Origin of the sequence: Bradyrhizobium ottawaense, assembly GCF_900099825.1 — a bacterium.
Classification (GTDB): domain Bacteria; phylum Pseudomonadota; class Alphaproteobacteria; order Rhizobiales; family Xanthobacteraceae; genus Bradyrhizobium; species Bradyrhizobium ottawaense_A.
In genome coordinates, this window is sequence record NZ_LT629693.1 from 2,337,130 (window position 1) to 2,394,800 (window position 57,671).

At 58.2% G+C, this 57,671-nt stretch carries 42 protein-coding genes and 1 pseudogene (2 of these 43 only partly in view); 15 read left to right on the forward strand and 28 right to left on the reverse strand.

The features are described 5' to 3' along the window. The 5 genes from BLR13_RS10865 to BLR13_RS10885 all read right to left on the reverse strand — a co-directional run. Positions 1 to 950, reverse strand: partial view of a 3-hydroxyacyl-CoA dehydrogenase NAD-binding domain-containing protein gene (locus BLR13_RS10865; RefSeq protein WP_074824571.1) — the 5' portion only. The gene continues 25 nt to the left of window position 1, outside the view; only the first 950 of its 975 coding nucleotides appear in the window; the start codon lies at positions 948 to 950; its stop codon lies beyond the left edge, outside the window. Positions 951 to 1,331: 381 nt separating this feature from the next. Beyond that, a complete protein-coding gene (locus BLR13_RS10870) occupies positions 1,332 to 2,252 on the reverse strand; it encodes a 3-hydroxyacyl-CoA dehydrogenase (protein WP_074824568.1) in 921 nt (306 codons plus the stop codon). A 364-nt stretch (positions 2,253 to 2,616) separates the two neighbouring features. Next, positions 2,617 to 5,481 carry an ATP-binding protein gene (locus BLR13_RS10875; RefSeq protein ID WP_074824565.1) on the reverse strand — a complete coding sequence of 955 codons (2,865 nt, stop codon included), beginning with the start codon at positions 5,479 to 5,481 and terminating at the stop codon, positions 2,617 to 2,619. A gap of 218 nt (positions 5,482 to 5,699) precedes the next feature. Next, positions 5,700 to 6,206 carry a winged helix-turn-helix domain-containing protein gene (locus BLR13_RS10880; RefSeq protein ID WP_074824562.1) on the reverse strand — a complete coding sequence of 169 codons (507 nt, stop codon included), beginning with the start codon at positions 6,204 to 6,206 and terminating at the stop codon, positions 5,700 to 5,702. 234 nt (positions 6,207 to 6,440) lie between these two features. Continuing rightward, on the reverse strand, positions 6,441 to 6,857 hold the full coding sequence (locus tag BLR13_RS10885; RefSeq protein ID WP_143039755.1) for a hypothetical protein: 417 nt from the start codon (positions 6,855 to 6,857) through the stop codon (positions 6,441 to 6,443). Between the two features lie 617 nt (positions 6,858 to 7,474). On the opposite strand from BLR13_RS10885, the gene BLR13_RS10895 reads away from it, so the two are divergent. From BLR13_RS10895 to BLR13_RS10920, 6 genes and pseudogenes are all read left to right on the forward strand, one after another. Further along, positions 7,475 to 10,618: an ATP-binding protein gene (locus BLR13_RS10895; RefSeq protein WP_143039754.1), complete on the forward strand. Its 3,144-nt coding sequence runs from the start codon at positions 7,475 to 7,477 to the stop codon at positions 10,616 to 10,618. A gap of 18 nt (positions 10,619 to 10,636) precedes the next feature. Next, positions 10,637 to 11,092, forward strand: coding sequence for a DUF2927 domain-containing protein (locus BLR13_RS10900; protein WP_074824555.1), 456 nt, complete (start codon positions 10,637 to 10,639; stop codon positions 11,090 to 11,092). A 373-nt stretch (positions 11,093 to 11,465) separates the two neighbouring features. Continuing rightward, positions 11,466 to 11,723 (forward strand): hypothetical protein, encoded by a 258-nt coding sequence (locus BLR13_RS10905; protein WP_074824552.1) that lies wholly within the window; start codon positions 11,466 to 11,468, stop codon positions 11,721 to 11,723. Between the two features lie 17 nt (positions 11,724 to 11,740). Further along, a pseudogene (locus BLR13_RS10910) lies at positions 11,741 to 12,064 on the forward strand (dihydrodipicolinate synthase family protein); the annotation flags it as partial. Between the two features lie 194 nt (positions 12,065 to 12,258). After that, the gene (locus BLR13_RS41655) at positions 12,259 to 12,642 is read left to right on the forward strand and encodes a hypothetical protein (RefSeq protein ID WP_244525140.1); all 384 of its coding nucleotides are present in this window, start codon (positions 12,259 to 12,261) and stop codon (positions 12,640 to 12,642) included. Continuing rightward, complete coding sequence (locus BLR13_RS10920; protein ID WP_074824545.1) at positions 12,639 to 13,118, forward strand: biotin/lipoyl-binding protein; 480 nt, start codon at positions 12,639 to 12,641, stop codon at positions 13,116 to 13,118. Before BLR13_RS41655 ends, BLR13_RS10920 begins: the two co-directional genes overlap by 4 nt. A gap of 348 nt (positions 13,119 to 13,466) precedes the next feature. Here BLR13_RS10920 and BLR13_RS10925 read toward each other — a convergent pair whose 3' ends face one another. The 9 genes from BLR13_RS10925 to BLR13_RS40075 form a co-directional block, all read right to left on the reverse strand. Further along, complete coding sequence (locus tag BLR13_RS10925) at positions 13,467 to 14,411, reverse strand: HlyD family secretion protein (protein ID WP_244525141.1); 945 nt, start codon at positions 14,409 to 14,411, stop codon at positions 13,467 to 13,469. A gap of 10 nt (positions 14,412 to 14,421) precedes the next feature. Next, a complete protein-coding gene (locus BLR13_RS10930) occupies positions 14,422 to 16,752 on the reverse strand; it encodes an ABC transporter permease (protein ID WP_074824540.1) in 2,331 nt (776 codons plus the stop codon). Then, entirely contained in the window at positions 16,749 to 17,810 is a 1,062-nt protein-coding gene (locus BLR13_RS10935; protein WP_079586417.1) for an HlyD family secretion protein, read from the reverse strand. The genes BLR13_RS10930 and BLR13_RS10935 overlap by 4 nt, the downstream gene beginning before the upstream one ends. A 146-nt stretch (positions 17,811 to 17,956) precedes the next feature. Further along, complete coding sequence (locus BLR13_RS10940; RefSeq protein WP_074831652.1) at positions 17,957 to 18,868, reverse strand: heme o synthase; 912 nt, start codon at positions 18,866 to 18,868, stop codon at positions 17,957 to 17,959. Positions 18,869 to 18,935: 67 nt separating this feature from the next. Next, entirely contained in the window at positions 18,936 to 19,277 is a 342-nt protein-coding gene (cyoD, locus tag BLR13_RS10945) for a cytochrome o ubiquinol oxidase subunit IV (protein ID WP_074824538.1), read from the reverse strand. Next, positions 19,278 to 19,856 carry a cytochrome o ubiquinol oxidase subunit III gene (gene cyoC, locus BLR13_RS10950; protein WP_074824535.1) on the reverse strand — a complete coding sequence of 193 codons (579 nt, stop codon included), beginning with the start codon at positions 19,854 to 19,856 and terminating at the stop codon, positions 19,278 to 19,280. 72 nt (positions 19,857 to 19,928) lie between these two features. Continuing rightward, positions 19,929 to 21,899 (reverse strand): cytochrome o ubiquinol oxidase subunit I, encoded by a 1,971-nt coding sequence (gene cyoB, locus BLR13_RS10955; RefSeq protein ID WP_074824531.1) that lies wholly within the window; start codon positions 21,897 to 21,899, stop codon positions 19,929 to 19,931. A 3-nt stretch (positions 21,900 to 21,902) separates the two neighbouring features. After that, entirely contained in the window at positions 21,903 to 22,781 is an 879-nt protein-coding gene (gene cyoA, locus BLR13_RS10960; RefSeq protein WP_433994263.1) for a ubiquinol oxidase subunit II, read from the reverse strand. 398 nt (positions 22,782 to 23,179) lie between these two features. Next, positions 23,180 to 23,503 (reverse strand): hypothetical protein, encoded by a 324-nt coding sequence (locus tag BLR13_RS40075; protein ID WP_143039753.1) that lies wholly within the window; start codon positions 23,501 to 23,503, stop codon positions 23,180 to 23,182. Between the two features lie 1,513 nt (positions 23,504 to 25,016). Between BLR13_RS40075 and BLR13_RS10970 the strand changes: the two genes are divergently transcribed. Then, complete coding sequence (locus BLR13_RS10970; protein ID WP_143039752.1) at positions 25,017 to 25,454, forward strand: hypothetical protein; 438 nt, start codon at positions 25,017 to 25,019, stop codon at positions 25,452 to 25,454. Here BLR13_RS10970 and hemA read toward each other — a convergent pair. Further along, complete coding sequence (gene hemA, locus BLR13_RS10975; protein ID WP_079586415.1) at positions 25,451 to 26,731, reverse strand: 5-aminolevulinate synthase; 1,281 nt, start codon at positions 26,729 to 26,731, stop codon at positions 25,451 to 25,453. The two genes, BLR13_RS10970 and hemA, sit on opposite strands and share 4 nt — an antisense overlap. 459 nt (positions 26,732 to 27,190) lie before the next feature. On the opposite strand from hemA, the gene BLR13_RS10980 reads away from it, so the two are divergent. The 4 genes from BLR13_RS10980 to BLR13_RS10995 all read left to right on the forward strand — a co-directional run bounded on the left by BLR13_RS10980 (position 27,191) and on the right by BLR13_RS10995 (position 33,788). Beyond that, positions 27,191 to 30,862, forward strand: coding sequence for a PAS domain-containing protein (locus tag BLR13_RS10980; protein ID WP_171944974.1), 3,672 nt, complete (start codon positions 27,191 to 27,193; stop codon positions 30,860 to 30,862). A 135-nt stretch (positions 30,863 to 30,997) separates the two neighbouring features. After that, the gene (locus tag BLR13_RS10985; RefSeq protein ID WP_074824511.1) at positions 30,998 to 31,615 is read left to right on the forward strand and encodes a response regulator transcription factor; all 618 of its coding nucleotides are present in this window, start codon (positions 30,998 to 31,000) and stop codon (positions 31,613 to 31,615) included. A 164-nt stretch (positions 31,616 to 31,779) separates the two neighbouring features. Beyond that, the gene (locus BLR13_RS10990; protein ID WP_244525142.1) at positions 31,780 to 32,172 is read left to right on the forward strand and encodes a response regulator transcription factor; all 393 of its coding nucleotides are present in this window, start codon (positions 31,780 to 31,782) and stop codon (positions 32,170 to 32,172) included. A gap of 167 nt (positions 32,173 to 32,339) precedes the next feature. Continuing rightward, complete coding sequence (locus tag BLR13_RS10995) at positions 32,340 to 33,788, forward strand: ATP-binding protein (RefSeq protein ID WP_157793696.1); 1,449 nt, start codon at positions 32,340 to 32,342, stop codon at positions 33,786 to 33,788. A gap of 285 nt (positions 33,789 to 34,073) precedes the next feature. Here the strand turns inward: BLR13_RS10995 and BLR13_RS11000 are convergent, their stop codons facing one another. From BLR13_RS11000 to BLR13_RS11040, 9 genes are all read right to left on the reverse strand, one after another. Further along, positions 34,074 to 34,793, reverse strand: coding sequence for a response regulator transcription factor (locus tag BLR13_RS11000; RefSeq protein ID WP_074824503.1), 720 nt, complete (start codon positions 34,791 to 34,793; stop codon positions 34,074 to 34,076). A 222-nt stretch (positions 34,794 to 35,015) separates the two neighbouring features. After that, positions 35,016 to 36,206 carry an MFS transporter gene (locus tag BLR13_RS11005; RefSeq protein WP_244525143.1) on the reverse strand — a complete coding sequence of 397 codons (1,191 nt, stop codon included), beginning with the start codon at positions 36,204 to 36,206 and terminating at the stop codon, positions 35,016 to 35,018. A 337-nt stretch (positions 36,207 to 36,543) separates the two neighbouring features. Then, entirely contained in the window at positions 36,544 to 37,062 is a 519-nt protein-coding gene (locus BLR13_RS11010; RefSeq protein WP_074824497.1) for a hypothetical protein, read from the reverse strand. A 33-nt stretch (positions 37,063 to 37,095) separates the two neighbouring features. After that, a complete protein-coding gene (locus BLR13_RS11015) occupies positions 37,096 to 38,196 on the reverse strand; it encodes a hypothetical protein (protein WP_074824494.1) in 1,101 nt (366 codons plus the stop codon). After that, positions 38,193 to 39,317 carry a DUF4331 family protein gene (locus tag BLR13_RS11020; protein ID WP_074824491.1) on the reverse strand — a complete coding sequence of 375 codons (1,125 nt, stop codon included), beginning with the start codon at positions 39,315 to 39,317 and terminating at the stop codon, positions 38,193 to 38,195. Before BLR13_RS11020 ends, BLR13_RS11015 begins: the two co-directional genes overlap by 4 nt. A gap of 35 nt (positions 39,318 to 39,352) precedes the next feature. Next, positions 39,353 to 39,676: an NIPSNAP family protein gene (locus BLR13_RS11025; protein ID WP_074824488.1), complete on the reverse strand. Its 324-nt coding sequence runs from the start codon at positions 39,674 to 39,676 to the stop codon at positions 39,353 to 39,355. 148 nt (positions 39,677 to 39,824) lie between these two features. Continuing rightward, positions 39,825 to 42,104 carry a xanthine dehydrogenase family protein molybdopterin-binding subunit gene (locus BLR13_RS11030; protein ID WP_074824485.1) on the reverse strand — a complete coding sequence of 760 codons (2,280 nt, stop codon included), beginning with the start codon at positions 42,102 to 42,104 and terminating at the stop codon, positions 39,825 to 39,827. After that, the gene (locus tag BLR13_RS11035; protein WP_074824483.1) at positions 42,097 to 42,570 is read right to left on the reverse strand and encodes a (2Fe-2S)-binding protein; all 474 of its coding nucleotides are present in this window, start codon (positions 42,568 to 42,570) and stop codon (positions 42,097 to 42,099) included. The genes BLR13_RS11030 and BLR13_RS11035 overlap by 8 nt, the downstream gene beginning before the upstream one ends. Before the next feature lie 25 nt (positions 42,571 to 42,595). After that, complete coding sequence (locus BLR13_RS11040; protein WP_244525144.1) at positions 42,596 to 43,927, reverse strand: cytochrome c; 1,332 nt, start codon at positions 43,925 to 43,927, stop codon at positions 42,596 to 42,598. Between the two features lie 247 nt (positions 43,928 to 44,174). Here BLR13_RS11040 and BLR13_RS11045 point away from each other — a divergent pair, with 247 nt between their 5' ends. The 4 genes from BLR13_RS11045 (at position 44,175) to BLR13_RS11060 (ending at position 49,747) form a co-directional block, all read left to right on the forward strand. Continuing rightward, a complete protein-coding gene (locus BLR13_RS11045) occupies positions 44,175 to 45,530 on the forward strand; it encodes a Dyp-type peroxidase (RefSeq protein WP_074831650.1) in 1,356 nt (451 codons plus the stop codon). A gap of 41 nt (positions 45,531 to 45,571) precedes the next feature. Next, positions 45,572 to 46,078, forward strand: a complete 507-nt coding sequence (locus tag BLR13_RS11050; RefSeq protein ID WP_074824477.1) for a hypothetical protein — start codon at positions 45,572 to 45,574, stop codon at positions 46,076 to 46,078. A 193-nt stretch (positions 46,079 to 46,271) separates the two neighbouring features. Then, the gene (locus BLR13_RS11055; RefSeq protein ID WP_244525145.1) at positions 46,272 to 46,589 is read left to right on the forward strand and encodes a carboxymuconolactone decarboxylase family protein; all 318 of its coding nucleotides are present in this window, start codon (positions 46,272 to 46,274) and stop codon (positions 46,587 to 46,589) included. Positions 46,590 to 46,990: 401 nt separating this feature from the next. Next, entirely contained in the window at positions 46,991 to 49,747 is a 2,757-nt protein-coding gene (locus BLR13_RS11060; RefSeq protein WP_157793697.1) for an ATP-binding protein, read from the forward strand. 54 nt (positions 49,748 to 49,801) lie between these two features. Here the strand turns inward: BLR13_RS11060 and BLR13_RS11065 are convergent, their stop codons facing one another. From BLR13_RS11065 to BLR13_RS11080, 4 genes are all read right to left on the reverse strand, one after another. Further along, complete coding sequence (locus tag BLR13_RS11065; RefSeq protein WP_074824469.1) at positions 49,802 to 50,344, reverse strand: FUSC family protein; 543 nt, start codon at positions 50,342 to 50,344, stop codon at positions 49,802 to 49,804. Next, positions 50,328 to 50,804: a hypothetical protein gene (locus BLR13_RS11070; RefSeq protein WP_074824466.1), complete on the reverse strand. Its 477-nt coding sequence runs from the start codon at positions 50,802 to 50,804 to the stop codon at positions 50,328 to 50,330. The genes BLR13_RS11065 and BLR13_RS11070 overlap by 17 nt, the downstream gene beginning before the upstream one ends. Before the next feature lie 1,321 nt (positions 50,805 to 52,125). Beyond that, positions 52,126 to 55,521, reverse strand: coding sequence for a TM0106 family RecB-like putative nuclease (locus BLR13_RS11075; RefSeq protein ID WP_074824464.1), 3,396 nt, complete (start codon positions 55,519 to 55,521; stop codon positions 52,126 to 52,128). Positions 55,522 to 55,578: 57 nt separating this feature from the next. After that, positions 55,579 to 57,671, reverse strand: the 3' portion of a protein-coding gene (locus BLR13_RS11080) for a DEAD/DEAH box helicase (protein WP_074824461.1). Its footprint extends 145 nt past the window's final position; 2,093 of the gene's 2,238 nt are visible here — the last part of the coding sequence; its start codon lies off the right edge, out of view; it ends in the stop codon at positions 55,579 to 55,581.

Sequence of the window (57,671 nt, forward strand, 5' to 3'; positions counted from 1 at the left end):
GGTACCAATGAAGTCTGATCGGACTTGGCACGTAACTCGAGAAGCCCCAGCAGGACCTCGTCTCTTTGCGCGGCCAACTCGTCGATCGAGCGCGAGCCCACTTCCTCGTGCAGACCGTCGATGAGCTTTTTCTGGACTTCGGGCGTCAGCTCCGGCGACCCGAGAACCTTCCACCATGCCGTGACCGGACCGGTGAACTGCGCAAAGAAATGTTCGATGCCGCCCATTCCCCCGCCAAGGTGGTTGAGAAGCACTTGACCCATGACGCCCCAGCGCAGTCCAGGTCCCCAACATAACGCAGTGTCAACATCGGCAACGCTGACAACCCCCTCAGCAACGAGGTAATACACCTCCCGCGCCAAGGCAGCCTGGAGGCGATTGGCAACGTGGCCGGGCACTTCCTTATGAAGCCGAACGGTACGTTTCCCGAGCTTAGTGTAGAATTCTGAAGCCCGTCTGATGGTGTCTTCCGAGGTCTTTGCTCCGCCTACGATCTCCACAAGCGGGATAATGTGGGGCGGATTGAAGGGGTGACCGATGACGCATCGCTCCGGATGAGATGAACAACCCAGTTGGATCTCACTCATGGTGAGGCCGGAGGAGCTCGACGCAACAATGACGTCGGCCGGCAGGAGTTCATCGAGCTGTCCATAGAGCTTTTTCTTGAAGTCGATTCGCTCCGGACCGTTCTCCTGAACAAAGTCGGCTCGCTCAACGGCCGCCGGCAGATCAGACGTGAATTCCAGATTCGCCTGAGATGCACCGGGCGACAGCCCCAATCTCGAGAGCGCCGGCCACGCTTCCTCGATAAATTTCTTCAGCGACGCTTCCGCGTTCGGCGCCACGTCTGTCGCTACCACCTTCAAGCCTTTTGCCAGAAACAGCGCGGCCCAGCTCGCGCCGATAACGCCCGTACCGATGATGGCGACGCGGTTGACTGATCTTGCCATTGAAATCCGTCCTGTGATTGTTGGTGATGATTCCGGTGCTCTAGAGGCCGCTAACTAGCCGCGCTGAATCCAGAAATTGCCTTTCCGTCGCGATGAAAACGTCCACGCGCGCAAGCTACATCGGATCAGCAATCGGTCGCGGTGAAGCCCGCCAAATCTCTGCTAATTCTTGCGAACGATGGCGCTCGCCGTTGATGCTTGGCGGAAAGACGGAAGGATCATCTTTGCACACCGCAGGCGCTTCGACCGCTTCGCGGCCGCACCGAACCAAGGCAGCGACGCATCTGGACCAACGTGCCGATGCACCCGCATTACGAGCGTGAGAGATGTTTGCCTGCGTAAACGGATTGCTTGAATGTTTTGCGCAGTCTGCTTTGTTGCCTACGAATAGACGGGTAGCTCCGCGTACGCAATTCCCGTCAAGTTGCCCTGTGCAACCAGCAATGTCTTCATGTTCGTTCCATCAAGGTCCGCGCTGTAGACTGAGCCGGCGAAATCAGTGACGAACATCCGTTGACCCTTCAGGTCCAGCGCCAGACCGATTGCCTCCATCAAATGGGTGAATAGAATCTCGGGCTGCTTGCGATTCCCCGGCGCGGCATCCATGGGCGCTCGATTGACCGTATTGCCGCGCGGTGGATCTCCGCGGTCGGTCCAGTACATGACCCGGTTTTTCAGATCGAGGTCGAGATCGATAGGTTCCGGCAGTCCCTCGAAAAGAACCTCGATATCTTCACGAGATGCCGGGCCTTGGCCTTTCGGAATTTCCAGATTGGCCCGAAATATTCGACCTTCGCCCGCGTTGTCCTTGCCTTTTTGGGTCCAGTAGAGCCTCCCGCCTTCAACATCCAGAGCGATGCCTACGCACCATCTTTTGGCATCACGCCGGTCGGCTTCGCCGGAGCCGGTTTGCACGAGCGTTTCGATATTTGAGCCATCGAGGTTTGAACGCATGACTCGCATGCCTTCGCGATCGCACCAGTAGAGTTTACCGTTCTTCTTGTCGAGTTGGAGCTGCTTCGGGGTAAATGTACCACCCGGAGGAATGATGATCGTGATATTCCCACCGTCGAGATCGGAGCGCTCGATCGAGCCATCGTTCGCGCTGGGATTGCCCATGTTGGTCCAGTAGATGTGGTCGGCCGCGACATCAACGACTACGCCGTCCGGAAGTTTTCGACCCTCATTGACGATAACCTTCAGGTCCGATCCGTCGGGGTTCGCCGAAAATATGCGCCCGCCACCGAGATCGAGAAAAAACAGTCGACCGGCGGTACGCTTAATTCCAAATTGCGACCTCATCTTTCAGCTCCAGCCGTTGCTGCTTCCAAATGCCCTTTGGATGCAGAAAGTTGGCGACCAGTATATCCGCCCGCCTGACGGGTCATTCGAGAAACTCCGTCACCCGCGGCGACTGTCATGCAATATGGTGGAACACACGAATAAATCCCGCCAAAGCGTCCCAAATCCATGCAAACAGTGAGTTGAGCGAGCTGTCAGTGCATTCGATGGGACTTCGTCGCACTTCTCTTGTTTTTTGTGAGAATTTGCTTTTTTTGGCAGCATTGCCTCGGAACGACCAGGGATCGGAGGGTTCAGCATGCGCTGATCAGTGTTGACCTGGCTCTCCCCGAACGATGAACATCACGCCGGCCGGGGGAAATCCTCAGCAGATCCCAGCGAGGTCGCCTTCGAGCAGCCGTTTCGCATATTGAAGATCGGCAGTCTCGAAGCCTTCCTCGAATCGACGATACACCGACAGCAGTAGCTCGCGGGCTTCGATGGTCCGACCTTGTTGATGCCACAATCGAGCGAGGCTACTTGTAGCACGCAGTTCCCAGGACAATGCGCCTTGCCGACGTGCCCAGTCGATGGATTTTTGCAGGCAACTCTCCGCCTCAGAGATGTCCGTCGTCCCACTCTGCTGCAGAAGTTCACCCTTTATGCGCAGCAGTTCGGCAACTGCCCATCGCCCTCCGGCACGCTCAGAGTGAGTAACGGCCTCGTCGATAGTCGCAAGTCCTTCAGCCGTATCGCCCGCAAGGCCGAAGGCTTCTGCGAGCTCGCCAAGCGTTTCCAAGTATCGCACATCGGATCTTAACTCTCGAAGCTCGATCAACGTAGTGCGTAGAAGCCTCAAGCCATTTTCGGTATCTCCGCGCTTGACCCGTATCGCGGCCTCGTGGCTCCGGCCCCAGCACTGCCAGAGAACGAGACCATGTGTTGACGAATCGTGGAGCAACCTCGCAACCGCGCGCTCCGCCGAGACCAGATCACCGACGTACAGGCTGACCTGGCACAGCGACCCGGCTAAAACAATGCAGCGCGACACGGCGTGATCGAGCGCCTCGGCTTCCGCGGCTGCCATGTGCGCGGTTCTCATCGCCTGATCGGGAAACCCCTGCATCCATAGAACGCGAGCAAGCATGGCTCGGGAGAGAATTCTTTGGTCGAACCGAAATCGATTTATGTCGGAACGGGGAGAGACAGCTACATATCGATTGAGTACGCGATCGAGGTAATGACGAGCGTTGTGCTGATCGCCCAGCCAGTGCAACGACCAGCCGATCATTCTGTCTCCTATCAAGAGATTGGCCGGGTCGTCAGTACTCTTGGCAACGTCGCAAAACTGTCGAGCCAGCGTTTCCGCAATCTCATATTCGCCGGCAGTCTGCCGATAGCCCCAAAACCCCATCAATGTTCGCAATCGATGCTCGGTGTCCCCCAGCGTCTCGGCAATCCGAAGGGCGTTTGTCCAAGCCTCGCCGGTCTCAGGCTGGACACCCCTAGTATAAATCAGCGACGCCGCAAGTGCCTCGAAGAGAAGCATCTCGCGACGCGTGCCCCGCCTACCGACGCCAAGATTACCTATTGCCTTTTCCATCCAGAAGCGACATTCGGTCAACAACGACATGCCAAGCCAAATAGCCCCAGAGGCCGCTGCCAACTCTACTCCAAGCGACCTATCCCCGCCGGGTTCAAATGACCAGGTGAGCGCGGCGCGAATATTGTCAATCTCAGGTGCGAACGCAGAAGCCGTGTCGCTCACATCCGAATCGGACAAAACTGCTTCTAGCGAATCTCGATAGTAGACTGCGTGATTGCGGCGAAGTGCATCTGCTTCACCGCTCTCAACGAGCTTTGTCATAGCATAGGCTCGCGTGGTTTCTAGCAGTCGGAACCGAACATCTCGATCGCCCAAATCTGCCGCGACTAGGGACTTAAGGACCAAATTCGCGACTGCATCCGCAATGTTCGACCCACTCGCATTCGGGGTTGCGGCGACAACACTTGCTCCTTCATGCGTAAAGCCGCCGGCGAAGACCGCCAGGTGCCGGAAGACCGTCTGCTCTTCTTGGCTTAGCAGCTGATGGCTCCAGTCAAGCGCTGCGGCGATGGTTTGATGTCGAGGCTGATCCCCGCGGCGTCCCAGTGTCAAAATGCGTAAGCGATCGTCAAGGCCCGCCACAAGCCCGCGGATCCCTAATGCATCGACGCGGGCGGCCGCGAACTCGATTGCAAGCGGGATCCCATCCAGTTCGCGACAGATATGAGCTACGCTCGCAGCGTTCTCATCTGTCACCTTGAAATCATTGACCGTCGCCGCGGCGCATTCGGCGAACAGTTGTACCGCTGGAAACCTGAGAGCCTCGTTAGCGCTGAGCCCGACAGACTGCATGGGGCTCTCCAGCGGAGGCAGGCGATGCACTTGCTCTCCTTCTAAGCGAAGAGGCTCGCGGCTAGTCGCTAGAATGTGAACCGCGCGTGCCCCCTTCAAGACTTCGGTCGCCATGGTTGCGGCGGCGTCAATCACATGCTCGCAGTTGTCGAGCACGAGTAACATCTGCTTGTCCCGCAGAGAGGCAATCAGGCTAGGTAGCGGATCGTCAGATCTAACCTCGCGACCCAACGCGGAAGCCAACGCTGTTGGAACCAGGCGAGGTTCGGCAATCCGCGCGAGATCGATCAACCATACCCCGTGCGCATAGGAAGATAAAGTTTCCTCGGCCACGTCGAGAGCGACGGCGGTTTTGCCGATGCCACCCGATCCGACGATGGTGACCAGGCGCTGCATCGACAGTCGCTGCGCAAGGTTGTCGATAATCTCGCGCCGGCCGATCAAGCGAGTCAATTTGACCGGCAGATTGTGCCGCCGGGATGCTGTCGCAAAGTCCACCGCCGGTAGCCCAGACTCGTCGCAGATCGTCACGGGCGCGACGAAACGATAGCCTCGACCTGGAACATTCAAGAGATATCGGGCCCCCCCGCGCCCGTCACCCAGAACCCGACGCAAACCTGCGACGTGGACTTTAAGATTCCCCTCTTCAACAACCGTGTTTGGCCAGACACGCGCGATCAGCGCGTGTTTGCTGAGCAGCTCGCCAGGGCGTTCGACGAGGGCGATCAGAATATCGAGCGCACGGCTACCTATACGGAGCGACTTCTCAGCGTCGAGCAGCAACCGTTGTCTAGGAAATAGCCGAAAGGTACCGAACGAGATTTCACGATCGGCCGGGTTGGTGTCAGCCACGTCAATGCTCTTACAGGACCAATTTAAACGGAGTTCTCATTGTCACGAGAAAAAGAGTGGTCAAAGAAATAGGTGCAACGTGGCAGGCTTAGCAACGGCAAGAGGACGCCTGCCGCGACTACTCTGCGCTACCAATGGACTGCGCATCGTCGAACCGGCACGTGCCGGCAAGAACTAGCATGCGGTCTAACGCTATCGATCCGTCTAGGCCTACGTGCCTATTTCCCGTAGATCGTCCTAAGAAGTGGGAGAACTAGGGGAGCGACATGAATCGAGCCACGGGTTCCGGCGTTGCCTTCGCGGACGACCGGAGCGACGAAATAGTAACCCCTGTTTGCTACATTGACAAAATATCGACTGCCGCCAATGCCATCGCGAAGTGCTCTGCGCAAGGCTGACACGTGAACAGTAAGGTTCGCCTGTACCACGAATGTGTTTGGCCAGACTCTGGCCATGAGTTCGTCTTTGCTGACCAAGTCGCCGGCTCGTTCGACCAGGGCAATCAGAATATCTAGAGCCCGACCGCCGAGATGAACTGGTTCGCCCCCTGACAATAAGAGCCTTTGCCTCGGCAGCAGCCGAAAAGAGCCGAATAAGAACGCGTCCTCACCTGAGGGAGCTTCTCGCGCTAGGTATCGGTCGATACCAGGTATTGCCAGCCGCAACTCAAAATCGGCAAAGTCGCGTTTTGTTCCTTCTAGTTTCGTCTCGGGGAAGGTGGCCATGTCCTTACCTCGTTCATGCTGCGATTGCTCGGTACCCTAAGGACTGCAATTCAACTTTAGGCCGCTTCGGACCCTGCGTCGAATTAAGAGAGGTTAAGCGCAGTTAATTTCGCCATGCAGCCTCCCAAGATACGACTTTGGCTAACCTTTCCTACCGCCGCAACATACCCTCCCATCCCAGATGTGCTTCCACTCGTCGGTTTGGCTGCCCTCCGCGTGGCAGCAGCCAGCGAGTTATTTGACCTGAATTGAAATGGCCTCATTGCGTGCAAGCAACGCCCGAAACACCCATTGCCCGGCTTCGTCAATTTTTGCCGCAGCGATTTCAACAGCAGCATTGGCGCACCGTTCATATCGATCGGCGCGAGCATGGAGCTTGTCCGTTTGCCGCATCGCTTTCCACTCGACTACCTGGACGCTTGTTTCAAGTTTCTCTTCCTCAATCCATCGATGAAGGTCTGCGCGGGCTGCCGCAAGCTTGGCTCGGCTATGCTCGATGAGCTTCTCCATTTCAAGGAGTTGCTCGTGCCATTCCGGTTCTGTAGCCGCCATCCCGCCTTCCACCGTGGTGCCAAACCGATCGCAGGCCGTCATTAAGATCGAAAGGTTGAGACGGAGGTCTTCTTGGAATTGATCAGTATTTCCGTTCACAGCCCGTCCGCTCCCCGCCATTTTAAATCGTTGATCGATAATACACCGCTGCAAAATAGCTGAAGCAAAACCCGCCAAAATTTGCGAAATACCTAATAAGGATTGTGCTCAGGGGTTGAGCTCTTAGCTCGCGAATACAGAAAATCCTCCGCTCAAGTGCGCTGAGATAACGGCTGAACTGACGATCGCGAAACTGGAACGTCAATATGCTGCTCAGGTCAATAAGGTCGTTGGAATGGCCAAAAATGTTTCTCATCCTCTAGGTGTCCGCTTCGCCGAAAACCCGCAAGACGATCTTGATCTGAGTGAAAACGCCCGATGTGAGGTCGCGCACAGCGCCCGTTCTCTCACGCCTGCCGACGGCGATTCTCGAATGCGACTTATGGGGAAGTTGGAAGCTGAACGACTGGCAGGCGGCGCGCCGCAGAGCGCATGGAAGCCTTACAAGTCAAAATGCGGAGAGTCAGCAACGAAGGCCAGACTCTAGCGAGAGCATCCCGCGCGAATCTCCACCAACATCTTTTGATCTCCGCCAACATCTTTTGATCTCCATAGGAGCAGTACAGAATCGGAGGTCCGACGATGTTTTGCAGGCACAGGGCCGAAGCCATTACCTATTGTCCAACAAGAGCTTCTTCAACTCGTCGGCGCAAAGCGGACATTGCCAAAATATCGACATTCGGCTAGGGATCAAAGACGACGGTTCGGCGATGTCCACGCCACGTCCGTCCGAGGCCCTCGCGGCTAGGCGCCTCGGAACGGATGGAGGTTTAATCGATCAATGGCGATTGGCGGGGCACCACAGCTCAGCCGGCCATTCCCACGAACTGTCCGAGGTCGTTATGGAGCAGAAGCCCACCCTCGGAAACAGCCATAATGTCTCGCCGACGGCTTTGGACGCCGATGTGCGCTCCCTCGTAACGACGTCCACCCGCTCTCCCCATGGCCAGAGCCTGTGCTTCGGTCCCTTTCGTTTGCTCGTGGCACAGCGACTGCTGCTGGAGGGCGATCGGCCGGTACGCCTCGGCAGCCGGGCTCTGGATATCCTGATCGCGCTGGTGGAGCGCCCGGGCCAGTCGGTTACTAAGCACGAGCTTATGGCCCTTGTCTGGCCAGACACTGTTGTCGAGGAGGGTAATCTCAAAGTCCATGTCGCAGGTTTGCGTCGAGTTCTGGGCGACGGGCGCGGTGGGACGCGTTATCTCATCAACGTTCCTGGTCGAGGCTACCGCTTCGTAGCTCCCGTGGGGTTGGTAGACGAGCCTCAACGTCCAGCGTCGTACCTTGCGACATCCAACGAGCAGCACAATCTGCCGGCCCAGCTGACCCGCCTGATCGGCCGGCACGAGATCATTGACAGCCTGATGGAGCGACTGTCGATACAGCGTCTGCTTACCATCGTCGGACCGGGTGGCATCGGAAAGACCGCCGTCGCGCTCGTTATAGCCGAGCGGCTGATCGGCACCTACGAGCACGGGGTCTGGCTGATCGATCTAGCGCCGATTACCGACCCTCACCTCGTCCCGACAGCGTTGGCCGCGGCGCTGAAGCTTGAGATTCGGTCTGAAAACCCGGTTCCCAGCCTGATTGTCGCCCTGCGGGACAAACAGATGCTGCTTTTGCTTGATAATTGCGAGCACGTCATCGAGGCTGCGGCCGCACTCGCCACCGGAATATTGAAGGGGTCGCGCGGCGTGCAAATCCTCGCGACCAGCCGCGAAGTCTTGCGCGTCGAAGGTGAACGCGCATACCGTCTCTCCGGACTAGAGAGCCCGCCCGCTTCAGGGCGCCTCAGCGCTGCCGAGGTATTCAATTTTCCGGCTACTCAACTCTTTGTCGAGCGGGCCGCCGCCGCGGCGAATGAATTCGAACTAAACGACGGTGATGCGCCGAGCGTCGCGGAGATCTGTCGAGACCTTGATGGTATTCCGCTGGCGATCGAGTTCGCTGCCGCACGCGTCGGCGCTTTCGGCGTCCAGCGTATTGCGGCGCTCTTGCAGGATCGGCTGCGGCTTTTGACTGGCGGCCATCGTACAGCTCTCCCGCGGCATCGAACGATCAAGGCCACGCTCGACTGGAGCTACCAGCTCCTCGATGAGGAAGAGAAAACGCTCTTCAGACGCCTGGCGATCTTCGTGGGGGGCTTCACTCTGGAGGCTTCCGGTGCGGCCGCGGGCGCTGACGATGCGGCGCCGGAGATCGCGGATCGCATCGCGAGCCTTGTGATGAAGTCGCTGGTGGTCGCCGAGATGGTCGGCGAACACGTCCGCTTCCGTCTACTCGAGACGACGCGGGCTTATGCCCTAGCAATGCTCCAGCAGAGCGGCGAGGCCGATACACTCAGCCGACGTCACGCAATCTACTACCGTGATCTGGTGGAAGCGACGAGCCGCGTCTCAGCGCGGATTGGCCTCTCGGCGCCATTAGCGCCCGAACTCGACAACATTCGCTGCGCTCTCAGATGGGCGTTCGCGCCGGAGGGCGACGGATCCATCGGAGTCGCGCTGGCCGCGGCCTCGGCGACGATCTGGTTCGAGATGTCGTTGCTGGCGGAATGCCGGACTTGGATGGAAAAAGCTGTCGACCGCCTTGACGCCGCGGACCGGGGAACGCGCCTTGAAATGGTGTTGCAAACGTCGCTCGGCTTCTCGGTGATGTTCACGGAGGGGGTTAGCGACAGAGCACATGCTGCGCTCTCAAAGGCGAGAGAGCTTGCCGAAAGCGTCGGCGACCCGGAGTATCAATTGCGAGCAATCAGCGGCTTGGCCAGTTTCTGCCATCGCCGCGAAGACTTCCAGGGCGCGCTTGCTCTTGGTCGCCGAGCGGAGGCGATCGTGATGGGCGACCCCGATCCGGTGAATCTCTCCACCGCAGAATGGTTGCTCTGCGTATCGCTCAGTTTCCTTGGCGAGCACGCCGAGGCGCTGGTCTACAGTCGAAGGGCGCAGCGGCGGGCTACACCCGAGGTACGGCGCGCTCATCTCGTGCGCTCCGGCATGGACCATTCGTTCTATGTCCGCTGCGTCGAGGCGCACTCGCTTTGGACACTAGGGTGGCTCGATCAATCGGCCAAAGCCGCTCGGGAGCTCGTAGCCGATGCTCAAACCGGGGCCCATCCTCTCTCGGTGTGCATGGCGCTCAGCTGGTGTGGATGCATGATTCCTCTCCGGCTCGGAGACATGGAAACCGCGGAACGCTGCATCGCCTGGCTCAAGGATTGCGCCGAAAAGCAGGCTTCAAGCAACTTCTTTGCAAACGGTCTCGGATTCGAAGGGCTGTTGTTCGCGGCGCGAGGCGATCTGTCGGCGGCAGAGCGGCAGCTGCGTGCCTCTCTCGACGGGTGCACGGATCTGCAGTACACGTTTTTTCTGAGCAGTCTAGCTCAGGTTCTAGCGATGATGCGGCGGCTTGACGAAGGCCTCGCCGCGGCCGACAAGGCACTGCAGCGTGCCGAGCGCGCCAACGCATTCTGGTGGATGCCCGAAGCGATACGGATCAAGGGGGAAGTCCTGCTGTCCTCGGATACTCCGGACACAAGCGCGGCGGAAGGATATCTGCGCCGGTCGTTGGACGTAGCTCGCCGTCACGGCGCCCTATCTTGGGAATTGCGCACTTCGATGATGCTTGGGCGGCTGCGCCATGCTCAAGGCCGCACCCGCGAGGGCCGGGAGCTTCTGAGTACAGTCTATGCCCGATTTTCGGAAGGCTTCGATACCGTCGATCTTAGATGCGCGCGCCGGCACCTCGATGAGTGGACTTAGGCCAGCCGAACGTCCGCTTTGCGCACCGATTTTACCAATGACGAAATCAGGGACGGCTTTTTAAAGATTGCGTTGAACGCCGAGTTGCAGCTCGGTGCTTCGGCCGACCGCGTACGCAAGTTCGATGAACCGGTCCGCATCTTCATGGTCAGCAAGGCGTTACCCGACCGCCGTCCGGAACTCGCGGCGATCATTGTAGACATACGAAACCACGTGAACCATCTTGACGTATCCGTTACGGACGACCGCGAAGCTGCCAATTTCTTCGTTACGCTGGTCGCTGACCGCGATCTAAACCGGACCATTCGCTCGCGTTACGGGAGTGGCAAGGCAGAGCGGATTCAACAGTCGCTCAATCCGCAATGTCTGTCCGGCATCGGCAGGGACAAGCGCTATCGGATCCGCCGGGCTGAAGTGATCCTCCCCGTCGATGCCGGCGAATTCATCTTCCGCCCGGCGAGGTCGTCAACGTGAGTCAGCGAGCCCAAACTGCGTTGGTCGGCATTAACTACAAATTCCACTTGGAATCACCGGTGGTCGCGAAATACTAACTTCTCCCCTCCTATCCCCAGGAGAACCTCTGAGCCCCGGGCATCGCCCGGGGCTCTTTTTGCGAGGATCTACCTCGTTCGCTCAAGGCTCGCACGCAAACCTATGCCGCCTTTATGAGATCACAGCCGGGTCGCCCTCGAATTCATATCCGGTCGGAAAGATATTGGGCGCATGAGTCAAGTTGCCTCCTGCCGACCAAAACCATCCGAACATTCGCAAATGGAACGAACCTCAGCGACGGAACGGTCGGTCGCGCCGGGAGCGCTTTGGCTCTTCATTCGGAAGGATTACTAACGTGAAGCTCGTCGAACCTCCATCGCGCAGCACCGCATCCACCATCGTCTTCATCGGCAGGAACTGCTGCGGCAACTGGGTCGCCCAGGAACAGAACGGTCTCTATGGCGGCTTGTTCGTCAATCGTGCGCAAGCCGTCAAATATGCCTTGTTCGAGAATGGCCATCACCCCGAGACCATCATCGAATTGCCACTCATCGAACTCGACATGGCCGGCAAGCTCGCCCTCCCGGCCACGGGCTCCCGGCGCAGCGCGTGACCGAGCCCTGAATTCAAGTGAAACCCTTTCTAAATCCCGTTACCTGGCTGGCGGGCTACATACCCGATATTCCCACACCGTTGGATGATCAGGATCGATCTCACAGCATTCACAACGCTGTGTGAGCGTCAGATCGATGCCGGCGTCTCAGCGATCGTTGTCGGTGAAACCGCGGGCGAAGCGTCGACACTGACGCCCGCTGAACATGACAGCCTCATCCGGACTGCCGTCGACGTCGCGGATGGTCGTATTCGCGTTATTGCTGGCGCGGGTCTAATTCCACCAGCCAGGCCATCGAGCTGACGCGGCGTGCCGAACGGGCCGGCGCCGATGCGGTGTTACCAGGGTTCGGAGTACAGGGATGCCCGAAACCAAGGCGGTGACACCCGCTCTTCATATCACGCCGAACCATAGTCGTCGGAAAGGTGGGCAGGTAGGTGGCGCACTCAATGAAATCCCGGCGGCCAAAAATTGAGCACAGCGCAACTGATTTTTGGCTAAGCAGAGGTAGAGGTCGTGACCCGAAGGAAAAGCCTTGGAGCCAAAGGTCCTCGCGCTGAAAGCCCCCGCTCGACCCGGAGTGGCTGCGTCGCGGCCCGGCCTCGAAGGGAAAGAAGATTGCCAGCCAGAAAACCACATCTTGATCTTCGAAGCGGCAACACTGCCGAGCTTCGTAACCGTTATTCCGATCATCGCAGGATCAATGTCCCTCGCCGGATGCGTTGGCGCGCCGTCCTACGAGTTGTTCGGCGCATACTTTCCTGCATGGATGTTTAGCGCCTTGGTTGGAATAATCGGGGCCATCGTTGCCCGCGTCGCTATCGGGATCGATGGCATCCTTCCATTTCGGCTCTTCGTATGCGTATCCGCCGGATTGGTTGTTGGGACGCTCGCCTGGCTCTTCTGGTTCGGTCGGTGAACGTGAAGTCCGCAGGCAAGCACCATCGAGCGCCTCTCGGCAAGATCATCTCGCTTGCGATCATCGCCGTTGGTGTCGCCGCTGGACTCTACGCCGAACATATAAGCTCAATTCATCCTTCTTCGGACGATGCCACGATCGATGCAGACGTGGTTCACGTCGCCTCCCCGGTCGGCGGAAAGATCATCGAGATACTCGTTACGGAGAATGCCAAGGTTTCAAAGGGCGACCTTCTGTTTCGTATTGATCCCGAGCCCTATCGACTGGCCGTCGAACAAGCCGAGGCGGACCTTGGGGTCGCGATCGCGGCGCGCGATACGAGGCGGCGAGCCGTCGCAACCGAAAAGTCGACTGCGACGATTGCCGGCGAGCAGACGAAGCGCGCGCAGGCTAACGTCTTGGGACTGGCGTTTCCGCTGAGACGAACTGTGACCCTGCGGGTTGCTGTATCCTTCGTGCCCACGATCGAACTCTAAATTGTTGTCACGATTTCCAAAGCTAACCATTGCAAATCTTAGGAAATTTGAGCAAAGCCCCGGCTGGGACGCGAGAGAAACGTGACTTGGCGGTCAGGAATGCCGAGCGGCGGCCGGATGATCGAATGAAAGTCGGCGAGAGCGGCCGTGGGACAGATATCGAGCTGGCGAGCAGGAAGGGGAAGAAACGTCTGGCTTAGGATTAAAACTCGGTTCGTTCGAAACGGACACTTTTGGCGCAAAGCTGCCGTTCATACGCAAACAGAAAAAAGTCTGGATGCCGACGAGGGTCGGATTTGCACTGATTGATACTTGGATCGCAGAAGCGACTCGAAGGCCCCGTCTTCGCTAGTTCTCGATCCAAACGGTCATGCCCGGTTCAAAGTTTGCCGGATCCCCCTCGACGTCTAGACGCAAGCGAAGCGTGTTGCGGTCATGATCTCCAATGACCCGCTCGGCCTGCCAGGTGGCGAACGTTCCGAGCGGCCGCAGTTCGGTGATGCCGGCTTTGATCGCGCCATCAGCGCCGTTCCGCATCACGCTCGCCGTTTGTCCCATCGACAGACGGTTGAGATGATCTTCGCGCACATTGAACGAAAGCCATCGCCTGTCCGCCGCCTCGACCATCAAGATCGGTTGGCCGGCGCGAACATTCTCGCCGACCTCCGCGGCGATGACGCTGACCACACCGTCGGCCGGAGCACGCAAGACCATCTTGTCAAGACGGCGCTCGAGCACCACGACCGCAGCGGCCGCGGCCTGCACCTGCGCGTCGGCGATCACGCGCTCCTCCCGGGTCGGGCCTGCTGCTGCCGCATCGTAAGTCGCTTGGGCCCCCGACACGTCGGCACGTGCGCTGGCGACCTCGTTTTCGGCCTGGTCAAGCGACTGCTGGGACTCGAAGCTCTGGCGTGCCAGCGTGCTGGTTCTTGTGAGCTGGGCCTGCACGTAGTCAAGGCGGGCGCCTGCTTTGGCGATGGCAGCTTTCAGCGAGTCGACCTGCTCGCGGCGGACGCCGGCATAGACGTTGTTGCGGTTCGCGGTTGCCGATGCCAGCGCGGCACGCGCCTGGTCTGCCTGTGCCGTCAATTCAACCGCGGAAAGCCGCGCCAGCACATCGCCCGTGCGTACGTGGGCGCCTTTCTCGACCGCAATCGACACGAGTTGGCCGTTCACCTCCGGCTCAACCCTGACTTCCGTCGCTCGGACAACGCCAGCGAGTATGACCGGAGATCCGGAACGACGCGCAGAATAGATCAGGATGCCCGCGACGAGCACGAGCGGGATCGCCATGGCGGCAAGCCTAGCTTTGCCCATGTCTCTGTCCTTTCCTGACGGCAAACGCCGAGATCACCGCGAGCGCGAAATAGCCCAGCGCCAGACACCACAGTCCGAGCCAATCATGCGCGACCTCCCAGATGCTGGCACCCAGCTGGTTGATGCGCACGAGGCCGTCGATCGCGGAGTCAGCGGGGAACAGCCGACCGAGCGCGGTGGCCGCCTCGGGAATTGCTTCGCGTGGCCATGCGAAGCCGGCGGTGAAGAACTGCGGCAGGCTGGTGGCCAGCAGGAGGAGGGTCGCGTTTTCCGGCCGTGTGAACCAGGCTCCGATGGCCTGTCCCATAAAGCTCGTCGCCAGCAAAAAAACGGTCGCGAGCGCGAAGATTTGTGGAAGGTGCCCGAGCGTCGAGAAGCCGTAGATCCGCGGCAGCACGACGAGATAAAGCGCGAGCGCTGGAAGGTAGAGGGTCAGATGGGCGACGCCACGGCCGAGCACGCCGGCAAACGCTCCGCTGCCGCTCGCAAGCGCAGTGCCGGTCAACATCGCCGCGCCGATCAGGAGCGTTTGCTGCAGGATCAGCACAAACGCCGCCGGAACGACGTAGCTCGCATAGCCGCCCACCGGGTTGAAGATCGGCTGCAGCAGAACATCGGCCGGGCTCTGGCTCGCCAATTTCGCCTTGACGAGGCTTCCGTCCGAGCGCGCGCCTCGCGAAACGAGCTCGGACGTCAATGCCCCGACCGCCGTGGCGACCCCGCTTGCGGTCGACCTGAATATGAAAAGGTAGGTGGCATCGGCGTAGACGGGAATGTGAGCGGTGATGCCCTTGAGCACGTCGCGCTCGGTGCCTGCCGGGATTTCGACGGCGGCAAAGGCCTTCCCACGATCGATTTCCGTACGCGCTTCGGCAAGTGTCCGTGCGCGAACCGCAACGCTCAATGCGCCGCTCGCGTCGAGTGTCTCGACCATCCGGCGGCTGAGATCGCTCAGATCGTTGTCCACGACCGCGATGGGAAGCTTGCGAAGGATCTGGTTCAGATAGGGTTGCGGATAATAAATGCCGTAAACCAGGGGAGCCAGGAACAGCACGCTGAAGGCGCTTCGGGTTTCGAGCACGCGCCGCCACTCCGCCATGAAGGCGCCGCCGATGCCTCGCGGCGAGCGGTCGATCTCGGGTTGCTCGGCAGGTTGCGCCATCTCAAACCAGCCCCTGCGCTTGAGGCTCGCCATACGCAGCAATGCTAAGCCGGCAAACAGTATCGTCAGGCCGGCGAGCGCCGCGAAGGGAACGGCGGCTTCCGAGACCGGCAATCCCCGCGCCGCTTGTCCCAGCAAGACGGCCATGTACCAGCGCAGCGGCAGGATCGCGCTCCAGACTTGTGCAAAGGCATTCATGCCGACCGTGGGAAAGCCGACGCCGGCGTAGCCGAATGCAGGGGAAGCGAAGAGGCCCGCAAGTCCGAGCCCCGTCGGCAAGTCGCGGACCAGGAGCTGCAGCAAGGCGCCCACCGACAAATAGGCAATAATCAGGAGGGAGCCGGCGGCGACCATCAACGGCAGGTCTCCCTTGAAGGGGATTTGCAGCACGCCTTCCAGGAAGAGCGGCTCGGCCAACATGATCAGGAAGAAGATGCCGAACAGCGGCGCGAGCTTGCCGACCAGGGCTATGACCGGATCGCCACCGGCACTTTCGAGCCAGGCCCGCGCATCGCGACGGCGGAATTCGGAGCCGACGGAATAGCCTGCAGCGAGCGTGATCACCACATGGATGATCGTTGGCAGCAACGCACGGAGCAAGAACTGCGCGTAATTCTTTTGCGGATTGACAAGCGCGATGGTCTCGGCGGCGAGCGTTCCCATGGAAGCCGGTGCGGGGGCGGCCCGCTTGGCGGGGGCGGCCACGGCTGCCGCGGCGGAAAGCGCATCGCTCAGTCCCGAAGACGCAATGCCTGCCGCCGTCAGGAACTGCTGGTTATAGAACCCGACGACCTGCGGACGGCGCTGGGCCTTCAAATCGCGTTCGAAATCCGGCGGGATATGGATGGCCGAGATCGCCTTGCCCGACCGGATGTCCTGCACCGCCGTCGACAGCGTGCCGGAGCGGTTGACGATCGCAAGACTCGGCGAGGCCGCGACGTATTCCACCAGGGCCCGCGAAGCGTCAGAGTTGTCCTCGTCGACGACCGTCACCCCGAGCCCCCGTATGACCGGATGGCTGAAAACGGTTGTGAGAACCACGAACGCAAACAGCGGCACGCCGAAGATCAAAATCAGCGCCACGCGATCGCCGAACAGCCAGCGGCATTCGCGCTGCGCGACCCGCCAGAAACCGGGTTTTGACGCCGGCCTCATTGCCGGGACCGCCAGTCGAGATAGGCGCTCATCCCCGGTCGCAACTCCGGCACCGGCTGGACCGGGTAGGCGCGAATCGAAAACGTCCGCAAGTCGAAATCGCCAGTGGCGCGCGTGGCCCGCCAGCTCGCATATTCGCCCTTGGTTGCAACAAGCTTGACCTCGACCGTGACGCGGCGGTCAGCAAGGGCCGGAATGCGGACATCGAACCGATCGCCGACCTTCAATCCCCTAACGAGATCCTCGCGCAGATCGAAATGAATCCAGACGTCGGCCAGATCGATCAAGGTAACCAGCGGTACGCCCGGCGATACATACTCGCCCGGCTCGACGTTGCGCTGATAGACCTGTGAGGCGACGGGAGCATAGACCTGCAACTGATCGATGATCGATTGAACGCTCTGGATATCGGCATTGGCCTTTTCGACGTTGGCCCCGGCAATCGCCCGCTCTTCCCTGGTGTAGCCGTTGACGGCCTGGTCGTAGGCCGATTTGGCCTGATCGACCGCGCGCTCGGTTTCATGCAGCGCATCGGTCACCTGGTCGAGGCGGGCTTGCGGTGCGTTACCTTGCCCGGTCAATGTATTGGTTCGATCGAAGGTTTTCTGCGCCAGCACCAGCGCTGCCTGGCCACGCTCCAGCTCCGCCTTCCGCGCGGCGATGACTTCCGCCCGCGTTCCGACCAGCACATTGGCAAGCTGTGCCTCGGCCACAGCCATCGCCGCTTTCATTTGGTCGTGTTTGGCCAGCGTCTCGGGATTATCGATCTTTACGAGCACCGCTCCCGCGGGAACGTTCTGGCCGCGGTTGACGGGAATTTCCTTGACCCGTCCGTCGACGCGCGCGGCTATATCGAGGCGTGTTGCATCGACCTCACCCTGTACGAGCAGCGGTTCTGGCCGGAGGAGATAGAAGACGGATAACGCCACAACAATAGCTGCAACGGTACCGACGATAATGGAAGGGCCACGTGTCGCCGTGCGCGTGTTTTTGTCCTGTCCGTCATGCGTTGCGTCGGACGTACTCTGAATCTCCTCGCCAGAGGTCGGCGTGTCCATGTCTGACTCCACTTGGTTCATAACCGTCTTGGTTGTCAGCCCTCGCCGGACTTACATTCACCTTCCCAACCATCGAACCCCACTTTTTTACGCAAGCAGATCATTGGTTTGACAAGAACTTCTCCAAACGAAGCAATGCGTGTTGCCTAAGGAGATTGAACACGCAGCGCGGCATCGACCACTAGCGCTGCGAAGAGAGATCCCAGGTAGAGCACTGAAAGCACGAACAGGCGACGAGCGGGGCGCCGTTCTTCGTCATCGCTCTGGCGCAATTTGAATGCGGCCAGGATCATCGCTGCTCCAAGAATTGCCGCAGCCACGCCGTAGGTTGGGCCAGCGAAGCCCAAGAACCACCGGAGTAGCGAGGTTGGCATGAGCAGGACGGTATAGATCAGGATCTGCCGCTTGGTTTCGGCCTTGCCGGCCACGACCGGCAGCATTGGAATTCCAGCCCGCGAGTAATCACCCATGTGGTTGAGCGATAACGCCCAAAAGTGGGGCGGCGTCCAAAGAAAAATGATCAGGAAGAGTATGAGTGGCTCGATTCCGATCGCACCGGCGGATGCTACCCAGCCGACGACCGGGGGAAGTGCCCCGGCTGCCCCTCCAATGACAATGTTGTATGGGGTTCGCCGCTTCAACCAGATCGTATAGATTACGGCATAAAAGAAGATTGTGAAGGCAAGCAACGCCCCCGCAGCGACATTCAGCCCAATACTGAGTGCAAGGACTGCGAGCGTACCTAGCACCAACCCGAAGATCAGCGCTTCGGAGCGCGCGACTCGGCCACTGGGAATGGGACGCGCGACGGTGCGGGCCATCATCGCATCGATATCGAAATCGTACCACATATTGAGCGAGCCGGCGGCACCGGCGCCGACAGCGATGCAAAAAACAGCAAAGACACCCGAAAACGGATCAATATGACCAGGCGCGATCGCGATTCCAACGAACGCAGTAAAGACGACCAGTGACATAACACGCGGCTTCATCAGCGCGAGATAGTCCTCGATCTTGGCAGTGCTCCTCCGAACCGGAATTGAACGACTTACGTGCATGAGATCAACGCCCCGTATTGGAGGCAACATGGCGGTCGCCTTCGCTCAGGCACTCCGTCATGAGCGTTCATCCAATCATCATCGGCATCATGTTGTGGTTCAGGTGGTTCATGATCCAGAACGAACCGCCGACCAGGATAACAACCATGAGGACTGCGAATAGAAATGCCATCAGGTTCCAGCGTTGTCCCGAGGACCCGTTCACGTGCAAAAAGAAAACAAGGTGCACCACAATCTGCACCATTGCTGTCGCCGCAACGCCCGCCAATACTGCCGACGCGGGCGCGGCCCCGCTCATGACCATCCAAAACGGGACTGCCGTCAGAACGAGTGCCAGGATAAGTCCCGAGGAGTAGGTTACAAGACTGCCGCGCCCGACACCGTCACCGGAGATGTGGGTAGTTCTCATTCACATGCTCCCCGTCAAATAGACGACGCTGAATACGCCGATCCAAACGATGTCTAGAAAGTGCCAGAACAAGCTCAGGCATATCAACCTCGTGCGGTTGGTCGCGCTCAGGCCCCGCAAGGCGACCTGGGCAATCATTACAGCCATCCAGATCAGACCGCTGGTGACGTGAAGACCATGCGTCCCGACAAGGGCGAAGAAGGACGAGAGAAAAGCGCTTCGATCCGGACCTGCCCCCTCACCGATCATCCGATGGAACTCGCTTATCTCCATCGCGATGAAGCACAGCCCTAACAGAGCCGTGATGGCCAGCCACCGCAGCACGCCAACGCGCGCTCCTCTATTCAATGCCAGCATGGCCATGCCGTAGGTGAAGCTGCTGAGCAGCAGACATACCGTCTCGGTCAAAACATACGGCAGCGAGAACAAATTCCGCCCCGTCGGGCCGCCGGCGGACTCACCCGCAAGGACCGCATATGTCGCAAAAAGTGCCGCGAACAACAGGCAGTCGCTCATGAGATAGATCCAGAACCCCAATACCGTTGTGGATCCGGTCTCAATGTGCTCAGCCTCCTCCATATTTGCGGGCTGAGACGCCGAAGCACCACGAGCGACAACGGTTTCAATCGTCAAAACGTCGGTTGACATGACTTAGACCTGTGCGAGGCGTAGCGAGGTGGTTCGCTCAATACGAGCAACGTCTTCTGCGGGGACGTAGAAAGCCCTGTTTTCGTCGAACGAGTGGACGATGATTGAAATGACAATGCCCAGGACACCTAGCAGGGCAATCCACCAGATATGCCATACCAGAGCGAAACCCAGAATCAGGCTAAACGCACCTACGATCGGACCGGTGCCGGTGTTATGGGGCATGTGAATTCGCCTGACGGCCATCGTCGGTCGCGCTTGCCCTACCGATTTCATCTCCCAGAAGGCGTCGCGACCATTGACCACCGGCGTCGTCGCAAAATTGTAGAACGGCGGCGGTGACGAGGTCGACCACTCCAGCGTCCGGCCTCCCCATGGGTCGCCGGTCACGTCGCGGTTCTTCTCACGCTGCACGACACTGACGACGATCTGCAGCAGGAAAAAGAGAATTCCGAATAGAATAACGACGGCACCGACTGCTGCCACAATGAGGTAGGGTTGCCAGGCGGGATTATCGTAGTGATTGAGACGGCGCGTCATGCCCATTAGGCCAAGGATGTAGAGCGGCATGAACGCCAGATAAAATCCAACCAGCCAGCACCAGAACGAGCATCTACCAAGCGTTTCGTTGAGCGTGAACCCGAATGCTTTTGGAAACCAGTACGTCAATCCCGCCAGGTAGCCAAACAACACTCCACCGATGATCACGTTGTGGAAGTGGGCGACCAGGAACAGGCTGTTGTGCAAGACGAAATCAGCCGGCGGAACAGCCATCAAGACGCCCGTCATCCCACCAATCACGAACGTAACGATGAATCCGAGCGTCCACAGCACCGGCGACGGGAACCGAACCCGGCCACGATACATCGTGAACAGCCAGTTGAAGACTTTTACACCTGTCGGAATCGAGATGATCATCGTGGTGATACCGAAGAAGGCGTTCACATCCGCCCCGGCTCCCATGGTGAAAAAATGATGGAGCCACGTCACGAAGCCCAGCACCGCGATTGCCATGGTCGCGAAGACCATTGGGCCGTAGCCGAATAGCCGCTTGCTGGAGAACGTCGCGATAATCTCAGAGAAGATGCCGAAGGCCGGTAAGGCGAGAATGTAAACCTCTGGGTGCCCCCATGCCCAAATCAGGTTGACGTACATCATCGGGTTGCCACCAAGGTCGTTGGTGAAGAAGTGCGTACCGAGATAACGGTCAAGGCCGAGCAGAGCGAGCGTGACGGTCAAAACTGGGAAGGCAGCGACAATCATGATGTTGCTGCAGAAAGCCGTCCACGTGAAGATCGGCATCCTCATCAGCGTCATCCCGGGGGCGCGGTTTTTCAGGATAGTCGCGATGAAATTGACCCCAGCCAGCGTCGTTCCGACCCCGGAAATCTGTAGGCTCCAAATATAGTAATCGACGCCGACCCCAGGACTGTATTTAAGCTCCGACAAGGGTGGATACGCCAGCCAACCGGTCCGCGCGAATTCACCAATTCCAAGCGACAGGTTGACCAGTCCGAAGCCCGCCACGGTGAGCCAGAAGCTGAGTGAATTGAGGAACGGAAACGCTACATCCCGCGCCCCGATCTGCAATGGCACAACAACGTTCATCAAGCCGATCACGAACGGCATCGCCATGAAGAAGATCATGATGGCGCCGTGGGCGGTGAAGATCTGGTCATAATGTTCGGGCGGGAGATAACCGGGTGACCCTCCCGACGCGACCGCGAGCTGGGTTCGCATCATAATGGCATCGGAGAAACCACGCAGTAGCATTACGACGGCCAGCATGATGTACATCACGCCGATCTTCTTATGATCGACGGTCGTCAGCCATTCCGTCCACAGCCACTTCCATTTTCGACGATAGGTGAGCGCACCGACGACCGACAGGGCAATCAGGCCCATGAACCCGAATGCCCCCATAATGATTGGCTGGTCGAACGGAACCGCGGCAAGAGTGAGCTTACCAAGCATCTTCTACTCCTCGCTCGCTGCGCAAAATGGCGCGACTTCTCCCCGCGTTTCGCGAAGAACCCCCTGGTAGAGCTGACTATCGAAAGCTGAGAAGTATTCGACCGGATTCTTTTCACTCGGCATAGCCAATTTCTTATAGGCTTCGGAACTCAATCGGCTTGATGACTTCTTCACCTTTGCTGTCCAGTCAGCGAACTCCTGATCCGTCATAGCGATCGCTTTGAACTTCATATCGGAGAAACCGCCGCCGCTGTAGTTCGCGGAAAAGCCGTCAAAGACTCCTGTCCGATTTGCGATTAGGCTAAGTTTTGTTTGCATTCCAGACATTGCATAAATTTGCCCCCCGAGCTGTGGGATGAAGAAGGAATTCATTACCGAGGCCGATGTAATTCGGAAATTCACGGGCACATTGGTGGGGAACGCGATCTCGTTGACTGTCGCGATTTTCTGGTCCGGGTAAATGAATAGCCACTTCCAATCCAGGGCGACGACCTCGATGTCGATTGGCTCAACATCAGAGGCAATTGGCCGGTAGGGATCGAGTTCGTGGGTGGTGCGCCACGTGAGGATCGCGAGGATCGCGACAATCGTACATGGAACCAAGACCATGAATGCCGCCACTTTGTGAGAACTATCCCAGTCGGGCAAGTACTGCGCAGCGGCATTGGAGGCGCGGTATTTCCAGGCGAACGCGAATGTCATCGCAATAACCGGAACGACGACAATAAGCATCAGCCAGGTCGCTAGAACGATGATGGAGCGCTCCTCCACCCCGATCTGCCCTTGAGGGTCCAGGACGGTCAAATTACACCCGCCGAGCGTCGTAGCGCCGCACAACGACACCACCTTTAGCAATCGGCCAAACCCAAGTGCGGCTCTCACGAGATACCTCCTCGAAACCATGGCCAGACCAGATTGGTCGTCAAGCGGACATGCGCGGACCCGTTATTCAAACCCTCTGCTCACTTCTGCATGGAGCAGACGGCCAATGATTACGTCCGGAGGCGCCGAAGATTGAATCAAGGATGCCAAATCTCTCCAAATCTTTCCGAGGCCAACCGGGCGCGCTTCATCTGGGTGCACCCGACATTGCTGCACAACGAGGGCTTGCGAAGGAGCTGATGTTCTATTCAAACCGGCCGTCGCCGCTTCTCAGCATCAAGGGCCAATCATCCTTCACTGTGAGATCGAGAAACTGACCTCCAAACGGCGGACCCAGCAAACTTGCTGCGCCACGGCAATCGAAGGTGTCATGAACGATTGCAAAGATCGGCTGCGCGTCATTGCCCGCACCTATCCGCTATGCGGTCGTTGAATATTTGAATTTCTGCATCGAGCACTTCAAGGGCTCGTTGACGCTCGACGTCATTTGGGCAGTCGGCGACCGCCTGACGAGCTGTCACCGCCTCGATGAATTGCTTGAAGTCTAACCTGCAGCTCTCATCAGTAGCCGGCTTGCCTACACTGTTTTGCGATGAGCGCACCAGCCGCAAGTGGGAGGAGACAACTGTCGCTTGACCGCATTGTGACGCACCAAGCGCGGCCGCCGTTGATAGCAGCAAGAGAGGGGGAATGACCAACATTAATGTGCGCACCATGCGCATGCATCTCTTCGCACGATGCTCTACTCACGGTCAGCTACGTCATGATGATCGCGCATGATGCGAGAGAGCACTCCACCACGGTCCCATACGACCAATCGCACCACGCGTCAGGTTAAGTCTTGCAAAGGCTTGCTAATATGAGACTCGCGCAATGATCCGAGGGTCGCGCGGTTCTAGCCACGTCCAAGAGCGCTTAATTCTTCACGGCAGACTTGGCTAAAACTCCTTAGGGGGTCTGTCGCGTGACTGCCGATCAACTCTCGCAATTCAGGAAACGTTTTGTTCGGCGAAAGATATGTATCGACTATCATTCGAGCTACGGCTTCTGCGCCTTCGATTACTGCATCGCTAGATAGAATGCGCATTCTGCCAATTAGTGCATACATATTTACGAGTGCCGAAACCTCCGAGTTGTTATGCACAAGCGCATCGGCATACAACTTTGACGCCTCCTCGATGAATTGCCTGTATAGTTTCTGCCTTCTGGTCTTCTCTTGGGCCAGCCTTCGCACGCTATCTCTACGGCGCTGCGTGACCCAAGTGGCCACAAGAGACGTCAAGCCGCCGACGGCTGACCCACCAAAAGCAGCAAGAGCAGGAATGTAGCCGGGATTCATATTTTTACCGTTTTGTCCACTGCGCTATTTGGCTCTGGGACCTTCAGACGTGAGCGGGGAGCCCTGCAACTTGCCTTGGGGCGCGTCCGGCGCGACAGATAATCTCTCTCGCTCGCGAATATTTTCCGGTGCATCGCTCACGGAATCACCTTGTCCGAGTCGGGCAAGGGTGGAGTGTCCGATCTACTCCCTGCAAAACTTGGCGTGGGCCGCCCCTCGACAGCGGTTAGCGGTGCCGCGTCCATCGGCGAATGTCGACGCCATGTCTGTTTGAGACTCCGACGCCGCTTATCAACTTCGACGAGACCGGGCATAATCTCTGAGCGATTCTCGCCTACATCGAGCTTCATCGTGAGGTTCTCACCGGGGCGCTGCGACTTACTATGGTCAATTCTCCTTGGAACCAAGCTAAGTTCGCCAACGTTCAATAAATTGTTGCAAAGGATACTTCTCACCGCAGGACTTCGACGAGGCCGCTCGCGCACGTGAGCTCCTTTATTCTGACGCTATGCCGGTTTGATCGCCTCGGCACCCAAGGCCAAGCACGAGGTGTCGGGACACGTCGCCGCCACCGAAATTTGGCGGCCAGACCGCGATTTGCATCTCTTTGTTACGCTTCATTTTTGCGCGGGGATGACGCGATGTATGTTGGCCAAGGCTGAATTGGCCGAAAACACGCGGACAATGAAGCCCCTGTCAGCGCGCCCGGCTTCCCTCCCGATCCGGGTCCGCATGCGGTCGGTCTGCATCGCCGCAACGGACCGACCGCATTTTCTGAAAGGTCGAACTCTTCACCGGATGCGAGAAAATCGCCTATCACCCGGGCCGATCAAACTAGCCGCTCTATTTATTGGAATAATCGACGCCTAAACGCCAGACTCCGAGGCAGATAAAGCATGAGCGAGAATTCAGATCCGTTTCGAGCCGAGGTGCTCCTAAGCCTTTCAATGATTGCAGGAGCCTTGAGCCATCTGAATGAACTGGTCGACGAAAAGACAGTTACGATAGAACAAGAATTGCGAGAACGCGTTGCCGAAAGCGAGAAGCTTATCGATCAAATCCGTGCCGAAACGCGGACTGCCCAAGATGAGTTGAAGCGGCTAATGGAAGAAGAGCGATTCGAGACCGGTGAAATAGTTGCCGAATGGAAGGCAACCCGCCGGACAAGCAAGCTGCATGCTCGAGCCGACCGGTGCGAACGGTTTGCAACCACCGCCATTGAAATCGCCGTTTTGGCGATGGAGGAAGCGAAACGAGCAGTACTATGTGCGTTGCTCACCCGTAAAGAGACAATTTCAATTCAGGTCAGAAGGAGCGGAGACGGTCCGTCCTAAGCGATCGATCCGCGGGAAGCCGATGGACGTTCCGGGGTGATCTGGCGGCGCTGACATCGATATGAGTGCTCGGCTGCTGGCACCAGCTTTAGTCGATCCCAAATCCCCTGCATCGCATTTACGAGCCAAAGTATATCCGGATCACTGTGTAACGGCGTGGGCGCGAGACGAAGCCGCTCCGTTCCTCTTGGTACTGTTGGATAGTTGATCGCCTGCACATATACGCCGTAACACCTAAGCAGTTCATCAGAGATGGCCTTGCAAGTTAGGGGGTTGCCCACAAATACAGGAACGATGTGACTGGGTGAGGCGATCATCGGCAATTCCGACTTGACCAGTTCTCGTTTCAGCGCCGCCACGCGTTCCTGGTGCAGAACTCTGAGCGACGAATCCTTCTTGAGGTGGCGCACACTGGCAAGCGCGCCGGCGGCAACCGCCGGTGGCAACGCACTGGTGAAAATGAATCCAGGTGAAAAGCTCCTGACAAAGTCAACGAGCGACGCTGATGCCGTGATATATCCGCCAACAACACCAAACGCCTTGGCAAGTGTTCCCTGTATGATCGTCACACGGTGGGACAATCCTTCGCGCTCAGCTATGCCCCCGCCCCGATGTCCATAAAGACCGACCGCGTGAACTTCGTCGAGATAGGTCATGGCCCCGTAGCGTTCTGCGACATCGCACAAGTCTGCGACAGGTGCGATGTCTCCATCCATGGAATAAACTGATTCAAAACAGACGATTTTCGGTCGCCTGGCGCCTACGGCCGCCAGTTTTCTTGCGAGATCCTCCGCATCGTTGTGTCGAAAGATGTATTTCTCCGCTCCGCTATGTCTGATACCCTGGATCATCGAGGCATGATTGTGCGCGTCTGAAAATATTACGCATCCAGGAAGCAGGGCTCCCAAAGTGCTGAGGGTGGCGTCGTTGGCGATGTAGCCGGATGAAAAGAGGAGCGCCGCATCCTTCCCGTGAAGGTCCGCTATCTCGCGCTCCAGAAGCACGTGATAGTGGCTTGTGCCGGAAATATTGCGGGTGCCGCCCGCGCCGGCGCCCGCGCAATCGATTGCTTCATGCATCGCAGCCCGTACCGCGGGATGCTGTCCCATTCCAAGATAGTCATTTGAGCACCATACCGTGACTTCCGACTGCAGCGAGTGATCGTACGCGCGCGGGTAGGCACCCACACGACGCTTGAGATCGGCGAACGTACGGTAGCGGCCTTCGGCACGAATTTGCTCAAGCCGGCTTTGAAAAAAGGCCTCGCTGTCGCGCATGTAATCCACGCCCGAAAGATGTGTTATTCTGCTTCGGGCTCGACAATGATTCTTCTCGAGGCTCGAACCAAGTAAGGTCTGCCAAATTTCTGCAAATTCTGACGAAGCGACAAGACGCCAGGGCATCTTCGGTCATCCCGTCAGCCGCCGCCCCGATCGAGATTCGGGCCCAGGGGCGCGCCATCTGGATCAGGCTGTCATAATGCAGTAGTCTCCCCCGTTCGATCACAACAATGCTTCATATCGAAGGCAAAATAGGTCTTGAGCAACTTTGCGTTTATCAAGGAAAGCACCATCGATCGGAACGCCGAGAGTGCCGATCAGCTCTACTGATTTCGAACATCGTTTTTGCTCCACACAGTCGCCCAAAGGGATCTGGCCGTGCAGGTGAGGCTAAACGAGACGTCCTCCCTCCAACGCGCAGTCCTACAGCTATTTCTGGGCGGCGGCGGTCTCATATTGCTGACCTTTATATGTTTCCGACTCGGACTCAACATTCCCACGGTCGGCTTTGCTTATTTGATCGTTATCGCGCTGCTGTCTTTGATCGGTAGCTTCTCTGCGTCCGTCCTTCTCTCTTTCGGTGCCGTTGCGCTTCTGAATTATTTCTTTGCCCCGCCGCTGTTCAGCTTCCGCGTAGATTATCCAGAGGACGCCCTGGCGATAACCGCCTTTTTGACGACCTCGATCATCATTACGAGTCTTACAGCGAGAGTGCGAAGGACAGCGGAACAGGCTCAAGTGTCGAACAATGCGCTGGTTGACACAATTCCAGCGATGGTCTGGAGCGCGACTCCCGACGGCTCACGCGACTTCAATAGTCAACGTTGGCTAAATTTCACAGGCTTATCCGCCGGTGAGGCAACCGGCAAAAGTTGGGCTACAACTTTTTACGCCGAAGACCGTCCAGCCGTGATGGAAAAGTGGCAGTTGGCAGTAGCAACCGGGACGCCGTTCGAAATCGAGGCACGTGCCCGCGGAGCTAACGGACAATACCGTTGGTTCCTGGTCCGGGCGGAGCCCCTCCGCGACGAGCGGGGTACCATTGTCAAATGGTATGGAACAAGCACCGACATCGAAGACCGCAAACGTGCGATCGAAGCGTTGCGCGAAAGCGAGGAGCAATGGAAGGAGGTCTTTGAGCACAACCCGGTCATGTATTTTATGGTTGACCCGATCGGCACGGTCCTTTCAGTGAATACTTTTGGCGCTGCACAACTCGGCTATGCGGTCAACGAGCTAATCGGACAATCCGTTCTCAATGTTTTTTTTGAAGAAGATCGTGCAGCCGTCCAGCAGAACGTGGCGGTCTGCCTGGAAACGCTTGGCGTTCCGCATAGCTGGGAAATTCGAAAGGCCCGGAAAGACGGTACGGTGCTTTGGGTTCGCGAAAATGCCAAAGCGGTGCGTCGGTCTGACAAGCAATTAATCGTCCTGATCGCATGCGAGGATGTCACCGAATCGAGGAAGACCGGAGATGCTCTGCGCTTGAGCGAGGCTTACATGGCTCACGCGCAAGAATTAACTCGCGTCGGGAGCTGGGCGTATAAACCTCCTGGCGTGTGTGAGCATTGGTCGGCAGAGATGTTTCGCATGTTGGGCTTTGATCCCGAAAAGGGGTACCCAGAAAACGAAGAGGCTGCGTCACGTATTCATCCCGAAGACCGCCAGCATGCAGATGAAGCGCTCGCCGGGCTTTTCGAACATGGCCAGGTATTGGATATAAAATATCGGTATACGCTACCTGACGGTCAGCTTCGAGTAATACGGGATTTCGGGACACCCATTTTCGAAAATGGGGTCATCACACGATTTGTCGGCGCCTGTTTGAACATCACCGAACAGGAAAGATTAACCGAGGAATTACGACTAAAGGAAAAGGAGCTTCATGCGCTCATCGACTCGATTCCTGCGTTGGTCAGCGCTGCGCAACCTGACGGGACCCTTGACTTCGTAAATCAGCGTTGGCTCGAGTACCTCGGGATCGACAAGGAGGAATGGCTCGATGGGGGTTGGAAGAACGTTATCCACCCCGACGACTTTGAAAACGTAAACGCGACCTGGCTAAAGGCCTTGGAAACGGGGCGAGCGTTTGAGAACGAGATGCGCTGGCGGCGGGCAGATGGGGAGTATCGCTGGTTTCACGGTCGCACGGTGCCCATGCGGGACGACTCCGGCAATGTCGCGAGATGGTATGGAACCCTCCACGATATTGATGACCGCAAGCGGACCGAGGACGCCTTGCGGCTGAGCGAGGCTTACATGGCGCATGCGCAACAACTCGCCGGCTTTGCAAGTTGGGCCTATAAGAGCAGCCACATCGGCGGTTACTGGGATGTTTGCGAACATTGGTCTCCTGAGATGTGGCGCATAGCCGGCTTCGATCCCTCCAAGGGATATCCTCCGACCGAATTGATTTTTTCGCGCATACATCCCGAAGACCTTCAGCCCATGATCGATGCGAATGCGCAGGTGATCAACGACGATCGGCCACTGAATATCAAGTACCGGTATTTTCACCCAGATGGTCAACTTCGAGTTTTACATAGTTTTGGAACTCTCCTCCGCGAAGACGGAGTAGCTACACGGTTTGTTGGCGCCACCATAGACATTACAGATCAGGAGCAGCGGCTTGAGGCATTGAGACAGAGCGAACTATACCTTGCTGAAGGCCAGCGACTTGCTCACCAGGGAAGCTGGTCGTTCAACCCCGCCGGATATTATGACTTTTGGTCGGAAGAGCTGTTCCGGGTTTATGGTTTCGACTCGGCGCGGGGTGCCCCCACGCTTGAGCAGTATTTGAGTGCTGTTCACCCCGAAGACCGCGAATTCATGTCGCGAACTATACAAGAAATGCTCGCTCAGGGTTTGGGCTGCGATGTAACGAAACGCATTGTACGACCCGGCGGCGAGGTCCGACACATTCGTTGTGTCGGAGTTCCCCTCCTCGATAAGGGAATTTTGAAGAGCATTTTTGGCACCGCGATAGATGTGACCGAGCAAGAACACCTGACTCAGGAGCTGCAACGCCGCGAGGCGTACCTTGCGGAGGCGCAAAAGCTCAGTCGCACGGGGAGTTTCGGATGGAACGTTGCCCGGGGCGAGATCTTTTGGTCGGAGGAGACATTCCGGATCTTTGAGTACGATAGAGCGGCTAAACCCTCGTTGGAACTAGTCTTGCAACGAACTCATCCAGAAGATCGTGCTGTCGTTCGGCAATTTCTTGAGCGCGTAACGGATGACGGCAAGGATTGGGATTTTGAACATAGACTACTCATGCCAAATGGCTCGACTAAATATGTCCGTGCGGTGGCGCGTGCTGAAAAAGATGCATTGGGCGCATTGGAATTTGTTGGCGCGGTGATGGACATTACTGCGACCAGGCGAGCGGACGAGGAGCTTCATCAGACCCGAACGCAGCTCACTCATTTTGCACGTTTGACGACTTTGGGTGAACTGACCGCTTCGATCGCACACGAAGTCAATCAGCCACTGTCTGGGGTAATAAACAGCGCAAACGCCGGCGTTCGGTGGCTCGATAGCCAGCCTCCCGATGTCCAGAAGGCTAGACAATCCATTGACCGTATCATCAGAGACGCGGGACGAGCCAGCGAAGTTGTGGCGCGAGTACGCGATCTTGCTAAGAAGACTCCCCCTCGCAAGGGTTGGCTAAACATAAACGAAACGGTCGAAGAGATCATTTCGTTGACGCGTCAGGAAGTCAGAAAGAATCACGTGCGGCTCAAATCTCAGCTCTCGGCTGAGATACCCCTAATTCTTGCGGACCGAATTCAGTTGCAACAGGTTATCCTCAATCTGATGATCAACGCAGTCGAGGCATTGACCGCAGTTCCTGACGCCGAGCGAGTACTGCAAATAGCCACGACGATCGTTCCCTCTGGCGATGTTAGCTTAACCGTGAGTGATTCCGGTCCCGGGCTGGACGTGGAGAAACTCGAAGAGATCTTCGGCGCTTTCTACACGACCAAGCCCGACGGCATGGGCATGGGGCTCGCGGTCAGCCGCTCGATCATTGAGGCCCACGGTGGGAGCCTGTGGGCAAACAAAAACGAGCCCCGCGGGGCGATCTTTCAATTCACCTTGCCGAAAGATCAGGGGGAGAACTTGTGACCGAAATGTAATACTGTCCCCTGAGTAGATGGTCCGCGAGATGCGACCCCTCTGGACGGTGGCGGCGGGACCGGCATCAAGCGGGACTTTCGATCCTCGATTTGACGGGTAGAATATGATGGTTGATTTTAGTACATGAGCGAGGACCAGGCTATCGTAGTCGTGATCGACGACGATGTCTCCATTCGCGAATCGGTGGAGGATCTCCTTCGCTCGGTCGGTCTGGAGGTGAAGTCTTTCGCGACGAGCCGCGAATTCCTGCAACAGAAGCTTCCCGATGCGCCAGGCTGTATCGTGCTGGACGTCAGACTGCCGGGAGGAAGTGGATTGGAATTTCAGAAGACCTTGTTGAATTCCAAAATTCAACTTCCGATCATATTTATCAGCGGTCATAGCGACGTTCCGACGTCGGTACGGGCGATGAAATCCGGCGCCATCGAATTCCTGACCAAACCACTACGCGAACAGGAACTGCTAGATGCGGTTCATGTGGGGATCGAGCGCGATCGCGTCCGGCGCCAGGAAGCGAAGATTGTAGCCGAGCTTCAGGGGCGCCTCGACTGTCTGACGCCGCGCGAACGAGAGGTGTTGTTGCTTGTGATCACCGGGCATCCCAATAAGGCGATCGCAACGCAGCTTGGATTGAGCGAAATGACGGTAAAAGTCCATCGCAGCCAGATCATGCGAAAGATGCGCGCAAAATCGCAGATTGAATTGGTGCGTATGGCAGACAAGCTGGGGATTTCCCCGTGAAGATCTAAACTAAAGTAGCGCGCGACTACACCAAAGGTCTGATCGGCTGCTCCAGGAAGGCCGCTTGGGTAGCCTTTTTCGTCAAAACCAATTCCCCTTATGCGGAGTGGCTTCGACCTTGAGCTTGATGCAAGCTCGGAGCTCGCTATTTATGGGAGTTCTGAGTGCTCAAGAAACCCATGATCTCGATCGTCGACGACGACCCATCGGCTCGCGAAAGCCTTGTGGACCTCGTTAAAAGCATGGGCTTCTCCGCAGAGGCATTCCCGAGTGCGGAAGAATTTCTACAATCTAAGCTACTACGCGACACGTCCTGTTTGATCGCGGACGTGCAGATGCCGGGCATTACCGGGCTCGAACTGCATACCAGCCTAGTCAGGTCGGACAGCGCAATTCCGACGATCCTGATCACCGCCTTTCCCAATGAGAAAGATCGCGCGGCCGCGCGCCGGTCCGGCGTGACCTCCTATTTGGTCAAGCCGTTCGACGACAAAGATTTGCTCGCAAGCATCCGATCGGCTCTCGCTTCGCCAGATGACGGAGGCAGACAATCATGACTCTATCCGCACCAACAAACGATCGGCAGCATGACGATCTGCCCTCTCCTTCATCAGTTAGTCGAGACCTGCGACGAACACATTCGGGAATTACCCACAGCAAAATTGCGGACATTGATCTACACATGTCGCCATCCTCCAAGCCAGTTGACGGATCAGCGACACGCGTGATTTCGTTCGGACCGTTCTCCCTGCTACCTGACCAGCGCCAGTTACTGGAGGTCGACAAGCTTCTCAACATCGGCAGCCGGGCATTCGACATCCTCCTCGCATTGGTCGAGCGCCCGGGAGAGTTGATCAGCAAGGAGGAGCTCATGGCACGGGTATGGCCGAACGTGTACGTCGAACCCGCCAATCTGACAGTCCATGTCGCAGCACTGAGGCGGGTGTTGGGAGATGGCCGCGAAGGACATCGGTACTTGGTCAACATTCCGGGACGCGGCTATCGATTCGTCGCCCCGGTTTCTCTCGAGGACCGAAAATCGCCGCGGCCACCGCAACAACCGGTTCAAAGGCATTCACATAATCTACCGAACCAGATCACGAGGTTGGTCGGGCGTGCCGACACCTCCCGAGCACTGGCGACATTCCTATCCAATGATCGCTTGCTGACGATCGTGGGCCCTGGCGGGATCGGAAAGACCTCGATAGCCCTCGCCGTAGCCGATGAAGTGGCCGGCAGTTACGAGCATGGAGTTTGGCTAGTCGACCTGGCCCGTATCAGCGATCCTGACATGCTCCCAGGTGCTCTCGGGTCCGTGCTGGGGCTTGATACTCCCCCCGGCACCACTTTGCCTGTGTTGGCCCAGTCGTTGCGCGGGAGGCAGATGCTGCTCGTGTTAGACAATTGCGAACATGCCGCGGAGGCGGCCGCTTCACTGGCGGTGCACATGCTACAAGCATCATCGGGCGCACGAATCCTTGCAACCAGTCGGGAACCACTTCGAGCCGAAGGCGAGCGGAGATATCGGTTGCCGTCATTGGAGGTCCCGCCCGTGTCCGCGCAGCTCACGGCTGCTGAAGCGATGCGTTTCTCGGCGGTTGAGCTGTTCGTGGAACGTACGGCCGCAAGACTTGATGGCTTCGAATTAAGCGACCATGACGCACCGGTCGTGGTGGATTTGTGCCGTAAGCTGGACGGTAACCCCTTAGCTATCGAGCTTGCCGTGGGCCGCATTGATACGTTCGGTGTGCACGGCTTGTCGGCGCGCCTGAATGGTGGCCTACGCCTGCTGAGCGGTGGCTACCGAACGGCGCTTCCGCGACATCAGACTTTGCGGGCTATGCTCGACTGGAGCTTCGATTGGCTTCCTGAGTCTGAGCGCTTGGTGTTAAGTCGACTTGCAATTTTTACAGGTGAATTTGTCCTAGAGGCCGCGATTGCAGTCGCCTCTAGCGATGACATCGCCGCCGTCGAGGTTGCAGACGCAGTGGTGAGCCTCGTTGCAAAGTCGCTCGTTAACGCGGATATCAGCGACAAGGAGCCGAAATATCGGCTGCTTGAGATAACTCGCGACTACGCACTTGAAAAGCTCCAGGAGAGCTACGAATTCGACCTTGTCGCTCGCCGTTACGCTGAATACCTTCGGGGCGCGCGCGAAGCGTCCAACTGCTAAAGCGCGTCACGCGCAAAATACAAGTTCATATCGACGTGGTCCGGGAGCAATGTGCGCAGCGCGCCTCTAGGAGCAAGGAGTCCGTCAAGGCCCACGCGCACAGGCGCGCTTGGACCGGCGAGTTCGCACCTTCAACGCCTTATGATCCGCGCGTTCTCCTTTAGGTCGGGCAGACGACAATTCGCGGGCGCCAGCCGGGCAACAAGGAGGGCTTTGTGGTGGGTCCTCGGAGGGAGAGAGGCTATCGTCATAGCCACTCCAGAAAGCCGAATTTTGAAATGGTGGTCAGGTGTGAGTCTGGGTTTCCCTTGCTATCGGTGCCGGAGCGCGGAGCCGATAGCCGACCCCTGCTTCCGTAAGAACGTACTGGGGCCGCTCTGGGTCGACTTCAATCTTTTGTCTTAGATGACGCACATACACCCGAAGATATTGAGCGTCGGTGAAGCTGCTCCAGAGCTTTCCAAGCAGGAACTCCCGCGTCAACGCCTGGCCTGCATGTTGGACGAGTACGCGTAACAGGTCATACTCCTTGGGTGAAAGATTAACGTCCCTCTGCCCGACTTTGACGATGCGCCGGACAAGATCGACCGAGAGATCGTTGACGCGGAATATCGAACGTTCGCCATGCGCATGCAGTTGGTGACGAAGCGCAACACGTACTCTGGCGAAGAACTCATCCATTCCAAATGGTTTGGTGACATAGTCGTCTGCGCCAAGATCGAACGCCTGTACCTTGCTGGCTCCATCATCTCGACCGGACAGCACCACAATCGGAATGGTTTCAGCTCGCATCCGGATCACTTTCAGCAACTCAAATCCCGGTATGTCTGGAAGATCTAGATCGAGCGTGATCAGATCGGGTTTTTGGGCCAATAATTCGATCGCGGCTCTGCCGTTGGGCGCATCGATAATTTCGTACCCCTGCGTGCTAAATCCCGTTCGCAGGAGTCTACGAATCGCGGCTTCGCCGTCAATTACTAGAATTTTGACTGGAGCAGCGCTCATGCAACGGCGTCCAATTTTCCGACTTCATTCGGTTCCGTGACTACGTCGAAGTTCTCGCGCAGTTACCCCCTCCCCGATCGCGCATTTTCATCACACTGCGAGTCAACTCTACTGACATCGCACTCTTTTTCTACGACCGCATACTAGGCGGGCCCAATGAAGTCTGACAAATTCCTGCAAAACACTCTAAGCAATGTCCGATTGTATGAGCACATTCGCGTTCTAGATGGACTTCTCCGTGTGCGCCGCGGGGCCGGTCTCCCTGAGGAAGCCGGCGAGGATGGCTGCGATCGCGACCGCGGCGACAAGCAGGGAGTCACCCTTCTCAAACACATGGAGAGTGAGAGGTCCGTCATCCGCGAGTTTCTGAATGAACCAGCCAAAGGCGGGCGCCGCGAATGCGCTTATTACGAAAACGAGGAAATTGACGGCTCCTGTCGCGCTTCCGCTCACGCCCTCTGGATTGACTTCCTTGATGATAATGTAGGGGATCGACGCAGCGCTGGATCCAAACCCGAGTAGAAAGCCGAGAACGTAAGGCGGTAAGGTATTCAACGGCAGATACAGAATAGCGGCCACCGAAAACAACGAGAGTGCGATGCCACCCAGCAGCACAGGCTTGCGCCGGCCCACGTAGTCAGCACGGAAGCCAAGAACAGGTGCGCCGAAAACCCAACCGAGCGGAACAATCGAGGCGCGATCCACCGCCTCTGCATAGTTCAACTGCCATCCGTCGCGCAGAAACGACACACCCCAGATCATATCGCCGACGGTGGTCGGAAGGAACAGAAGGCCGGAGCACAACCCACATAGATAAGACTGCGGATTTCTCAACACGGTCTTGTACGGCGTGAACATGTGCAAAAGGGTCGACTTCGATCGCTCTAACGGATCCTGCCGAGGCGTGACCACAACGAGCGCGACCGCGATCGCCAGCACTATGATCCCAGCAAACAACCAAAATTGTTGCCAACTAATCGGCCCATGCACGAGCGGCGCCACGACAAACTGCCCCGCCGAGCCGCCCAGCATGCCGAAGCATTGCGTGATACCGACGGCCGTCGCGAGATGTCGTGACGGGAAGCCATGCCCTGCAAGGTACACTGCGCCTATAAAGCCTAATGCGGAGCCCGCGCCCTGGAGCATTCGACCGATACCGGCCGCCCAACTAATACCAAGACCAAACATCATCATCCCGGTGGCGAGTAAAAGGACGCCTATAGGAATGGTGTATTTTGCTCCCCAGCGGTCGAGCGCCGCGCCAGCTACAATGGAGAAGGCTGAATAGGTGTAGTAGTACAGTCCCAGCAGTGAACTAACGCCCAGCGTCGTTAGATTAAACGCAGTCGTGAGCTCCGGCACCATGACGCTCGGTGCCGACACGCCGACATATTGCATGAAGTAGAACAGCACGGAGAAGAGCCACGCAACTACGAAAGCTGGGTGGAACCTCGATGAGCCCGCTGACCTAAGCTTTGGCTTAACATGGGCGGTAAGGACGGTCGCCATTTTCTTTCCTTCCCGAGGACAAGCTTCCTCACCTCGATTCATGCGCCGTGCGCCCTGTTAATTCCCAAGATTCACGATCCCGATCGGCTGATGGCGTGATCTTCGGCATCAGACGATTTACATGCGTGCGCAGGGTCCTAGATTCGCAGGAAGACATGCGCGCCGCAGTACGGCATCGGCCGATTGCGGAGGACGGTTGCCTGAATGTCAGCAAGGCCGAGAGCCTGCGTCATTGTTTAACTCAAGTGGCGGCGTCCAACATCTCGCTAACCGCTGCGCTCAGCCGCTTCATCTTCTCGACGTCTCGACAGGAGATTTCGGGGTATGCGGCATAGAAGAACTCGGCTGTGACCTGCGCATTACGGATAAGGTCCATAAGTGTGGGCACGTCTTTGAAACTCGTATACCCCTCCCAAACGCCGCCGAAAATCTGATCCATCCATGGCGATACGTAGTTCATGAGGTCTTCGACGTAAGGCTTGAAGTCGTCGTCATAGACAATAGTGAACAGAATCCGAGTGTCGTTATCGAACAGGAACAACCGGAAACTTTGAACTGTACCGATCCGATTCTCCCAGTAGGCTGCCTCGGCCTGAAACTGCGGTAGGCGCTCGCGGAAGATGCGCGCACCATCTGGCGTCACCTTGCCGATGCCGGTGAGTTCCCCTCTCCTCCCGATCCGCAGACCAGGACCGTCGGGCTGAGGGGTCACCTTCTGAGCCATTGCCGTGCGCTCGTTATCGATCACTTTCGTGGCCATACGATATCTCCTTTGCTTTGATTGACCGTCATTTCACGACGTAGCTTGCGACTTGTCGCACGGTGGGAGAAGCACCGAGGAAGGCGTCATGCCGGCAGCCTCGTTCGCCCTAAGGGCGCGGGAAAGCAGTTCGTGGGCACGCGGCGTCTCGCGGACTTCAAAGTTAAGTCTGGCCAACCGCAACGCCTCGTCCGAATCGCCGCCTACCGTTAGCCAGAATTCGGCCGCATGATCGGCGAATGCCTCGGGGTGACGAACAACCAACTCGTCGTAACGCGCCGCTGCGTGCTCGCACCAATGCCGAGATTCGTCGGCGCGCCCCGCATCCCTGAGAATGCGCGCGAGTTGCGCGGCGTAATCAGGATCATCCGAAGACATTGCCAAGGGAAACAAGCGAGCGACCGCGGTAGCGACCTCACCAAGTTCTGCCTCGACCTCGGCAAGATGGCCTTGCGCTTGTGCGTAAGTCGGCACGCGGCTGCGTGCGGCGTCGAACCACATTCGTGCGTCATCCAAACGGTCGTTGTTCATCCACATCAGACCGAACTGGAAATCAAGGATCGCGAGCGGAAACGGCGATACGCCGCGGTAGCGACCCCGGCTTTCCATGTAGAATCCTTCTGCGACTGCAATCTCCCCGCGCTCCGCGCAAAGCCCGGCCAAAGCGCCGAGAGTTTCAAAACTCGGCCGACGGATTGCGGCTTCCCGGCGGATGGCGAAAGCCTCGTCGTATTGACCGAGCGCCTGGAAGATTGCAGCACGCTCGATATTTATCCTGTCGTAATTCGGCGCGAGGCGCTCCGCCAGGGCTAGGTCACTCAAAGCATCTAGAAAGCGGTGAAAGGTGCTTCGGGTTCGCGCTCGCGCAACGAGGGCCGCTCCATTGGCCGGCTCACTCTGCACCAGCCGCTCGGCATTCTTCTCGGCCAGCTCGTAGTCGGCAACGCGGCCAAGGATCAGCCCGCGCAGCGTGATCAACTCGATGAGCTCGATCTGAGCATCAACGGTTGGATTGCTGAGCGCGACCTCCGATCTTTGGGCGTGGATCTGGGCCTCGAGATTGCTCAGTGCGATCAAACCGTTAGTGGTCGATACGTCGGCGATACCAGCGTCATCGTGCTCCATTGCGGTCATGACGCGACAACCCTCGGCGGATTTGGCGGGGCCATGTAAGGAAAGACTTTGGATGACCAGGTGATCGGCCCGGCAATGCCATCGTCGACGCGCGGACCGTTTCCGCCGTTGACGTACAGCGTGAAAATGGAGTCCATGATGTCCTCATTGAGCCAGCGCCCGCCCGCCGTCACGTGAATGCGGTCCTTCAGCATGGATCGTTCAATTTCGAAGTAACTGAGCTCAGTGAGCGGTTTGGAGGCATCTACGACGAGGAAGTCCGCCAGCAGAATTTTAGTCAGCGGATGGTTGCCTTGCTCGTTAGCAGGCCAATCGATCTTGCCGTCTAGACCGTCGTAGAAGGTGAGATTGGCATTCATCCGCACTCGATAGGCATCGAAATAATCTGTCGCGAGTTTGAAGGCGTCTTCGCTGTTGTAGAGGTCGCGAATTTCCAGATCTCGATTGACCTGATCGAACATCTTCCAGCTCAAGGAAACGTTCTTGATCTCCGGCCGACCGACCCGCTCTATCCGCACCGGCCGCTTGCCGGACGCCAGGGTTTCACAGACGACAGCGAACATCGGTCCGCCCTTTAGCAAGGTCCTCCACTCGACTTTAAGAACGATTGCGAGGATGTTGGTGCCGTAAAGCGTATCAGAACCGACTTTTTTGAACGCGAGTTGTCCTGTCGCCACTGTTTTTTCGATCATTCTCACATCGAGAAAGAACGGCTCTGATCGCTGTCCCGCAAAGACCTGCACATCGTTACCGTTGCCGCCCTTCTCATCGTTCACGCAGAACTGAATGACTTCGCCGCTCGGTGTCATGCAGCGACCGTGTTGTTTTGGCTGGGAGCCGTCCTTCAGGCTAGACGGAACCTCGAACACACAGTCGAAGATCGCCTCATCGGTCCCAATGGCGAACGAAGACATTGGCCCGGTTTCGGCGATTGCGGCGGGGCGCACGCGAAAGCGATATATGACGGCGTCGGAAAAGAGGGCTGATGGACCGGCTTTTCCAAACACGTCCATGGCCAGGACGAGATGCTGCGGACTGTCGGGGCACGGGAACGCAAAAACATCCGTTATGTCAGCGGCCGGGTCGCTCAAAGATCGGGGCCCAGAAAAATGGTCCGACATATCCGAATATCCCTCCACGGAATCGTTTCAGCCTGTTACCGGTTGATCGGGGCGAAACTCACCGGCACCATCAAGCTGTTGCGTTGGTCCACCAGATATCCCGCTTCATCAGCGAGCCTCAGATAGTTTTGCCATTCAGGATCTGACATCATAGCCGCACGCTTCTGCGCGCGATCGTCCGCATCCTCGAACGCCCATAAATGCACCAGCGCGTTCAGATCACCGCTTTCGGCCTGCAGATATGCAACAGGCGGCCCGAGATGGCGTAGCTGCGAGGCGAAGCCGTGCTTGGCGTACAGGTCTAACTCCTGCGGCAACTTGCCGGGCCTGACGCGATAGGTGCGAAGATCGATGAGCACCTGATTCTCCTTTGATCTTGAACACGTTTGCGTCTTGATTAAATCAAGTTGCGCGCGCGATCGAGCAAAGGCTGCCAAAGCAATCTAAATTCTCCTTAAGAGGACGTCAGCTTTTCGGCGCCTCGTGCCGCGCGCATCGTTCCTTGCCTTACTGCGTGAGTGCCTTGAGAACAGCGGCGGGCCGGATCGGAAGGTGGCGAAGCCGAACGCCGACAGCGGCGAAGATCGCATTTCCGATTGCGGGGGCAACAACCGTCGTCGCCGGCTCGCCGAGGCCGACGGGAGCCTCTGCACTGTCAATGAACTCGACATCAAGCTCGGGCACGTCGCCAATGCGCAAGGGCGTATAGCTGTCGAGGTTCCTGTCCTTAACCTGACCGGCGATGAACTCCGTTCCTTCGTAGAGCGCCATGCTGAGACCCCAAAGGATGCTACCCTCAACCTGTGCCAACGCGCCGTCCGGATGCACCAAAGTGCCGGCGTCCACGACGACCGTCAGCCTTTCGACCGTCACGGCTCCACTGTAGCGGCTAACCTGAACGCGCGCGACACAGGCGGTCCAGGTCGGCATGCCGCGCTCCTGGCCGAATGTTGTTGCGATGCCAAGCCCGGTATCCTTCGGCACGGCCACACCCCAGCCCGCCTTCTCTGCGGCACGCCGCACGACTGCCGCTTGTCGCTTTGCCCCGCCAACGGCATTCGGGGCCGAGCCGGCGTTGCGTCCCGCACCGTCCAGTAGAAGGATGCGGAAGCCTGCGGGATCCGCACCCACCACCAGGGCCGCCTCGTCCATGAATGTCTCAACCGCCCAGTTGGTCCAGCCAGGCCCAACCGAGCGTAGCCAACCGGGACGGAAGGAGCGGTTGGCTAGGCCGTTCGACAGCGCCCGCACGCGCTGCGCGCCGACATTGTACCAATGATCCGCGCCTGCGATCGCGAATGGATCATAGGGGATGCCATGTAACGCTTTCGGCATGACGCTGGGCGCCATGACGGCCGTGGGCCAGCCAGCAGAGGCATGATGCTCCATCGCCGCAATTTTGCCCCCCGCATCGAATGCCATACGTAATGTCTGAATAGACGGAGAGCGAAACGAATCGAAGCGCATGTCGTCCGGACGCGTCAGCACCAACTTCACGGGTTTGCCGGTGGCCTGGGCGGCGAGCGCGGCGGGCACGGCGTAATCTCCGTTCAGTCTCCGGCCGAAGCCGCCGCCGATGGAATAGGTGCGCACTACGATCCGCTCTTGCGGCAGACGGAGCGCCTGGGCGAGCACGGGCAGGATCAAACTCTGCCATTGATTGCCGGTATGGATCTCAAACAGGCCGTCCTTCTCGAAGGCGAGAGCGTTAACCGGCTCAAGTTGAGCGTGCAGCACGCTGCTCGTCGTATAGGTTCGTTCAAGCGTCGACCTCGCACCCCGAACAGCCGCGTCGAGCCCCGGGTCGTCCACCAGCAGCGCGCCGCCCTTCGGGTCTGCGATCTGCTTTGAACCATGGTCGAGAATATCGTTCTCGGAGACATTGGTGGCGTCGCCCACCATCCACTCGACCTTAACGAGGTCCGCTGCGCGGATGGCGGCCGGATATGAACTCGCAAGCACCATCACCCAGCCCGGAACCGTATCGGACGGGTCCTCCAGGATGAGGCTCTTGATATAGCCCTTGACGCTCCGCGCGGCGGAATCGTCAATCCAGCGCACATTCGATCCATAGCGGGTCGGCGGAATCTTGGGTCGTGCGTAGATCATGCCATCGACGGTCGCGTCGATCCCATAGCGCGTCGTGCCGTTCGTTTTCGAAGGAATATCGATCGCATCGAACTTGTGCCCGATAAGGCGGCGCTCCGAGGCGGGCTTTATCGGCATTTTCGCCAATTCATCCGGACTGAATGCGCGGCTGAGATTGCCACGCCTGACGATTTCGGCATAGGAGACCGAGCTATTGCCGCCAACAACGAAGCTGTTGCGCGCCACGCATTGCTGTGCGGCAATACCCAGAAGCTTTGCCCCCGCCTCGACGAGAGCTATCCGACCGGCCGCGCCGACGCGGCTGAACACCGGAAAGTCCGAGAACACTGAATTGCTGCCACCGGTCATCATCACCCCCCATTTCGGGTCGGTGTCGACGGCGGTGATCCGAACCTTGTCCCAATCGGCCTCAAGCTCATCGGCGAGGATGCGAGCGAGCGCGGTGCCAATATGCTGCCCCATCTCGGCGCGGACGACGTTGACCGTCACGATGCCGTATCGGTCGATGCTGTACCAGATGCTCGGCTCAAACGTGCCGGGCAGTGACGCTTGCGCGTCCGCCCGCGCTTCTATCGGAGCGAAGCAGAAGGCTACGCTGGCGCCGGCCACCCCGATCAGGAAGGAGCGACGCGATAGCGAGAGGGCATCATCCGCGGCCCGGTGTTGGAGCTTAGCCATTGGTGAGCTCCTTACGCATTTCGGCAGCAGCCTGTTTGATAGCTTTGCGAATGCGGACATACGTCATGCAACGGCAAAGATTGCCGGTCATTACCGCGTCGATGTCCTGATCGGTTGGTGTCGGGAAGTCCTTCAATAGAGATGCGGCCTGCATGAGCTGACCAGCCTGGCAGTAGCCGCATTGCGGCACTTGAAGGTCGATCCAGGCCTTTTGCAACGGATGCTGCCCTGTTGGACTGAGTCCCTCGATCGTCGTGATTTCGGCGCCAGCCACTGCGCGGAGTGGTGTGATGCAGGAACGGGTCGGACGCCCGCCGACATGCACGGTACAGGCGCCGCACATGCCTATTCCGCATCCGAATTTCGTGCCGGTAAGACCAATTAAATCACGGATGACCCACAATAGCGGAGTGTCTTCCTCTACGTCGGTCGCAATCGGACGGCCATTGATGTGAAACGAGGTCATGGTCAGTTACTCCAGACGGCGGCCTTCACCGAGAGGCCCTGATCTGCCTGCGCATCGCGGTGACCTTGGCTTCGAGATCGGGCCACGGCGGCAGGTTCGTGCGGGTGCGGCGCAGATAGGAGGCGATACGAGCGATGTCGGTATCGCTAAGCGCTCGCTCGAAGCTCGGCATCACGACGCCTGGTATGCCTTCCTCAGCGCCGACGCCACGAAGCACGACCTGGATCAGGTTTGTCGGATCGGGCAGGTTTAACGCGCTGTTGAGGGCTAGTTCGGGACGGACCGCGAGCGGCGCGTTACCCGCGTTGTAGTGGCAGGACGCGCAAGCGGCGGTGTAGAGGCGCGCGTCGGCGTCGAACTCCTGGCGGGTACCAATGCGCGCGTAGGACATTGCGCGCGCCACTGCCGAATTGGCAGATAACGGCCGATCGACCGCATGGTCGATGTCGGCAAAATAAACTGCGAGAGCCTGGACGTCCGATTCTGGAAGCGCGGAAAGGCCTTGAACAACAGGTGACATCGGTCCCGCCGCGCTCCCGTGCAAGACACTCACGCCGTTGCGCAAATAACTGTGCAGCTCTTCCTGGGTCCACGGCGCGGGAACGGGGTTTGCCCCAGTCAAGGGCGGGGCGATCCAGTTATCGACGACGGCGCCGGCGTAGGCGTTGCCGGCTTTTTCCGCGCCGAGCAAGTTGCGAGGTGTGTGACAGGCGCCACAATGGCTAAGCCCGAGCGCGAGGTAAGCGCCCCGATTCCATTCTTCGCTTTTGCCGGCAACGGGCTCGAAGCGACCTGAGCGGAAAAACAATAGCTTCCAGCCTGCCTGGAAGGCACGGATGCCAAACGGAAAAGGAATTGTGTTCGCGAGCGCGGGCGCCCTAACTGAGGGCCTGGTCATGAAGTAGGCGTACAATGCCCTTACATCGTCATCCGAAAGCTTCGTGAAATGGTCGTAGGGGAATCCGGGGAACAGATGCGACCCGTCGCGGGCAACACCTTCGTGCATCGCACGAGCAAAGGCCGCCTCTGACCATAAGCCTATGCCAGTCTCCGGATCGGGCGTGATATTGGTGGAGTAAAGCACGCCAAAGGGCGTTTGCATGGGGTAGCCACCGGCGAACACATTTCCGCCTTTCGCGGTATGGCACTCCGCGCAATAGCCCCCGCCGGCGAGCGCCTCACCCTTCGCTATCAATTCCGGCGCGAAAGTTTGTGTCGCGGACGCCAGGATGGGAGCGATCGCTGGCCGCCATGCGAGCGCGAAGAAGCCCATGACGCTGGCACCCCCGAGCGCAACAAAGCAAACAACAAGCTTCTTGATCGAAGACATTCTCGAAACGGCCAGTTGCGGACGCACGGGTTTGTCCGCGGTCCGATTCAGGCTGCTTAATACAATGCGCCAAATGGTTCAGCGAATGAAGCCTAACAAAAATAGGCAAATTTTTCTGAAGCAGAGAGAGTCGTTCTCGCCGACAACCGTTAGATTTGCGGCTATTTGTAAAGCTTAATTCGCTCGGACAGGGCAGCGATGTCATTTTACTGAGAGTCTTTATCTCGGTCGCGAAAGCGGTGTCGAGATGCCTAAGAGCGCTGACATCCTTAGCATGCCGACAGACAAGATCCCCGTACTCGAAGTAAGCGATATACAGGCGACGGTTCTGCGCCCGCGCCCGTCTCCTTACAGGGGACAATACGTTGTTTTGCGCATCGACGACGCCGCGCAAGGGCGTGAAATGTTGCGCCGTATTATCCCGTATGTGGCGCCAGCCGACGATTGGTGGCTTCCGACGCTACCCGGGTGGATGGGTATCGCCTTCACATATCATGGCTTAGAGGCGCTGGGGCTGCCCGCAACATCGCTAAAGACTTTCCCGCAAGAGTTCCGGGAAGGCATGGCTTCCCGCGCGTCCATTCTGCGTGACGTCGGCGATAGCGCTCCCGCTAACTGGGAGTACCCGTTCGGCACTCGCGACATGCACGTCGCAATAGCGATTTATTCAAAAGACGAAGAGAGTCTTGAGGCGACCTTAGCGTTGGCGCGACAGTCTCATCACGATCTTCCCAATATCTCTGTCGTGTATCGGCTGAGATTCAGCGAGCTCCCGAACGGATGCAATCCGTTCGGCTTTAAGGATGGGCTTCATAATCCGAATGTCGAAGGGAGCGGCGCCGTTGTCCATCCCGGCTCGGGACGACCGGTCAAGGCTGGTGAGTTCATCATGGGTTATCCGGATGAACTGGGGGCCACGGCCATTAGTCCGGAGCCCGAAGTCCTGCGACGCAACGGCACTTTTGTCGCCTTTCGAAAATTTCACATGCGGGTCGCTGCGTTTCGGCACTACCTCCGCGAACAAGCCGCATCGCCAGAGGATGAGGATCTGATCGCCGCCAAGATGGTCGGTAGATGGCGCAGCGGCGCCCCATTGGCTCTCGCCGCCGAGCAAGACGATCCGGAATTGGGAGCAGACCAAGACCGCAATAACGCGTTTGGTTTTGGAGATGACATGCACGGGCTGAAATGCCCGTTCGGTGCACACATTCGGCGAGTGAACCCTCGCGACGCGCTAAAAAACGAATTGGTTGCGACGAATCTTCACCAATTTCTGCGCCGCGGCACGAACTACGGCCCACCCCTTCCGGAAGGCGTCTTGGAAGACGACGGCGCCCAGCGGGGAGGCGTGTTCCTCCTAATCGGCGTGCATCAGCGGCAGCAATTCGAGTTTGTGCAGTCCCAATGGATCACTGACGGCAATTTCATCAGTCACGGAAGAGAAGAGGATCCCATCCTCGGCAACAGCGGCGGAGAAGGATTCTTCACCATTCCGAAACGCCCGGTTCGTCGTCGCCTTCACGGTCTTCCGCAATTCGTCGCCGTTCAAGGAGGCGAGTACTGCTTCATGCCTGGTCTGCGAGCGCTCAAGTGGCTGGCCGGTCTGGAAGCCGGACCGACGGCAGAGTGAACGCCGTCTCAAACTGAGACTTAACAGAAAGGAGAACGACAATGACAGTCGCGCAACACGTCCAGGTGGCCAAATCCGCCTCTGCCGGCATCGCCCGGCCGGGCGCAAAAGCAGGGCAGACAAGCGAGTTCACACTCATCAGCAAGCTCAAACCTGGCGCCGCTGAACGGGTCCGCGCACTACTCGCTGACGGATTTACCGGGGAGCGCCAAAAGAATACCGACCGCATAGCGACCGTTCACGACCTCCGGTTCGTCATATTCGACAACGACACCCGCATCATCTTCGCGTCAACCTTCGACGGCGGCTGGGAACAATACATAGATGATTTCGGCGGCATCATTCCCGACGAAATCGACTTGCTCTTTCATGAGTTCGAGGGGTATCCCGGCATAAATGACCCGGGCATCAAGGACTGGATCGTCGCGCAGCAGGTGACCGCGGTCGGATTCTACAGCGCTTATCCCTCCGCGTCGGTCCGGGATATTTGGAAGGCACTGAAGATCAAGGGCGCGGTCGACACGCTGCTTGATGTTGCTTCGAACTGACCCTCGTCCGTCGAGACCTGCCCTAAACGGACACGTCGGACAACGATATTGAGGGTCGGCGCTCTTATTCGGATGCAGCCGGCCCTTTTTGCATACCGAACATGACATTCGCTCCGGAGCAGTGACGCACATGGATAGAAACCTTTTCGATCGCGGTCTCGCAAAACGACGCCAAGTTTTGGGAGACGCTTACGTGGACCGAGCCCTTGAGAACCTCGACGACTTCAATCGGGATTTCCAACGGCTGGCCACGGAGTATTGCTGGGGGGAGGTGTGGGGCGACGAGACTCTTTCGCCTCGCGAGCGCAGCATCCTCACCCTAGGCATGGTCGCCGCCATCGGCAAGATGGGAGAGTTCAGCAACCACGTTCGCGGGGCGATCACGAACGGGCTTTCACCAAACGACCTTCGTGCAGTGCTCACCCAGGTCACGATCTATTGCGGCATAGCTGTCGGCGCGGACTGCTTCGTCCTCACCAAGTCCATTCTAGATGAACACTTAAAAAAATAACGGTGCGCTTGAAAGCGACCCTCTCTTCTGGGTCGATGTCTGAAAGCCGGCCTTTGGACAAACTAGGCAGTTTTTGGATTAATTTATTAGTCGATTTCGCGCACTGCGTTGAAGATGCACCGACGACGTGTAATAGCGCTTTCTAGAAGGTATACTCGGGCCGATGGCTGGTTAATCTCGGCGGTCATCCCCCGGGCACCTTCTTTTGGGCGTTCGGAGCCGAGGGGAACCCATGGCCGGTGTAGCCAAGCAATTCCGCCCTCGTCTCACGCTTGTCCGACTCGAACTCGCCTGAGAGCATCACGGGAATGCTTTCCAGACTAGAAGAGGATCCTGTATTTTCGTTCGGACCCTTTCGATTATACGTGAAGCAGAGACTGCTTCTGCAAGGTGAAAGACCCGTGCGGCTCGGCAGTCGAGCCTTCGATGTTCTGATTGCTCTAGTCGAGGGCGCAGGCACCTTAGTCACCAAGGACGAGCTTATGGCTCGGATTTGGCCAAATGCCATCGTAGAACCCGCCAATCTCACCGTTCATGTCGCCGCGTTACGCCGTGCACTCGGTGACGGTCGGGGGGGCAATCATTTTCTGGTCAACGTCCACGGCCGTGGCTATCGTTTTGTCGCTCCCGTATGTATCACTCAGGCACCAACGGCAGCCGCACTTTCGCTGAACAACCAGCATAATTTGCCAGTTTGTTTGACACCTCTTATTGGGCGCTCCGAGGTGATCAATTCACTCGCCGCCCAATTCCAATTCCACCGCTTAATCACCGTCGTCGGACAAGCCGGCATCGGTAAAACGTCCGTTGCGCTCGCCGCTGCTGAAGTTTTGATATCCAGTTATCCAGATGGCGTTTGGTTGATTGACCTGTCCCCTGTCTCAACCCCTAGCCTTGTACTCACAGCACTGGCGTCCGCCCTGCGGTTGGCAATTCGTAGCGACAATCCGCTCCCCAGCTTGATCGCTGCGTTGAGAGACAGGCAAAAGCTGCTTGTACTCGACAACTGCGAGCATGTCATCGGAGCCGCGGCCGATCTTGTATCGAGCCTTTTGAGAGAAACTCGCGGAATAAGCATACTTGCGACTAGCCGCGAACCATTGCGGGTGGAAGGAGAACGGCTACGCCGGCTGTCGGCGCTGGAGACCCCGCCTTTCTCGACGCACATTAACGCAGCCGAAGCTCTCAAGTTTGAGGCGGTCCAGCTCTTCGTTGAACGCGCGGCCGCTACAATGAACAAATTCGATTTGACTGACGCGGACGCTGCGAGCGCGTGCCGCATCTGCCATGAACTGGATGGAATACCTTTAGCGATCGAGTTGGCAGCCGCCAGGATTGACATGTTCGGCATCGCAGGTCTCGCAGCGCGTCTGGATGATCGCCTGCGGCTTTTGACCGGGGGCCGTCGTACAAGCTTTCCCCGCCATCAGACAATGAACGAAGCTCTAGATTGGAGCTACCAGCTACTCGGTAAGGAGGAGCAGACAGTTCTTCGGCGCATCGCAGTCTTTGCTGCTGGCTTTACCCTTGAGGCAGCCGGTGCCGTTGCTGGGGGCTCGGATAAGGCGGAATTCGACGCTGCGGATCAAGTGGCAAACCTGGCCATGAAGTCGTTGATTGCGGTTGACATGAGCTACGGCAAAGTCCGCTTTCGACTACCTGAAACCACGCGAGCCTTTGCTCTTGCGTTGCTCGCAGAAAGTGGCGAGCGAGACATGACTTGCCGCCGTCATGCGACCTATTACCGAGATTTGCTCATGACGGCTTGGACCAAGCCGGGAGGAGAAAACTCCGCCGCCGCATGGACGTCCGAGATCGACAATATTCGAGCCGGGCTAAATTGGTCCTTCGCGCCGGCGGGCGACTTGTCCATTGCCGTGAACCTGGCTGCCGCGTCTGCACCTCTTTGGCTGGAGATGTCGCTGTTGACAGAATGTCACGGATGGATGGGTAAGGCTCTTGATCTTCGCCAATCGACGGATCAGAACGCTCGCCGGGAAATGATATTGCAGGCCGCTTTCGGCCTGGCGTTGATGTTCACTCGGGGAATGAGCAGTCGTGCCCATGCAGCACTAACGAGGGCAACCGAGCTCGCCGAAAGCCTACGAGACCTTGATTACCAGCTACGCGCACTTGTCGGTCTGAATATCTTCAGCCTTCGCCTCGAAGATTTCCAGGGCGCGCTCGTAATTTCCCGGCGATCCGAAGCAATCGCTGAAGGTGCTACCGACCCAGTCGCTATTTCAGCCGCGGCTTGTCAACTTAGCTGCTCATTGTTCTTCCTAGGGCAAATCAACGAAGCGCTGACCTACGCCAAGCAAGCGCAACAACACAACACTAAGGAAATTCGACGAGCTCATATCGTACGTTCTGGGATAGATCATTCGATTCAGGCCCACTGCGTTGTGGCGCAAGTCCAATGGTTGTGCGGCTTACTCGATCAATCGACCCGGAGCACTCAGGAAATCCTGATCGACGCAAGGGCCGGCTGGCATCCCGTTTCGCTTTGCTTCGCACTAACCTGGTGCGGGTGCACCATTTCGCTCAGGCTCGGAGATTTGGACGCGGCCGAGCGATCGATTGCACAGCTTAAAGACCATGCCGAAAATCACGCCCTACACAACTATTTTGCTTGCGGTCTGGGGTTCGAAGGGCTGCTGTCCGTGGAAAGAGGCGATCTTGCCGCGGGAGAGCGATTGCTTTGTACCTGCCTGGACGGATTACGTAGTTCCCAGTACGAAGTTCTTCACACGGCATTTCTCAGCAGCCTAGCCGAGGTCCTCGCGATGCGCGGTCAATTCGATGCCGGTCTTGCTGCAATCGACGAGGCGTTAAATCGCACGGAGCGAAACAGTGGCTTCTGGTGGATGCCAGAGGCGCTACGCCTTAAGGGCGAAATTCTTCTGTTGTCGGATCAAGCGAACGACCGCTCCGCCGAAGACTGCTTCCGCCGATCGTTAGATTTGGCGCGGCACCAAGGGGCTTTGTCGTGGGAGTTGCGCGGTGCTTTGAGCTTAGGTCGGTTGCACCATAGTCAGGGTCGAAATGGTGACGCATGCCATTTGCTGAACTCCGTCTATTCCAGATTTACCGAGGGTTTTGATACCGCCGACCTTCAAAGCGCAAAGCTGCTTCTTGCAGATTGGGCGAATAGATGACTGTACTACCTTGGGGGGTGACATCCCAAGACGCCAGTTCACTGCCGGGCATTCTTATACACTATGCTCCTCCACGATCGGCGCCGCCTTCAATCGACCCTCGAAAATCCGATAAAGACCGATGCCAGCCATCGCAAAGCAGCACCCCACCATGGTCGCCAGCAGCCGGTCTTGAAGTAGACGGTTTGCCGCCGGTGACGAGGCCGCAAGAAGCTCGCCAAGCAACAACACAAATGCGGTAATCGTCGCCGTGCCCAACGCGACGTGTATACGAAATGCCGGCCAGCGCAGAGCCGCCGCGACGATCATCCCGGCGAGTAGCGATCCTTGGCCTGGCGCGGCCGTGACCAGCAACGCCACTGCAGTCACACCTAGCAATGTACCGAGCACACGGTCGGTGATCAGGTCTGCACTTGGCGCCATCTCGCTTCGTAGAACGACGAGAATGGTCAGCGTCGCCCAATAGGGATGTCCGAGACCGAGCCACGCTCCGGCCAAATTGGCTGCGACGATGACAAGACCGGCGCACAGCGAAAAACTCCATCGCGTCCGCCAGTTCGAGAGCTCCGCTTTCGTGGCGTCACCGATCGGCGGCACGCCGAGCGGACGAAGTCGCCCCCGAGCTAGATCCCACAGCAACGAGGTACCCCAAGCGAGCGCCGGCGGCGGCACAATCGGCGAGATTGAGCGGCGTTACCGCATTGCCCATCACCAGGCCGTAACCGATAAAGCGCGCCAGCAAGAGCAAATGAGTGTGCCCGCCCTCGACCATGCCATAGAACAGCCCGAGCACGAATATTATGATCAAAAATATGACTGGCAGCGAGTAGGTGGCCGTTCCCACCGCAGCGCCTACGATCAATCCCGCGGGCCCGATCGTCATGTAGCCGAGGCGCCGCAGCGGCGCCCCACCCTCGTCTCCCAAGAACGCCAAGATCGCGCCCAGGACGGCATAGATCAGCCACGGTTGCACGCCTTCTGCAATTGCCACGGCCACGGGCAACCCAACGGTCGTCAGGAAGCGCAGAACCCGGTGGAATAGATCCGTATCGCGCATAGTTATGTTCTGCTTCGCGCGAGCCGAACGGATCCAGTCGGTCGACCGCTATTCACCCGCTCGCGACTACGGACGATTTGAAACCAAGTGGGATCTAGCCCGATCACCGATTCCTGATTTGCTCATACGCGATCTCGACAGGGCAACCCTTTCATCCCTGACAAGGGTAATAGAGAAACCTCGTGGATGCTTGGTATCTGACGCATGGCTGCACAGTGAGTGAATCCTTCCAAATCCCCGCAAATGCGACGAGGCTGCGAAATCAACCCGCCCATCGAATGAAATAGTCACACTTAAGTTTGCTCGTATAAGCGAGAATTTACGGCGTTTTGGAAACGTTCACTCTGTCCGTGGCACTACCTAATAGTAGTCTGAGAAGCGCCGGCTCTGTGTCGCAGTATGCCGCCGCACAAAATCACGCATAAGGCCGGTCCGAAGGGCATCGAGATCTATGCCCGCAATCTGGAGGTCGATATGTCCAAACCATGCCTGCGATTGATTCACTGCTCAAGCGATGCTCGACCGGCTCAATCCTACAAGCGGCGACGCAGGGGTTTCCGACCGTGCATTATCCAGGGAGGCGCGATCGCCCACTATCCACAGTTAGCGTTGGCCTGTCAGCTCATAGAAGCGCCCCTTCAAATTTCCTACGAGAATTACCTGGCTCTCTTGCTGGCGGGCTTGACGGTCCTTTCGTGGGCGGCTCCCCGCGATATCGAACCGCTTCTTACAACCAGCCCCCTAACAGTTGATCTGAAGAAAGTAATTGGGCCAAGCCCAGATTCATTCGACGTCGGAGCCGGTTGGGGTCCCTCTGAATCCCGATAGCTAAGTACGCTTAGCTTTAGAACTGGAAGCGCCAACCGACAGTTGGATCGCTGGATCTCTGAAGAAAGCCACTGGCATGGCTTCCGTTCACGGAGACCTATCGAACGTTGAGGGAGCAGGCGAAGAACCGCGCCCACGCTGTCCTGAAGGACCTGTCGATTGAACGCCGGATCGAGTTAGCGCGGCTTCGCATGATGAAATTCGCAAAACCCTTCCAGTTTCTGGGAAGGACCCGGCGCATTTCCTCAAGCCCTTCCATCTCAGTGGGATGGGGACCTTGCGAAAGAAAAAAATCAATTTCCATTTCTACCCCGCGTTGCTTGGCGAGTATTCTACAAGGCAACCTTCCGATTCACTCGCTGCGTTTCAGTAATCTCTTCGTGCCGTTGAGCCGCTACCAACCCTGCGAGGGATAAGGGGCTGGCCAAGTACAAGCGCAGGTGCGTCAGCATAGCCCGTTTTCTTGATCGCAATGTGCTAAAACGGCCGACAACTACAATTGCTTTGCCAACTCCAGATATCTGCAGAACGCGTTTGCAAGTTGCATCTGCCGGGGTGTCCGGCACTCCGGTTCGAACAAGCGGGGCGACGCTACGACGACGCAGATGCATTTCGCACGCGAAGTCGCCACGTTCAAACGGTTGGCGCTATAGAGAAACTCCATGCCGCGCGGAGCATCCGAGTGGCTCGAAGTCGTCATCGAATAGATCACGATCGGCGCTTCGCGCCCCTGAAACTTGTCTACCGTCCCGACCCGGGCGCCGGGAATGCGCTCCTGAAGTTCGAACACCTGTGCGTTATACGGAGCGATGATCAATATATCCTCCAATCCGACCGGCGCTGCGACTCCCTCACGATTAATCCAAGTTGTCCCGCCCGCCAGGATTTCGCAAACGAGGCTGTCGATCACATCGGCCTCCTCCCGCGACGAGCTTTGATTCCCTTCGTGTGCTACGGGGAGGTAGCGAAGGCCCGCGCCACTAAGCCTGCCCGTCGACTTGATCGCCTGGTTCTCAAGGCCTGGGCGGGGGTGCAAGCGGCCGTCGTAGAAGAGCTCCGAGTTGAACGAGCAGATCAGCGGATGCAGGCGCCAAGTCTCCGGAAGGAAAAGACCTCGGTCGGCCGGTACCGTGGCGTGAGAGCCGAGAATATGGTCGAGCGACGAGACGTCGACACCGTCGGGATGGCTTCCCTGGATTGGCTGTTCGAGCTGCCGAGGGTCGCCCAACAACACGATGCTTTCAGCGGCCTGGGAGACGGCCAGAACGTTCGCAAGCGACATCTGCGCGGCTTCGTCGATGAAAAGCACGTCGACGCTGCGAGCGGCGTCAGGTCTCGCCCAGAACCAAGCCGTCCCGCCCCCCGCCCTGCAGTCGGCATGCAGAGCATCGAGAAAAGCTGCATTGTCGGTGGTGAACCGCAGACCTGGATGATCGTCTTCCTTGTCGGAGAGCTTTTGGATACACCTGATCGGAATATTCTGTTCGCTGGCCGCGATGACGACCTCATCGAGAAGATTGCGGATGACCTTGTGGCTGTTCGCCGTGATCCCGACGGTCTTCCCTTCCTTTGCGAGGGCGCAGATCATGCGAGCGCCGGTATGCGTCTTCCCTGCACCGGGGGGCCCCTGTACCGGAAAGACGCTGCTGTCGAGATTGAGCGCTATGCGGATCGCCGCTGCCAGCGTCGCCTCGCCGTCCACCTGTAGTTCCTGCCCCCGAAGACGAGGCGCCACGGCCATCAATAGGTCGCGGGCAGCGCGGTGGTCCCCTTCCCCGGACATTCCGTGATCCGCCACGTACACGCCGATCCGCATCAGCGAGTCGGCAAGCACCTGCGTATCGACGAAGTTATGGGCGAAGACTGCCTCGGGATGAACGGCGGCCGTGTCTCCACGCTTCTTGATGTCGATCGTGCGCTCGTCGAGCGAAATGGCGACCACGCGTCCGAATTTGTCGCCCCCGATGCTCCTGAGGTCGTCCTCGGCCCGGATGTCGGTATCCTGCAGCGCAAACCGGTAGCGATGTATCGGCGCCTTAGCGGTGCCGCCGGCCTGTTCCACGTACGCTAGATCTGCCAGGCCGGCGCGCTCATGGAGAAGATCTTCGGCGGACAAATCGCGAAGCCGGAAGTATTCCCACCAGACGGCCTTCTTTTCCCGCCCGTGCCAATCCAACATGAAAGCAAGAAGCCAGCGCGCATGCTGTTCGGCGCTGCGTTCCTCGACGTCGTCGGATACGCCGTCCGTCAGACGCGCAACAAGCGCCGCTACCTTCTTTTGCCATTCGTCGAGTTCGGTGCTGATCTCGGATGTCGCCGCCGCCGGCCGCTCGATGACGGCGCCATTAGCGATGAGGTCTGCTCGTACGGCTTCTAGCCAACGACGCAACGCTTCGGTGGACGCGCAATCATCCCGATTGTAGCCCCTGATCGTCGCTTTGTCGCCTTCGGGAATACCGGCGCCGTCCGCCAGTTCGAGGCGCGCCTGCGTCCGAGCCATCACCCCGCCCACGTCCTCCAACGGCACGGTCCTGACGAACGAATAGAGCGGCTCGAGCTTCTTGATCGAATAGCTCTCCACACTCGCTCGAATGGCGTGCCGCATGGCGGCAAAGAGATCGACGAATATCTCTGCCCGCAACAAGCCGTCGACCTCGTTTTCTCGCGTCGCATAGCGTCCCATCAGGCGCTTCATTGCCGCCGGCTCATAGGGAGCAAAATGGTAGATATGCAGGCCGGGATGGACCTTCAGGCGCTCGGTCACGAAATCGACAAAGCGCTCGAATGCAGCCCTCTCCTCCTGCCGATTTGAAGCCCAATCGCCGACGTACTGTGCGGAGCCGTCCTCGTCCGAGTAGACATACCCGAACAGGAATTCCAAACCGCCGTCGCCGACGAACGGGTCGCCCTCGAAGTCGAAGAAGATATCTCCCGAAGAGGGCTCCGGAAGGCGAGACAGACCGAAGCCGGCGATCGGGGGCAAGGTCTCGTAAACCACCGTACCGCTCGTGCGCCCCTCGACCTGGATCCGGGCCTGCTCCCGGATCTTCTCGAAGCTCTTGGCCGCTCCCCGATCGGGCCTCCACTGAAGCGGCAACGGCAAAGCCGCGAGCGCCGCCGTGGTTTCGACGCCGTGCCTCTTCAACTCGCCGATCTGGGATTTGCTGATGCCGGCGACTAGCGACATGTGATCGTCAGCCCTCCTCCTCTCGTCACAGTGACGGCGCCAACGACATATCTCGCAATGTTCTATCGGCTCAGGATAGGCGTCGCCGGCGACGGATCCCGAGACAGAACTCTCCAGACTGCTCCGGACGTGCCGGTAGTATGCGCCATAATCGGCGATCCGGTACGCCTCGGGGACGAAGTTCGTACCCGGCGTAACGACGAAGGCGGAAGTCGGCTCGGCCTCCTGGGTCTCCGACAGCAGGTCAGAGTAGAGCGATATCTGAAGGACCGTATTGCCCTTCGTCTCGCGAGCGAGCTTGGTGTCGATCACTTCGTAGGACCAAGGCCCGAACCGGCTCGGCGTCTCCACCCTCCGAAGAACGTCGGTGCGGCCGTTCCAGCGTCCAGCCTGCAGCGCCCCCTGCACGATGATCGCGTCTCCCCTGACCATGGCGGCATTAGTGGCGGTAAGCGACTTGGCGTCGACGCCCACACCTTCGACGACGGTTGCCGTCAGACTGCTTGCTTCGATGTGCTCGATGAAACCCCGCTCGTGCAGCGTTCCGCGTTCCGCCAGCACTTCGAGCACGGGATCCCAAACCTTCGGCTTATCCAATTCGCCGTTGGCAACCCTGAGATCGAGCGCAGTCAGATAGCGGCAATTCAGGTGTCCCACCAGATCGCCGGCACTGAGATTGAGCGTTCCCGCGACTTTGTACATCTGCCCTCTGTTGTTGAAACGCGTTGCCGGTCCGTGAACGCGTTCCGACGGGCGCGCCTAGCATAAGGTCCGCGCCATGCCGATTATTCCGCTGATTTCCGATGTGTTTTGTCGGGCCCATAACGTTCGAGCGAGATGCTCCGGGACCTGCTCCCTGAACTTCCCCGCCGCAATATTCTGAACGAAGGCTGCAACCTCGGTAGCGTCGATGTGGTTGGCCTCAGCCAGTCGCTTCAGTTTGGTTAACGCCTCAGGAGAGTTTGTCTTAGCAAGCGTAAGACCCAAATCGTGAACCTCTCCGGGTAACCCCGCCATGGCGGCCGCGGCACCGAATACTGCGGTCGCCTGGGATCCTCGCCAGAGAAAGACGTGGAGGTCTTTCTCTTCCTGGACGAAGGTCGTCGTCTCCAAGCCGAGGGCTCGAAACATCTCTCTCCCTTCAGCCAACAGGGCGCGCCCTTTGTCGTCGAGATAGGCCGGCTCGTCGGATGACAGGTAGACCAGCCGCATTTCCGCCGCCAGGCGATCGTGAAGACGCTCTCCGTCGGCCCGCTCGAACCGGGGCACCACCCCGCTCGGATGCGGTGCCACGAAAAGAGTGTTCGTCTTCTCGTCGAGGTCCTGCACGATCCAGCGCTGGCCGGCAAAGACGACGAGGCTGTCCTTGTGAACCGGGAAGGAAATCGGAAGGGTACCGAGCGTCCTTCCCCCGACCGTAAGCCGCCATTCATCCGCAGACTCAAAAACGGCAAAGAAATTGCGCGACTGGACGATCCGCTCGCCCTCTTTTCCGAGCATGATGGTGCCGTCGCTAGATTGCTCGACGAACTTGGTTGCCTCCGATGCGAGGTGTCGAAGCAGGTCGGCGAATTCGGACACAGAGATCGAGGCGAATGGACCCGGGCCGCACAATAGATCGTACAAGGGTCGCGCCCTTATCCCTCCTCGTTCGGCGATCACGGACAGTATCTGGTGGATGAGCGTAGACGCTATTTCCGGAACCTGACCTGCAGGCTCGACGAACCTTTCCAGGAGAAGCCGGACCACGGCGACCGATCGGATCGTATTGGGCCGCAACCTATCTATTACGCCAGATTCCTGATCGATGTTCGGCTCGCGCACGTAAATCCGTAAGATCGACGGCGTCCCACGCCGCCGGCCGGTCCGTCCAAGACGCTGCTTTAACGAGGATAGCGATCTCGGCGAGCCGATCTGGGCCACCGACTTCACGGATCCGATGTCGACTCCCAGTTCCAAGGTCGACGTGCAGATAGCGGTCGTAGGCAGCTTTGCATCCTTCAAGCGATCCTCAAGCTCCTCGCGCAAAGTCTTTGAAAGGCTGCCGTGGTGAGGAAAGAACTCATTCGGAACCTTCGCCTTGTCGCACCTCCTCCTAAGCCGGTCGGCGGCGGATTCCACCGTCCGGCGCGAACCGCCGAAAACCAGGTTGTTTGTCCCCCGAAGCGTCTCGAACAGATGATCTGCAATATCGTCCAGCGCGATCCTCCTCGGCACTTCCTCCGCACCGGAGGCACCTTCGGCGTGATCCGGATCATCCAATTCGGATGGTTCGACGTAACCTCGGATCTGAATTCTTAGCTCCGGTGAGTCGGACTTTGCCTCGAGTATCTCGACCGAATGCGGCACCGCCGGACGTAACCAGGCCGCAGCCTGCGGAAGATCGCCGATTGTCGCGGATAGACCGACGCGCCGCGCGGGCGTTTTCGACATCGCGTCGATGCGGCGGAGCAGGCTCGCCACATGGAGCCCCCGCGGCCCCTGCAGGAAAGAATGAAGTTCGTCAATCACGATGAACGCGGCCGCCGACAACAGCCGCACCGCATCGGCCGGACGCCGGGTCAACATGGCCTCGATCGACTCGGGGGTGATAAGAGCGATACCCTGCGGCTTGGAAAGCGCCCTTTTCTTCTCGGCCTGCGGTGCATCCCCGTGCCATTTCACAACAGGAATTCCCATGTTTTCGCATAGTTCGTCCAGGCGCTTGAACTGGTCATTGATGAGCGCCTTCAACGGACTGACGTACAGCACGGAAAATCCTGGTTCTTTCCGCCCCGCGACCTGCGTCAGAATCGGCAGGAACGCGGCTTCAGTCTTTCCGGCCGCCGTCGTCGCCGCAATCAGGATGTCGC

Bases quoted from the DNA above. Each gene is read 5' to 3' on its own strand.
- BLR13_RS11020 (WP_074824491.1), bottom strand. From the start codon at position 39,317: ATGTCGGACCATTTTTCTGGGCCCCGATCTTTGAGCGACCCGGCCGCT.
- BLR13_RS11000 (WP_074824503.1), bottom strand. From the start codon at position 34,793: ATGAGCGCTGCTCCAGTCAAAATTCTAGTAATTGACGGCGAAGCCGCG.
- BLR13_RS11035 (WP_074824483.1), bottom strand. From the start codon at position 42,570: ATGACCTCGTTTCACATCAATGGCCGTCCGATTGCGACCGACGTAGAG.
- cyoD (WP_074824538.1), bottom strand. From the start codon at position 19,277: ATGAGAACTACCCACATCTCCGGTGACGGTGTCGGGCGCGGCAGTCTT.
- BLR13_RS40075 (WP_143039753.1), bottom strand. From the start codon at position 23,503: ATGCGCATGGTGCGCACATTAATGTTGGTCATTCCCCCTCTCTTGCTG.
- BLR13_RS10925 (WP_244525141.1), bottom strand. From the start codon at position 14,411: ATGGCGATCCCGCTCGTGCTCGTCGCGGGCATCCTGATCTATTCTGCG.
- BLR13_RS10985 (WP_074824511.1), top strand. From the start codon at position 30,998: ATGAGCGAGGACCAGGCTATCGTAGTCGTGATCGACGACGATGTCTCC.
- BLR13_RS11075 (WP_074824464.1), bottom strand. From the start codon at position 55,521: ATGTACAAAGTCGCGGGAACGCTCAATCTCAGTGCCGGCGATCTGGTG.
- BLR13_RS11010 (WP_074824497.1), bottom strand. From the start codon at position 37,062: ATGGCCACGAAAGTGATCGATAACGAGCGCACGGCAATGGCTCAGAAG.
- BLR13_RS10935 (WP_079586417.1), bottom strand. From the start codon at position 17,810: ATGGACACGCCGACCTCTGGCGAGGAGATTCAGAGTACGTCCGACGCA.
- BLR13_RS10940 (WP_074831652.1), bottom strand. From the start codon at position 18,868: ATGCACGTAAGTCGTTCAATTCCGGTTCGGAGGAGCACTGCCAAGATC.
- BLR13_RS11050 (WP_074824477.1), top strand. From the start codon at position 45,572: ATGACAGTCGCGCAACACGTCCAGGTGGCCAAATCCGCCTCTGCCGGC.
- BLR13_RS11015 (WP_074824494.1), bottom strand. From the start codon at position 38,196: ATGACCGCAATGGAGCACGATGACGCTGGTATCGCCGACGTATCGACC.
- cyoC (WP_074824535.1), bottom strand. From the start codon at position 19,856: ATGGAGGAGGCTGAGCACATTGAGACCGGATCCACAACGGTATTGGGG.
- hemA (WP_079586415.1), bottom strand. From the start codon at position 26,731: ATGCGCGACAGCGAGGCCTTTTTTCAAAGCCGGCTTGAGCAAATTCGT.
- BLR13_RS10970 (WP_143039752.1), top strand. From the start codon at position 25,017: ATGAGCGAGAATTCAGATCCGTTTCGAGCCGAGGTGCTCCTAAGCCTT.
- cyoB (WP_074824531.1), bottom strand. From the start codon at position 21,899: ATGCTTGGTAAGCTCACTCTTGCCGCGGTTCCGTTCGACCAGCCAATC.
- BLR13_RS11070 (WP_074824466.1), bottom strand. From the start codon at position 50,804: ATGCGCGATACGGATCTATTCCACCGGGTTCTGCGCTTCCTGACGACC.
- BLR13_RS10930 (WP_074824540.1), bottom strand. From the start codon at position 16,752: ATGAGGCCGGCGTCAAAACCCGGTTTCTGGCGGGTCGCGCAGCGCGAA.
- BLR13_RS10870 (WP_074824568.1), bottom strand. From the start codon at position 2,252: ATGAGGTCGCAATTTGGAATTAAGCGTACCGCCGGTCGACTGTTTTTT.
- BLR13_RS11045 (WP_074831650.1), top strand. From the start codon at position 44,175: ATGCCGACAGACAAGATCCCCGTACTCGAAGTAAGCGATATACAGGCG.
- BLR13_RS11030 (WP_074824485.1), bottom strand. From the start codon at position 42,104: ATGGCTAAGCTCCAACACCGGGCCGCGGATGATGCCCTCTCGCTATCG.
- BLR13_RS10880 (WP_074824562.1), bottom strand. From the start codon at position 6,206: ATGGCCACCTTCCCCGAGACGAAACTAGAAGGAACAAAACGCGACTTT.